Origin of the sequence: Streptomyces sp. NPDC032472, from assembly GCF_040636955.1 — a bacterium.
Classification (GTDB): domain Bacteria; phylum Actinomycetota; class Actinomycetes; order Streptomycetales; family Streptomycetaceae; genus Streptomyces.
Genome location: NZ_JBEZVK010000052.1, coordinates 1 through 45,683, shown reverse-complemented (window position 1 = coordinate 45,683; position 45,683 = coordinate 1). Strand labels below are relative to the sequence as shown.

Below are 45,683 nucleotides of genomic sequence, written 5' to 3'. Positions count from 1 at the left end.
TAGGGAGCGCCCTTGAGGGCCCGCCCCGTCCCGTGCTGACACTGGACTGGCGGACCGCCCCCGGCCACCTCCCTGATCCTGGTGCAGGAGATCCCTGCCCTTCCTGTCACGGCCGCCGGTCCTCCGACCCCGCCCGAGCCCAAGCCCCCGCCCTACTCCCCCTCCCCAACTCCTTGACACCCCCCAGATACTGACCCTCATGGGAAAGCTTCACGACCGGATAGACACCCGCCTCCGTGCGTTCATCGAAGAGCAGCCGATCTTCTTCACCGCGACCGCCCCCCTCGCGGCGGACGGTCACATCAACCTGTCCCCCAAGGGCCGCAAGGGGACCCTCGTCGTCATCGACGAGGAGACCCTCGCCTACCTCGACTTCGGCGGGAGCGGCGCGGAAACGATCGCGCACGTCCGTGAGAACGGCCGGATCACCCTCATGTGGTGCGCGTTCACCGGTCCGCCCAACATCGTCCGCATCCACGGCGAGGCCGAGGCCGTCTTCCGCGACGACCCGCGCTGGGCCGAGCTCATCGGACTGTTCACCGAGGCGGACGGGCCCGGGGCGCGGGCCGTCATCGTCGTGCACGCGAAGCGGATCGCCGACGTGTGCGGGTACGCCGTCCCCTTCATGGAGTACCAGGGCGAACGCACCCTCCACGCGGAGTTCCTCGGCCGCAAGACGGACGAGGAGTTCGCCGAGTACTGCGAGAAGAAGGACTTCATCGGGGTGAGTGTCGACGGCCTGCCTGCGCTGCCTCTGCCCCTCCCTCCGCGTACCGTCTGACATGTGCTGCTGCGTACCGCTCTCGTCACCGGCTCACTGATCGTCACCAGCCTGCTCCCGCACTGGTCTGCGCCGCCGTCCCCGTCCTCGTCCTCGTCCTTGCCCCTGCCCCCGTCCCTTCCGGCGCTTCTCGCCGACACGGGCGGCGGGAGCCAGCTGATCACCGCCGTCGCGCCCGCGCCCGGCTCCACCACGGGGCGGGTGACCTGGTGGGAGAACTGGGCGGGCCAGTGGTACGAGAAGGGCAGCGCCGAAGCCCGCTTCGGCGCGAAGGGCCTGACGGAGGGGTCGACCCGCGTCCAGGGCACGAACACCACGCCGGCCGGCCTCTTCGAGCTCCCGTACGCCTTCGGGATCCGCCGCGCCCCCGTCGGTACGCACTACGACTACCGCCGGGTGACGAAGGAGTCCTGGTGGTGCCAGGACAACGCGTCGGCGAGCTACAACCGCTGGGTGGAGCCCCTGCCCGCGGACTGCGCGCCGGGCGAGTCCGAGCACCTGGTGACGTACGGGACGCAGTACGCGCACGCCCTGGTCATCGCCTTCAACTACGACCAGCCGGTACGCGGCCGTGGCGCGGGCATCTTCCTGCACGTCAACGGCAAGGGGGCGACGGCCGGGTGCGTCTCGGTCCCGCAGGACGCGATGCGCGAGATCCTCCGCTGGGCCGACCCCCGCCTCCACCCCCACATCGCCATCGGCACGACCGAGGGCGACCTGGCCATCACCCGCTACTGACCTTCGCAGACCCGCCTTCCCCGCCCCTCCCCGGGTGCGATCATCCCTGAGGGAGCACCGGGGAGGTACGGGAGATGGACCACACGCGCAAGGCCCTGCTGATCGGGGTCGGTACGACTCCCGAGGCCGGCGGCCACTTCGCCTCGCTGGAGAAGCCGGTCGCCGCCGACCTGCGGGCGCTGGCCTCCTCGCTGCGCGCGTCCGAGTACGAGGTGGAGGTGCTGCAGGAGGCGACCCGCAGGGACATCACCTCCCGGATATCCGCGGCCGCGCAGGAGGTCCCCGAGGGCGGCACGCTGCTGGTGCACTTCACCGGGCACGGCGTCCGCATCGCGGACGTGGACTACCTCGTCCCGCACGACGCCGCCGCCCCGGTGGGCTCGGGTGGCCGCGCAGACGAGGACAGTGGCGGCGACGGCTGGAGCCGACCGCACGTCGTCGAGAGCCTCGTGCCCGCCGACATCAGCCGCTACCTCGACGGCTGCCGCGCGGCCACCGTCCTGTGGACCGTCGACGCCTGCCGCTCCCCGATGTCCGGCGACGCGGCGGCCTGGCTGGGGAGCCGGATCGTCGCCGGTCCCCCGGCGGGGCGGTTCGCCCTGATGACGGGCTGCGCGGCCGGCCAGGTCAGCGGCCACACCGAGGAGGGCAGCTTCTTCAGCCTCGGCCTCGCCGAGGCGTTACGGCCCTTGACCTCGGCGCGGACGGTGGCGGAGGTGTTCGCCGCCGCGGCCGCCTGGACCGCCAAGGCGGCCCGTTCCCACGGCCTGGTCCAGCAGCCCACGGTGCGCTACGGGAACGACCTGGCCCCGGAGACCGCTGCGACCGTCATCTGCTCGGGCCGGCACCTGCTCGAGTCCTGGCGGGCGGCGGCCCGCGACTGCCCGCTGTGGGACCTGGTTCCGGCGGCGCAGAGCACCGACCGCGACCGGTTCCGGGCCGTGGTGGAGCAGCTGCTCGACGACAGTGCCCGTACGGTCGACCAGGCGCAGCGGCGGCTGCCGGACCCCTGGGCGGACGACGATTTCCCGGTGCGGCTGCTGGGCCGCGTACTCCCGCTGCTGCTGCCCGAAGGGGCGGCCCTGTCGGCGGTCGAGGCGGCGGTGCTGGTGGCGGCGCCGTTCCTGCACGAGGCGGCCTGGGCGAACCGGCTGAGCGCGGCCCGGGAGAGCCGCCCGCTGCGGGTGTCCGTGCAGGAGGAGGGCGACGCGCGGCGGCGGCACTACGAGCAGGTGGCGGAGAGCCACCGGCACATCGCGCGGAAGGTCACCGACAGCCTGGTCCGCGGCTCCGACGCCGATGCGCGCAACGTCTCGCTGTGGCTGGTGCACCGGTGGATCACCGAGCAGTTCGAGACGGACGAGCACGCCATCGCGCCCGGGTTCGTGGAGCCGTTCGCCGCGGCCCTGCTGGGCGATCCGCAGACGGGTGGCGCCCGGGTCGGCGAGCTCGCCGACGCCGTGCAGGAGATCGCCTCGGCCGTGTTGCTGGGCCCGCCCCTGGAGGAGACCGGTCGGCGGGAGGTACGCGTGCGGCTCGGGCCGGGGCCGGGTTCGCAGTCGGTCCGGGTGCGCCCGCTGGCCGTACTGCTCCACCTCGCGGCGGTCCTCTCGCTCGACGTCCGCGCCCTGCCGGACGTGGTCGCCGAGCACCTGGCGGTGCCGGACGGGGTGCTGCCGCAGGATGTCGTGGCCGCCCTGCACGATGCCGGCTGGTACCGGGAGGACGAGGCGCTGCACCTGGACGCCGTCTGCCCGCATCCGGCGATCCATGCCGCCCTCGCGGGGGCCGTGGAGCGCGCCGACGAGCTGGCCTGCGCGGTCGCGGAGGCCGCGCAGCGGCTGCCGGCGGCGGACGCGGAGCTGCTGGCGGGGGTGCCGGCGCGCGTCACCGACCGCCGGCTGCGGCCGCTGGAGTCGCGGCTCGGCCGGCGCGCGTACGACGTGCCGCTGCTGCGGTTCCAGCTGGCGCAGACGGAGGTGCGGGAGCTGCTGATGGGCGAGCGGCTGTACGACGGCAGGCCGGAGCTGGCGCTGCGCGAGCTGTACCAGAACGCGATGGACGCCTGCCGGTACCGGGCCATGCGGTGGCGGTACCTGCGGGGACGGGGGCAGGAGCCGCGCGCGTGGGAGGGCCGGATCTCGTTCGTGCAGGGCGAGGACGAACGGGGGCGCTACGTCGAGTGCCGGGACACCGGAGTCGGCATGGGCGTGGAGCAGCTGAAGAGCACGTTCACGAAGGCGGGCCGCCGCTTCGAGCAGTCCCGGGCCTTCCGGCGGGAGCAGGAGGCGTGGCTGCGGCACGACCGCTCGCTGCGGCTGTACCCGAACAGCCGGTTCGGGATCGGGGTGTTCAGCTACTTCATGCTGGCCGACGAGATGACGATCGTCACCCGGCCGGTGGGCCCGGACGGCACAGTGGCGCCCAAGGCCCTGCTGGTGCACATCTCCAGCAGCGGCAGCCTGTTCCGCATCCAGGAGTACGACGAGCCGGGCGAGGACGCGCTGCCGGACGGGGGGACACGGGTCCGGCTGCATCTGCGGGACTCTGTGGCGGGTCTGTCGTGCGTGAGCGTGTTGAAGTCGTGGGTGCTGATCAGCGAGTTCGCGTTGACCGCCGAGGACATCCCGGGACTTTCGCACACGTGGAAGCCCGGCAAGCTGACCGGTGTGGCGGGTGGAAAGTCGGCTGTGGAGGCCGTGACGGGCACCCTGTGGTGGGTGGAGGGCAAGGGCGCCGTGGTCTGCGACGGGGTGCGCACCGGCACTGAGCCCTTCGGATACGTGCTCAACCTGACGGGGGCTCATGCCGGGAAGCTGAGCGTGAGCCGTACCAAGCTCCAGAGCTACGACCACGGCTGGGAAGCGCAAACGTGGCAGCAGGGAGCCCCGGCCCTGGAGTCCTGGCAGGGACTGGCCATGGACTGGCTGTGGAGGATCGAGAAGGAGAGTCTGGAGTGCGCCGAGCTTCTGTGGCGGTTCCTGAGGGGCAGGAAGCTCCAACTACCGGTCCGGCCCGACTCGGAACGGAGTGAACTGGTCTCCTTGGACCAGGTCGGCTACTTCACGCTCGATTCCTCGGTGGGCGAACGGCCGGTGAGCCACGACAGGGGTGGACTGGTCGGCCCGTGGCGCGCGGCCGCCCTGGGACATCGGGGACGTGGGATGTGGGCGCGGAAGGCCCCGCCGGCTTCGATCGCCGGACACCCGGTTCCCGCTCCGGGGTGGAGCGTCCTGCCTTCGGCCGAAGTCGGAGACTGGCGGGTCCTGCTCAATACGGCGTTCGAACAGGGCAAACCCGTCTCCGAGATCATCCGCGTCGTGCGTGCACTGCGCATCACCAGCCCGGCCTTCGCCGCTCCGCCGGACAGCGCGCTCACGGATCCCGACTGGGTTCCCGACCTACGTGACCGCAGCATCACACAAGGCCTGGCCGGTATGGGCGCCAGGTCCCACGGCAGCAGCCACGATGTGCAGTGGTACCCGCATGCGCCCGATGACTTGCGCGGCCTGGCGCGCGTCTCCGCCAACACACGGGTAGCCCTGGGCGAGCTGGTGGAGCGGTGCCGGCGCTACGCCGGCATCCTGCCCGTGCCTCTGCCGGCCGTGCCGGCGCACCATGGCGAGCACACCTGTACGGCCATGGAGCTCGTCACGTTGTACACCCCGGACTTCCAAGGCTCCTGGAGGCCGCTCACCTGGCCGTGGGAAGTGGCGCGCGTCGCCGAAAGGATGAAGGTCGACCTCCACGAAGTAGCGGACACCCTCACGCGTTTCGCCTGGCTCGGCTGGCCGGCCTACAGCGCCGACACCGTCAGCCGGTGGCTCGGGCTGCCGCACGAACTGCGCTCTTTCCTCATCCGCTTCACGCACCACGACGCAGAAGGTCGGCTGGCCCTGGCCTGGGCGGCGACCCTGTGCTTCGCCCAGGAGCACGGGGTTCCGCTCGGCGAGGCCGAGGACTACCTCGCCGCCGCGACCGAGCTGGTCGGGCTGACCTTCGAACGGCGCCATGCCTTGGACTCCGGAGCCGACGGGCTGGTCCCGGATCAGGTGACCGGCTCGTTCGCCGCGATCGCACACGCCGAGGGCCTCAGGTTGGAGGACGGCATCAGCCTCCGCGATCTCGCCTCTGCCCGTCCCGACGAGACCTCCGGGATCGAGTTGGCGCAGGTCATGGACGAGCTGCGCACTGCCGGAGTGAAGGTCAGCGAAGGCGACGAGCTCGTCGGGGCCTGGGACACGATGCGCCGGGGTGATAAGCAGGTGTTCACCGGCCGGGACCTGTCCTGGCCGGGAGCCGACTATCCGGTGCTGCCGACGGCGGACGTGCTCTTCGCGGCGGCGGTGGAAATGGAGGAGTCGCTCGGCACCACCTGGAAGACCGCCCGGCGTCTGGCCGCCTCCCTGGGCCTGCGGGTTCCGCCGCTGCCCAAGCCCCTGGCCGAGGCCGCTCCGGGGCCCGACGAGCGCCGGGCGCTCATCGACCCCGGCTTCGCCGACGACTCGGACGGCGAGTGGCAGGAGCCTCCCTGCTGGATGCCGCTCACTGCCGTGGGCCTGATCGAGTACGCCCGGGAGCGCTACCTGCCTCCGGCAGAGGCCTATCTGCGGCTCAGTCCCTTCCGCGCCCTGGGAGCCCTCGTCCCGGTCCTCGACGCAGCTGCGCTCGATGCCCTCCCCGACTCCGTGCCATACGTACAGGACGCGGTCGCCCTGGGCGAGGACCACCGGGTCTCGGACCCCAGCGGTCCCCGCGTCCCCCTCGACGTCGTCAGTGCCGCCGGGCGGCTCGGGGAGCCGGTCAGTACCACCTGGCGGCGCATCGCCCCGTACGTGCCGCTCGACCCCGGCCCCGCGGCCGTGATCGACTCCGTGCCGGACGTGCTGCCGCTGTGGCAGGACCTGATCGTGCTGTCCGTGCACTGCGACGGGCTGCTGCCCGCCCTGCACGGCACGGTGGGCGCCGAGCAGCTCGCGGTCGCCGCCCGGGCGGTGGGCGAGGACGCGGCCTGGGTCCGGGAGCGGCTGGCCCTCTACGCGGAGATGTTCGGGCTGAAACTTCCCGACCCGACGCAGGAAGCAGCGAGCGATGACTGACCCCGCCCCGCACGACGTGTCCCTCGCCTACGCCGAGACCTCTCTCGGTGACGTGGCTGCCGGCGGGTTCACCACCACCCCCGACCCGGGCGGCAACTCCACCACCCTGAGCGGTACGTGCCCCCGCTGCGCCGGTGCGACCGTCACGGTGTACCGCTACGGCATGCCCGGGCTCGGGACCAAGGGGCTCCGCAGCTGGCTCGGCGGGGCCAGGAGCCGGTCTGCCGAGTCCGAGGGGCCCCTGCGCTCCGAGGTGCACTTCTGTGAGTGCGGGCATGCCCATCCCGGGCTGCCCGCCGAGGCCGTGTTCATCGGCTGCGGGGCGAGTTGGCGGATCGGGGCCGCCCCGTGAGCGGCAGCGGCCGTTCCGATCGCCGTTGGGCCGAGCTGGCGCGGGAGTTGGAGTTCCAGCAGATCGGGCCGCTGCGTCGGCAGGCCGAGGGGTGGCGTACCGGGCTCACGGGCCTGACCGGGCTGTTGGCCGTGTTGACCGTGGTCAAGGGGCCGGACTCCCTGGCGGGTGCCGGGCCGGCCGTGCGGGTGGGCGCGACGGTGATGGTGGTGGCGGCGTACGTGCTGTTGCTGGCGGGGCTGCTGCTCGCGGCGCGCGCGGCGCACGGGCGGCCCGGCGAGGACATCCTGCTGGCGGGGCAGGCGCTGCGCCGCTGGACCGAGCGGGAGGTCGTACGGGTCACCCGGTCGCTGCGCTGGGCGGCGGTGTGCTGTGTGGCCGGGGTGGCGCTGGCGGCCGGGGCCCTGGTGGTGCTGTGGACCCTGTCGGAGCCGCCGGCCCGGAATCTGGTGCGGGTGACCACCGATACGGCGGAGGTCTGCGGGGAGCTGGTACGGGTCGGGCCGCAGGAGGTGGTGGTCACGGCCGGCAAGGGGGCGGTGAAGACCCGCCATGCGCTGCCGGTGGGACGGCTGGTGAGTGCCGTGCCCGTACAGGCCTGCGAGTGACCGGCTACGGGTAGCCGGTCCGGGCAGCGCGATCCGTGATCCGTTGATCCGTGATCCGTGGATCCCGCTGCCCGGCCTGCCGTCGCCCGGATCCGTCAGGTTTCCTTCTGGGCCAGCCGCAGGAGGTGGTCGGCCAGGGCCTGGCCGCCCTTGGGGTCGCGGCTGATCAGCATCAGGGTGTCGTCGCCGGCGATGGTGCCGAGGACCGCGTGCAGTTCGGCCTGGTCGATGGCGGAGGCGAGGAACTGGGCCGCGCCCGGCGGGGTGCGCAGGACGACGAGGTTCGCGGAGGCCTCCGCCGAGATCAGCAGTTCGCCGGAGAGGCGCCGCATGCGCTCCTCCTTGGCGGACTCGCCCAGCGGGGCCTGCGGGGTGCGGAAGCCGCCCTCGCTGGGCACCGCGTAGATGAGTTCGCCGCCGGTGTTGCGGATCTTCACCGCGCCGAGCTCGTCGAGGTCGCGGGAGAGCGTCGCCTGGGTGACGCTCAGCCCGTCGTCGGCGAGCAGCTTGGCCAGCTGGCTCTGGGAGCGGACCGGCTGCCGGTTGAGGATGTCCACGATCCGGCGGTGGCGGGCGGTGCGGGTCTGGGGAACGGCGGGTCCGCCCCCGGGTTCCGCCGCCTGGGGGGACCCCCAGCGCTCGTTGTCCTGCGCCTGGCTCATCGTCTTCTCATTCCCCGGTTCGTCCGTCCCCGTTGGCTGCGTCGAGGATGCCTGGCAGCGCCTGGACGAACGCGTCCGCCTCGGCCTCGGTGAGCACGTACGGGGGCATCAGCCGTACGACGTCGGGGGCGGGCGCGTTGACCAGGAAGCCGGCGTCCTGGGCCGCCTGCTGCACCTGCGGTGCGTGCGGCCCGGTCAGCACGATACCCAGGAGAAGGCCCTCCCCACGGACATGGGAGACCAGAGGGTGCCCGGTGGCCTCGATTCCGGAGCGCAGCCGCTCGCCGCGCGCCTTGACGCGGTCGAGCAGGCCGTCGGCGGCGATGGTGTCGATGACGGCGAGTCCGGCGGCGCAGGCGACGGGGTTGCCGCCGAAGGTGGTGCCGTGCTGGCCGGGCCGGAGGAGGTCGGCGGCGGGGCCGAAGGCGGCCACGGCGCCGATCGGCAGGCCACCGCCGAGGCCCTTCGCGAGCGTGACGAGGTCGGGGTCGACGCCCTCGTGGGCCTGGTGCTCGAACCAGTGGCCGCACCGCCCGATGCCGGTCTGGACCTCGTCCAGGACCAGGAGGGTGCCGGTGGCCCGAGTGATCTCGCGGGCGGCCTTGAGGTAACCGGCGGGCGGGACGACGACGCCGTTCTCGCCCTGGATCGGCTCGATGACGACGAGGGCGGTCTCCTCGGTGACGGCGGCGCGCAGGGCGTCGGCGTCGCCGTACGGGACGTGCGTGACGTCGCCGGGCAGCGGGAGGAAGGGGGCCTGCTTCTTGGGCTGGCCGGTGAGGGCGAGGGCGCCCATGGTGCGGCCGTGGAAGCCGCCGTCGGTGGCGACCATGTGGGTCCGCCCGGTCAGCCGGCCGATCTTGAAGGCGGCCTCGACGGCCTCGGCTCCGGAGTTGCAGAAGAAAATCCGGCCGGGGCGGCCGAAGAGCTGCAGCAGCCGCTCGCCGAGGGCGAGGACGGGCTCGGAGGCGTAGAGGTTGGAGACGTGGCCGAGGGTGGAGATCTGGCCGGTCACGGCGGCGACGATCGCGGGGTGGGCGTGGCCGAGGGCGTTGACGGCGATGCCGCCGACGAAGTCGGTGTACTGCTTGCCGTCGGCGTCCCAGACCTGGGCGCCTTCGCCGCGTACGAGGGCCACCGCGGGCGTGCCGTAGTTGTCGGTCAGTGCGCCCTGCCAGCGGGCCGCGTACGTCTCGTTTCCGGTGGTGCCGTACGTACCGGTGTCGGTGTCGGTCACTGCTGTTCCCCTCCCTGTGCGTCGGGCACGACCATCGTGCCGATGCCCTCGTCCGTGAAGATCTCCAGCAGGATCGAGTGCGGGACGCGCCCGTCGATCACGCGGGCGGTGCTGACGCCGCCGCGGACGGCGTGCAGGCAGCCCTGCATCTTGGGCACCATGCCGCTGGACAGCTCGGGCAGCAGCTTCTCCAGCTCGCTGACCGTGAGGCGGCTGATGACCTCGTCGCTGTTCGGCCAGTCCGCGTACAGGCCCTCGACGTCGGTGAGGACCATCAGCGTCTCGGCGCCGAGGGCTGCGGCCAGCGCCGCTGCGGCGGTGTCGGCGTTGACGTTGTAGACGTGTCCGTCGTCGGCGCTGCGGGCGATGGAGGAGATGACGGGGATCCGGCCGTCCGCCATCAGGGCCTCGATGGCTCCGGTGTCGATGGCGGTGATCTCGCCCACCCGGCCGATGTCGACGAGCTCGCCGTCGATCTGCGGGGTGTGCTTGGTGGCGGTGATGGTGTGGGCGTCCTCGCCGGTCAGGCCGACGGCGAGCGGCCCGTGCTGGTTGAGCAGACCGACCAGCTCGCGCTGGACCTGGCCCGCCAGGACCATGCGTACGACGTCCATGGCTTCCGGGGTGGTGACCCGCAGGCCGGCCTTGAACTCGCTGACCAGGCCCTGCTTGTCGAGCTGGGCGTTGATCTGGGGGCCGCCGCCGTGGACCACGACCGGCTTGAGGCCGGCCTGGCGCAGGAAGACGACGTCCTGGGCGAAGGCGGCCTTGAGGGCGTCGTCGACCATGGCGTTGCCGCCGAACTTGATGACGACGGTCTTGCCGTTGTGCCGTGTGAGCCAGGGCAGGGCCTCGATGAGGATCTGCGCCTTGGGCAGGGCGGTGTGCTTGCGGGCGGGGGTGTGGTCGCTCATGACGCGTACGCGCTGTTCTCGTGGACGTATTCGGCGGTCAGGTCGTTGGCCCAGATCACGGCGGACTCGGTGCCGCTGGCCAGGTCTGCGGTGATGCGGACCTCGCGGTCCTTCATGGAGACCAGGTCGCGGTCCTCGCCGACGGCGCCGTTCTTGCAGACCCAGACGCCGTTGATGGCGACGTTGAGCCGGTCCGGGTCGAAGGCGGCCCGGGTGGTGCCGATGGCGGAGAGGACCCGGCCCCAGTTGGGGTCCTCGCCGTGGATCGCGCACTTGAGGAGGTTGTTGCGGGCGATGGACCGGCCGACCTCGACCGCGTCCTGCTCGGTGGCTGCGCCGATGACCTCGATGCGGATGTCCTTGGTGGAGCCCTCGGCGTCGCCGATCAGCTGCCGGGCGAGGTCCTCGCAGACGGTGCGGACGGCCTCGGCGAAGGCCTCGTACGACGGGACCAGTCCGGAGGCGCCGGAGGCGAGCAGCAGCACGGTGTCGTTGGTGGACATGCAGCCGTCGGAGTCGACGCGGTCGAAGGTGGTGCGGGTGGCGGAGCGCAGCGCCTTGTCGAGGGTGGCGCTGTCGAGGTCGGCGTCGGTGGTGAGGACGACGAGCATGGTGGCGAGGCCGGGGGCGAGCATGCCGGCGCCCTTGGCCATGCCGCCGACGGTCCAGCCGTCCTGGCTGGCCGTGGCGGTCTTGTGGACGGTGTCGGTGGTCTTGATGGCGATGGCGGCGGCCTCGCCGCCGTCCTCGCTGAGCGCGGCGACGGCGGTGTCGACGCCGGGCAGCAGCTTGTCCATGGGGAGCAGGACGCCGATCAGGCCGGTGGAGGCGACGGCGACCTCGCCGGCGTTGTGCTCGCCGCCGAGGGCCTCGGCGACCTTCTCGGCGGTGGCGTGGGTGTCCTGGAAGCCGCGGGGGCCGGTGCAGGCGTTGGCGCCGCCGGAGTTGAGGACGACCGCGCTCACGGCGCCGCCGCGCAGGACCTGCTCGGACCACAGGACGGGTGCGGCCTTGACGCGGTTGGAGGTGAAGACGCCCGCTGCGGCCAGGCGGGGCCCGTTGTTGACCACGAGGGCCAGGTCCGGGTTGCCGTTGTCCTTGATTCCCGCGGCGATGCCCGCCGCGGTGAATCCCTGTGCTGCCGTGACACTCACGGTGCGACTCCGATCGAGGAAAGACCCAGGCTCTCCGGGAGACCCAGGGCGATGTTCATGCTCTGCACCGCGCCGCCGGCGGTGCCCTTGGTGAGGTTGTCGATGGCGCTGATCGCGATGATCCGCTGCGCCGCCTCGTCGTGGGCGACCTGGATCTGAACGGCGTTGGAACCGTGGACGGATGCGGTCGCGGGCCACTGGCCCTCGGGCAGGACGTGGACGAACGGCTCGTCCGCGTACGCCTTTTCGTACGCGGCGCGCACCGCCTCCGCGGTGGTGCCGGGCAGGGCCTTGGCCGAGCAGGTGGCGAGGATGCCGCGCGGCATGGGGACCAGGGTCGGGGTGAAGGAGACGCAGACGCGCTGCCCGGCGATCGGCGAGAGGTTCTGGACCATCTCGGGGGTGTGCCGGTGCACGCCGCCCACCCCGTACGGGCTGACGTTCCCCATGACCTCGGAGCCGAGCAGGTGGGGCTTGAGGGCCTTGCCTGCGCCGGAGGTGCCGGTGGCGGCGACGATGACGGCCTCGGGCTCGGCGAGCCGGGCCGCGTACGCCGGGTAGAGCGCGAGCGAGACCGCGGTGGGGAAGCACCCGGGGACCGCGATGCGCTTGGACCCCTCCAGCGCGGCGCGGCCTCCGGGCAGCTCGGGCAGCCCGTAGGGCCAGGTGCCGGCGTGGGGGGCGCCGTAGAACGCGTCCCAGTCGGCGGAGTCCTTCAGCCGGTGGTCGGCGCCCATGTCGACGACGAGGACCTCGTCGCCGAGTTCGGCGGCGACGGCCGCGGACTGCCCGTGGGGCAGGGCGAGGAAGACGACGTCGTGGCCGGCGAGGGCCTCGGGCGTCGTCGCCTCCAGGGTCCGGCCGGCGAGCGGCAGGAGGTGCGGCTGGAGGGAGCCGAGGAGCTGTCCGGCGTTGGAGTGCCCGGTCAGCGCGCCGATCTCCACTTCGGGGTGGGCCAGGAGCAGGCGCAGGAGTTCTCCGCCTGCGTATCCGCTCGCTCCGGCCACCGCTACACGTACCACCATCGGACCCTCCTCTTCGATGGCATGACTATACGTACCGCTGCAGTTTTATGCAATCGACTGGGTGATGGGGTGCCGTACCCATACGTTCGGCTCGACGTACGCCGCATAGCCCTGCTCGGGGTCGCAGTGGACCGGGGTCAGCGCGCCGGGGACGTGCACCGGCCCGGCGGTGTCGAAGGGCAGGCCCGTCCAGGTGCGCCAGTCGGCGAGGGAGCCGGTGATCGTCATCGACAGCGGAGCCACCGAGTCGATCACCCCGCCCGCGCGGACGTGGACCCGCAGCCAGGAGTCGTGCGGCAGGCCGTCCTCGCGGGTGCGGTACGCGTACTCCCGTATCGGGGTGTCCGGCTCGGCCGGCTTGCCGCTGGGGCGGACCGGGGCGACGACCTCGGCGAAGCCGCGCTCCCGGGCGTTGTCCCGCATCGCGGCCAGCATCAGCCCGGACAGGCCCTCGCCCTGGCGGGCGGTGTCGACGCTGATCTCGATCGCGCTGACCGTGTCGGGCGCGACGCCGCGCCGCAGGTCGGAGAAGGCCCACATCAGGACCTGGTCCCAGCCGCGGGCGGGCAGCACCCCGTCGCGGCCGGGAGCGTGCTGGGCGAAGGGGACGCTGAAGCCGCGGGCCACGACGGTGTCGCCCTCGGTGGCGATCAGGACGTACTCCGGCAGCTCGGCAACCATCCGCGGGTAGAGCAGCCAGGCCAGCGAGTCGTGCTGAGAGAAGGCGGGCCAGGAGTCGGCCATGTCCCACAGGCGGTCGGCGAGTTCGGGGCGCTGCGCGATGGTGGTGATCTTCAGTGCGGTCATGACCGCAGGTTAGGGCGGGTGGAGGAGGACACTCCAGCGGTTTAGACCGGGGCATCTCCAGCGGTTTAGGCCGGGGCACCCCAGCCGTTTAGGCCGGGGCCTGGAGCGAGAGGTGCCAGCGGCCCGACCAGCCGGTCAGGGTGACCGTGGACAGCGGGCGGACGTCGAGGTTCCAGTACGTCTGCGGGGCAGCCTGCAGCGCGTACACCAGGGCCGCCCGGATGACCGAGGGCTCGGCGACGGCGACGATGGCGCCGCCGTCGTCCGCGGGCCGGGTGTCGAGCCAGCCGCCGATGCGGGCGATGAAGGCGAGGAGGGATTCACCGCCGTGCGGGGTGGCGAGCGGGTCGGCGAGCCAGAGCTCGACCGCCCGCGGTTCGCGGGCCGCCACCTCGGCCAGGGTCAGGCCCCGCCAGCGGCCCATGTCGCACTCGCGCAGCGCGGGCTGGGCGAGCGGGGCGTAGCCGAGGGCACGGCCGGTGGCCCGGCTGCGCGGGCCGGGCGAGCAGTAGCGCAGTGCGGCGGCGCCCAGGGGCACGAGGCCGTGCGCGGCGGACTCCAGGGCGCGCCAGCCCGCCGGGTCCGGCGGGCGGTCGTCGTCGAAGCGCTCGGCGAGCAGGGAGCATCCACGGGCTGCGGCGACGAGCGAAACCCGAACGTTCATGCGGCGATGGTGAGCCGCGTGCCGCATGGGGTCAAGCGTCCGGACCGAGTCCGCTGCGCAGCCGCTGCACGGCCTCGCCGAGCTCGACCGCGCCGGAGACCCCGGCGAAGCCGATGCGCACGTACGCGGCCGGCGGCTCGGCGCAGAAGTACGGGCGGCCCGGGGTGACCGCGACGCCGGCTCGCAGGGCGGCCGCGGTGAAGTCGGTGTCGTCGGCCCCCTCGGCCAGTTGCACCCACAGCTGGTAGCCGCCGCTGGGCAGATGGGGCAGCCGCAGGGCCGGCAGTCCGCGGCGCAGGGCGCCGGCGAGCACGTCGCGGCGGTGGCGCAGTTCGGCGGCGACGGTGCGCAGGTGGCGCGGCCAGGCCGGGGCGCCGACCAGTTCGAGGGCGGCCTCCTGCAGCGGGCGGGGCACGAAGAAGCTGTCGACGACCTGGATGGCGCGCAGCCGGTCGAGGACCGGGCCGCGGGCGGCGAGCGCGCCCACGCGCAGGCTGGGCGAGGTGGCCTTGGTCAGGGAGCGGACGTGGACGACGACCCCGTCGTGGTCCTCGGCGGCCAGGGTCGCGGGCAGTGGCCCGGCGTCCTCGTGGGCGAGGGCGCGGGCGTAGTCGTCCTCGATGACGAAGGCCCCGGCGGCTCGGGCGATCCGCAGCACCTCGGTCCGCCGGGCGGGGGCGAGGACGGCGCCGGTCGGGTTCTGGAACAGCGGCTGGCATACGAACACCCGCGCGCCGGTGGCGTCGAAGGCGGCGGCCAGGAGCTCCGGCCGGACCCCCTCGGCGTCCACCGGGACCGGCACGGGCCGGCAGCCGGAGGCGCGGGCGATGGCCAGCAGCCCGGGGTAGGTCGGGGACTCCACCAGGACCGGCGCCCCGGGCGGGGCCAATGCGCGCAGGGCGGTGGTCAGGGCGCTCTGCCCGCCCGCGGCGACCAGCACGTCGGCGGCGGTGACGGAGCCGCCGATCTCGCGGGCGAACCAGTCGCGCAGCTCGGTCAGGCCCTCCATGGGCGGCCGGCCCCAGGCCCCGGGGCGCCGTCCGGCCCGGGCCAGGGCGGCGGCCATGGCCCGCTCGGGCTGGAGCGAGGGGTGCAGGTAGCCGCCGTTGAGCTCGATGACGCCGGGCGGCGGCGCGGCGAGGGACTTCAGCACCCCGGAGGCGTCGACGGAGCGGGGCACCACCTCGCCGGCGCCCTCCGCGCTGAGGGCGACCTCCTGCCAGGAGGTGTCGCCGGGCGCGGGCTCCGCGGTGCGCGGCCGGGCCCGGTACGCGCCGGCGCCGGGCCGGGTGACGACGAGCCCCTCGGCGGCGAGCTGGGCGAGGGCGCGGGAGACCGTGACGGGGCTGACCCGGTAGCGCTCGACGAGGGCCCGACTCGACGGCAGCTTTCCACCAATGGAGTAGCGGTTCAGTTCGGACCTCAGGGAAGCCGCCAACTCCGCCACACTGCTACGCTCTTGCATGACAGCACAGAATAGCGCTACCGGCTCCACCACGATAGCGGTCACCCCTCGCGGGGGCGCCCGGACCGCCCTGCCGGCCGACACCGGGACCGCCCTGCCGGCCGACGCCGGAGCCGCGCGCTCCGCCGGCCGCGGCCGCATCGGCAGCGCCCTCGGCGGCGGCACCGCGCTCGCCTTCGCCGGCGTCGTCGCGTTCTCGCTGACCTTCCCCTCCACCGCCTGGGGCCTGCACAGCTTCGGCCCCTGGTCGTTCGTCGCCGTGCGCAGCGTGCTCGCCGCCCTGATCGCGGGCGCCTTCCTGCTCGCCGGTCGGGTCGCGCTGCCCGCCCGCGAGCACTGGGCGGGCCTGGCGGTGGTGGCCCTCGGCGTGGTCGTCGGCTTCCCGCTGCTCACCACGCTGGCGCTGACCACCTCCACCACCTCGCACGCCGCCGTCGTGGTCGGGCTGCTGCCGCTCACCACCGCCGCCGTCTCCGCGCTGCGCACCGGGGCCCGGCCCTCGCGCCGGTTCTGGTGCGCGGCCGTGGCCGGCGCGGCCGTCGTCCTCGGCTTCACGCTGGCGCAGAGCGGCGGCGCCCTGTCGCTGGGCGACCTCTACCTCTTCGGGGCGCTGCTGGTCTGCGCGGCCGGGTACACCGAGGGCGGGCGGCTCGCCCGTACGCTGCCCGGTTGGCAGGTCATCGGCTGGGCGCTGGTGCTGTGCCTGCCGCTCAGCCTGGCCGGTTCGGCGGTGGGGCTGGCGTACGAGCCGGTGCACCTGACGGGGCAGGGCGTCGCGGGCCTGGTGTGGGCGGCGGCCGGCTCCTCGTTCCTCGGCCTGTACGTCTGGTACCGGGGCATGGCGGAGATCGGCGCCCCGCGGGCCAGCCAGCTCCAGCTCGCGCAGCCGCTGCTGACGCTGGTGTGGTCGGTCGGGCTGCTGGGCGAGCACCTGACGCCGGCCGCCCCGCTGGCCGCCTGCGGCGTGCTGATCTGCATCGCCGTGACACAGCGGGCTTAATCCGGGCGAATCGCCGTAAACTGCTGTCACCGGATCCAGACCGCCTCCGAGGAGGTCAACACATGCACGCAACCGAGGGCGACCAGCTGGTGCAGCACGGCAGAGTCGTGGGGCAGCACGACAAGGTCGGCGAGATCACTCAGGTACTGGGCGAGAACGGCACCCCTCCCTACCGGGTCCGTTTCCCGGACGGCCACGAGGCAGTCATGTCTCCGGGCCCCGACTGCGTGGTGAGGCACCCGGCGGAGCCCGGCCACTGACTCATCGCTTCATCCATCGCTTCATCGCGCCACCATCGCGTCACCGCGGCGGCACCGCCGTCGGGTAGTGGTCGGCAACGACCCGGGCCATGGCTCCGTTGGGGTCCGCGGCCACCTGCTTCGCCGAGAAGTAGACGTGGCCGCGGACCTCGGCGTATCCGCGGGCGAAGGCCAGGTGCCGGGACAGCTCGGCCGGGTCGCGCCAGGCGGGCTCGGGGCTGTTGCGGTCGCAGCGGTACAGCGCCTCCCCCACGTACAGGTCCACGCCGGTGCCGGCCACCGTCTGCGCCCACCAGGGGACGATCTTCGCGTAGTCGGCGGCCGGGTGGCCGATGTGCCAGTACGCCTGCGGCGCGACGTAGTCGATCCAGCGCTCCTTCACCCACGTGCGGGTATCGGCGTACAGGTCGTCGTACGTGCCCACGCCGGCCCGGGTGTCCGAGCCGAGCGGATCGCGGTCCTTGTTGCGCCAGACCGCGAAGGGGCTGATGCCGAACCGGGCCGCCGGCCGGATCTGCCGCACGCGGGCGGACATCTCGCGGACCAGGGTGTCGGTGTTGTTGCGGCGCCAGTCGGCTCGCGAGGCGAAACCGGCGCCGTGGCGCTCGAAGGCCTCGTCGTCGTCGAACTCCTCGCCCTCGACGGGGTACGGGTAGAAGTAGTCGTCCCAGTGGACCCCGTCCACCGCATGGCGGGAGACCGCGTCGAGCATGGCCTCCTGCACGAACGCCCGCACCTCCGGCAGCCCCGGGTTGTAGTACAGCTTGCCGCCGTACGCGACCGTCCAGTCGGGGTTGCGCCGGGCCGGGTGCGAGGGTGCGAGCGCCATGGGATCGGTGTGGTCGTTGGCGATGCGGTACGGGTTGAACCAGGCGTGCAGTTCCAGCCCCCGGGCATGGGCTTCGGCGACCGCGGTGCCGAGCGGGTCCCAGCCGGGGTCCCGGCCCTGCTCCCCCGTCAGCCACTGCGACCAGGGCTCGCGGGCGCCGGGCCACATCGCGTCGGCGGTCGGCCGGACCTGGAGGACCACAGCGTTGAGCCGGCGCTGCACGGCGGCGTCGAGGAGGGCGAGCAGCTGGGCGCGCTGCTCCCCGGCGTCCAGGCCGGTCTCGGAGGGCCAGTCGGTGTTCCCCACCGAGGCGATCCACATGCCGCGGAACTCGGCGGCGACGGCACCGCGCCCGTGGCCCGGCCGCCGCCCCTCCGCCCCGGCCGGCCCTTCCTCCGTCGCCCCCGCGCCCCCCGTCCCGCGCGCCGCCCCCGCGGTCCCCGTCGCGCCCGCCGGGGCCGCCGGCGTGGCGGCCAGCGCCGCTGCGGCTCCAGCCAGCAGACCCCGTCGTCCGATGTGCGCCATGTGACGACTCCGTTCCGTAGCGTGACATTGCGGTGCGTGGGGTCAGCATGCCCGCCCCGGCCCCGCATCAACGGCAGGGTCGGGGGTAACGTCGGGGGGCGTGGCGGGCGCCGGAACGCAGTTACCACTGCTCCAAACGGGGGACCCGCCAACGGATGAGCAGCGAAAGGCACGAAGTGACTGACCTCCCTTCCGACATCACCCGAGTCGGCGTAGTGGGCTGTGGCCAGATGGGTGCGGGCATCGCCGAGGTGTGCGCCCGCAGCGGTCTTGAGGTGAAGGTCGCCGAGACCACCGGCGAGGCTCTGGAGATCGGGCGGACGCGGCTGCACAACTCCCTGACGAAGGCCGCCGAGCGCGGCAAGATCAGCGAGGAGGAGCGGGACGCCACCCTGGCCCGGCTCACCTTCACCACCGACCTCGGCGAGTTCGCCGACCGCGACCTCGTCATCGAGGCCGTCGTCGAGAACGAGCAGGTCAAGACGGAGATCTTCCAGGTCCTCGACCAGGTGATCACCCGCCCTGACGCGATCCTCGCCTCCAACACCTCCTCGATCCCGCTGGTCAAGCTGGCCGTCGCGACCTCGCGGCCCGACCAGGTCATCGGCATCCACTTCTTCAACCCGGCCCCGGTGCAGAAGCTCGTCGAGCTGATCCCGGCGCTGACCACGGGCGAGGAGACCATCAAGCGCTCCGAGGCCCTGGTGCAGAACGTGCTCGGCAAGCACGCGATCCGCGCCCAGGACCGGTCCGGCTTCGTGGTCAACGCCCTGCTCGTCCCCTACCTGCTCTCCGCGATCCGGATGTTCGAGTCCGGCATCGCGAGCCGCGAGGACATCGACAACGGCATGGAGTTCGGCTGCGCCCACCCCATGGGCCCGCTGAAGCTCTCCGACCTCATCGGCCTCGACACGATCGCCTCGATCGCCGACTCGATGTACTCGGAGTTCAAGGAGCCGCTGTACGCCGCTCCCCCGCTGCTCCAGCGGATGGTCGACGCGGGCCGCCTGGGCCGCAAGACCGGCTCGGGCTTCTACCCGTACGGCTGAGCGGCCGGGCTCGACCGGGCCGGGGGGACGCGTACCGGCGCGAGCTGTGGTGTGAGAAGGACCTCGGTCGCCCTGGAACGCTCAGGAGGCGGCCGGGGTGCGGCTAGGGTCCCTCCGTGAAGAACCGCATCCCCCCACCCGCTCGGCCGTCGTCCACCGGGGCTCCGGCTGCCTCTCCGTCCCCGGCCGCCTCTCCGTCCCCGGCCGTCCCGCCGGCCCCGGCCGCCGCCCGGGGCTCCCGGCTCGGCTGGCTCGACGCACTGCGCGGCCTCGCCGCCCTGGTCGTGGTGATGCAGCACTTCGGCCTGCTGGAGATGCTGCCGCACGGGGAGTTCGTACGGCGGAACTTCGACATGGGCCTCTTCGGGGTCATGCTGTTCTTCATCGTCAGCGGCTACATCATCCCGGCCTCGCTCGAGCGCCGCGGCGACGTCCGGGGGTTCTGGATCGGGCGGATCTTCCGGATCCACCCGGCCCTGATCGTCACCCTGGCCTTCGCGAGCTTCATGCTGCCGGGCAGTGACGGCTCGATCCGGATCCTGCGCACCAGCGACGACCCGGCCTCGGTGACGGCGAACGGACTGCTGCTCCAGGACTTCCTCGGCGTCGTCAACGGCATGAGCGTCAGCTGGACGCTCTGCTACGAGATGGTCTTCTACTTCTTCGTCACCGCCCTGTTCACCCGCGGCCTGCACCGGCACAGCGCACCCATCGCGGCCGGCTGCGCCGCCCTCGCCCTGGCGGTCGGCACGGCCGTCGGGGAGCACCTCCTGACACCGGGCCCCGGCTCGGTACGGCCGCTGCTGCTGATCGTCACTCCCGTCGTGCTCGCGGGCTTCGCCGGAGTGCTCAGCGGCCGCCCGGGGCCCACCAGGGCGGGCGCCGTCCTGCTCGGCGGGCTCGGCCTGGTGCTGGTCACGCTGAACAGCCGGGCGCCCTGGTACGAAACCTGGACTATCTTCGCGACGATGTTCGCCGGGACGGCCGTGTACCGGGCGCAGCACGCCACGCGCAGGCGCACCCCGTCCCTCGTCGCCATCGGGTTCGTGGTCGTCGCGGGCACGCTGGTCGGATGGCTGTACAACCGGGGCGGCTTCGAGAACCACACGTGGACGACGGGCTGGATGTCCTGGTCCTCCGCCTACCTGGCCGCCTGGATCGTGTTCGGGCTCGGCTTCCTGCTCCGGGAGCGCCGCTTCCCCCGGGTGCTGACCTGGCTCGGCGCGATCAGCTTCTCCCTGTACCTGCTGCACTACCCGCTGATGCGCATGCTCGGCCCGCTGGTGGGAGTGCCACCGCTGCCGTCTTCGACGCTCGGCAAGTTCGTCTGGACCGGGCTGTTCCTCGCCGTCGTGCTGGCTGCGAGCCACCTGATGTACCGCCTGGTCGAGCTGCCGATGCAGAACCTCGGCCGCCGGGTCCAGCGGGCGGCGGCCCGCCGTTGGCCGGCCGCCGCACCGGCTGCCCCTGCCGTGCCGGTTCCCGCCCCGCGAGCCGGCGAGGACGGGCCGGCCCGGGTCGGCGCCACTGCGCGGGACGGCGGCTAGCCCAGGCGCAGGTGGTGCAGGAGCAGGAGGCCGGCCGCCATGTTGGCGGCCGGGACCTCGCCGCGGGCGATCATGTCCGGTACGAGTTTCAGCGGCACCCACTCGCGGCGTGAGGACTCGAAGCCGTCCTCCGGGTCGCCGACGTACGTGGCCCCCTCCGCCCAGTACAGGTGGTGGCGGGCATCGGTGAGGCCGTTCGACGGCTCCACCGTCATCAGGTGGTGGAGGGGCCCGGGCCGCCAGCCGGACTCCTCCTCCATCTCCCGGGCCGCGGCGGCAGCGGTCTCCTCGCCGTCCTCCACCACCCCGGCGGGCAGCTCCCACCCCCAGCTGTCGGTGATGAACCGGTGCCGCCACAGCAGCAGCACCTCGTTCGCCTCGTTGACGGCCGTGGCGGCCGCGACCGGGCGCAGCCGGATCACGAAGTGGTCCAGGTGTCGGCCGTCGGGGAGTTCCACATCGGCGAGGTTCACGTCGAACCAGCGGTTCTTGTACACGGTCTGCTCACTCAGGTTCGTCCACTGCACGGTATTGCCGCCTTCCGGATCGTCGGTGGCAACATGGCAGCAGGCGGAGGTGTCACAGCGGAACGCGCAGCGCCCCGTCGATGAGCCGGGCGGTCTCCTGCGCGCCGGAGCACCCGCTGTGCAGCAGCTGCTCGCGCACCGCCCGCAGCCGGTCCCGCAGCCGCAGCGACTCCATCCCCTTGGCCCGCTCGGCCATTTCGGCCGCGGCCGCCACGGCGCCGTCCGCCTCGCCCTGGCGCAGCTGGATCTCGCACAGCATGGCCAGCCGGTGGACCCGGCCGCGGTCGTGCGCGGGCGTGCCGACGGCGGCGGTCGCCTGCTCGTGCGCGGCGTCCAGGTCCCCGAGGCTCAGGAGGGCCTCCGCCACCTGTACGTTGACCAGCCCGGGCTGGACGTACCCGGTCTCGTCGGGCTCCGAGCCGGGCGAGATCCGCTCGGCGGCCGCCTCGGCGTGCCGGATGCAGGTCAAGGCGGCGGCGGGGTCGCCTAGTTGGGCGTACGCCTTGGCCTGCATCGCGTACAGGTCGGCCGCCAGGGCCGGGGTGGTGTGCCGGCCCGCGGCGCGCAGGGCCGCCTCGGCGAAGGCCACGGCCTGGCGGTGCTCGCGCAGGTGCAGGGACTGGTTGACGAGCAGGGCGATGACGTACGCGCCGAGCCCGCGGTCGCCGCTGGCCTTCGCGAGCCGCAGCGCCTGGTGGAAGTAGCGCTGGGCCAGGCCGTGGGCGTCGGAGTCGTACGCGCAGATCCCCGCCACCGCCACCAGGGAGCCGGCGGCCCGGTGCAGCCGGCGGCCCAGGTCGTCGGGGTAGCTCCCGCGCAGCATCGGCGCGGTCTCACTGCCGAGGAAGCGGACGATCCGGGCGCGGGTGGCGACTCCGCCGGCCCGGCGGTACATCAGTTCGTAGTGCGCGCGGGCCGCCCGCAGGATCTCGATGTGCTCGGGGCCGATCCGGCGGGGCCCGTCCCGGGAGACGTCGGCGTCCTCGGGCGGGTTCTCCCACTCCCAGACCGGGATCACCGCCGGGGTGCCGGTGAGGGCCTCCGCGGTGAGCAGCGGGAAGCGGCCCTGCTCGTCGCTGCGCCACAGGGCGGCGGCCCGGTCGACGAAACCGCTGAGCGGGGAGGCGTGCGGGGCGGCGGCCTGGCCGGGCAGGCCGAGCCCGACGTCGTCCAGGGAGACCGGGCGGCGCAGCCGGCTGCCGAGCACCTCGCAGATCAGGTCCGGGACCTGGCCGCGGGGGCGCTGCCCCTTCAACCACCGGGTCACGGCGGTGTGTTCGTACCGCAGTGCGAGTCCTCGGGACCTGCCCGCCTGGTTCACGTGCGCGGCGAGTCCGGCGCGGGACATGCCCGCCTCGGCGAGGAGGGCGTCGAGCAGGGCATTGGGCTGCATGGACCCCTCCAAGGGCTCTTCGGTCCGGCCCGCTCCCAGGCTAGTGGCTGGGCGGTGCGCGGGGGTGAACTCCGTTGGATTCACACGGGGTGTGAAGTGAGTACGCGCATAAATGCGATACGCACCCTGCCGGGGAGGGGGGTGGGGGCGGTTCACTGAAGAGCCTCGCCAGAGAGGCAGCCCGGGTCGTCGGCTCCCCCTCGTACAGTGCGACGACCCGTCACCGCGTCGCCCGTTCCGCTGTCTGCCCGACACTCCACGGCGGGCGGGCGACGCGCCTCGGCTCCGCCGGGGCCCGGTTGGTCGCCGGGTTCCGGCCGGGAGCCGGGCGGACCGCGCGCCGGGCCCTCCCACCGGGGCCCGGCGCGCGCTCCCACGCTCCCGCTGCGCGGAGCCGTTCCCCACCCCGCCCCTTCCCGAAACCGGGCTGCGCCCGGACCATCAGCCCCGCCGACGTTTGAGGCACGGGGTCTGGGGCGGAGCCCCAGTTTCGGGAAGGGGCGGGGAGGGGACTGGCCCCCCGCAGGGGCGGGCCCGGTGGGCACATGAGTGAGGGGCGCAGCCCCGGGTGGGGTGCGCCCCTCGAAGGGGGTACGGCTACGCGCCGCGGAGGACCGCGCCGGTGCGGTCGCCGGCCAGCGCCACCGCCGCGTCACGGGCGGCCGTGGACTCCTCGACCTTCAACGTCCGGTCGGCCGCGCGGAAGCGCAGGGCGTAGGCGAGGGACTTCTTGCCCTCGCCCACCTGGTCGCCGGTGAAGACGTCGAACAGGCGCAGGGATTCGAGGAGTTCGCCCGCGCCTTCGCGCAGGGCGGCCTCGACGTCCGCCGCCGGAACCGACGCGTCGACGATCAGCGCGACGTCCTGGGTCGCCACCGGGAAGGTGGAGATCCGGGGCGCCTGCACGGCCTCGCCGCCGGCCGCCTGCAGGCGGTCCAGGTCGAGCTCCATGGCGCTGGTGCGGGCCGGCAGACCCAGGGCCTTGACGACGCGCGGGTGCAGCTCACCGGCGTGGCCGATGACCTGCTCGACGCCGTCGAGGGTGACGACCAGCTCGGCGCACCGGCCCGGGTGCCACGGCCCGTACTGCCCCTGCCGGACGACCAGCTCGGCACCGGCCTCGGCCGCCAGGGCGCGGGCGGCCTGGACCGCGTCCGCCCAGTCGGCGGGACGGCCCTTGCCCCACCAGCCGGCCTGCTCGCGCGCCCCGGCCAGCACGACGGCGGCGTACCGCGGCTGCGCGGGCAGCGCGGCGTCGAGCGTGGCGACCTCCTCGTCGGTGGGACGGCGGTCGACGGGCAGCCGCACCGCGACGCCCGGCTCCTCGCCGGCCCGGAAGACCAGGCCGGTCTCGAAGAGGGCGAGGTCGTGGCTGCCGCGGCTGTCGTTGCGGCGCAGGGCGCCCAGCAGCCCCGGCAGCAGCGTGGTGCGCAGCGCCGGCTCCTCGTCGGAGAGCGGGTTGACGAGCTTGACCACTCGGCGGGCGGCGTCGTCGCCGGCCAGCTGGAGCTGGTCGAAGACGCCCTCGCCGATGAACGGGTAGTTCAGCGCCTCGACGTAGCCGGCGCCGGCCAGGGCCCGCCCGGCCCGGCGGTGCAGCTGCTGACGGGCGGTGAGGCCGCGGCCGGAGGGCACCTGGGGCAGGGTGGAGGGCAGGTTGGCGTACCCCTCGAGCCGGATGACCTCTTCGGCGAGGTCGTTCGGCTCGGCGAGGTCGGGCCGCCACGACGGGACGGTGACGACGAGCTCGTCCTGGCCGTAGACGTCGCAGCCGACCTCCTGCAGGCGGCGCACGACGGTCTCGCGGCCGTAGGCGACGCCGGCGACCTTGTCGGGGTGGTCCGCGCGCATGGCGATGGTGCGCGGGGCGCCCGGGGCGGTGAGCTCGGTGACGCCGGCCTCGGCGGTGCCGCCGGCGAGCAGCACGAGCAGGTCGACGGTCCGCTGGGCGGCCGCGGAGGCGGCCTGCGGGTCGACGCCGCGCTCGAAGCGCTTGGAGGACTCCGAGGACAGCTTGTGGCGGCGGGCGGTTCGGGAGATCGTGATCGGGTCGAAGTGCGCGGCCTCGATCACGACGTCCGTGGTGCCCGTGACCTGGCCGGTCTCGGGGTCGGTGACGGAGTCGGCGATCTCGGTGTTGGCGCCGCCCATGACACCGGCGAGGCCGATCGGCCCGCTGCTGTCGGTGATCACCAGGTCCTCGGCGTCGAGGGTGCGCTTGACGCCGTCGAGGGTGGTGAACTTCTCGCCCTGCTCGGCCCGGCGGACGCCGATGGCGCCGTCGAGGCGGGAGCGGTCGTACGCGTGCAGGGGCTGGCCGAGCTCCAGCATCACGTAGTTGGTGACGTCCACGGCGAGGGAGATCGGGCGCATGCCGGCCTTCTGGAGGCGGCGCTTGAGCCAGATCGGGGACTTCGCCTCGGGGTCCAGGCCCGTGACGGTGCGCGCGGTGAAGCGGTCGCAGCCGACCGGGTCGGAGATCTTGACGAGGTAGCCGTAGGAGTTGGGGGCGGGCACGTCGAGCAGCGCCGGGTCGCGCAGCGGCAGGCCGTACGCGGTGGCGGTCTCGCGGGCCACGCCGCGCAGGGACAGGCAGTAGCCGCGGTCGGGCGTGACGGCGATGTCGAGGACCTCGTCGCGCAGCTCGAGCAGCTCGATGGCGTCGGTGCCGACCTCGTGCTCGGGCGGCAGCACGATGATGCCGTGCGTGCCGTCGTCGCCCATGCCGAGCTCGTCGCCGGAGCAGATCATGCCGTGCGAGTTCTTGCCGTACGTCTTGCGGGCGGCGATCGCGAAGTCGCCGGGCAGGACGGCGCCGGGCAGCGCCACGACGACCTTGTCGCCGACGGCGAAGTTGCGGGCACCGCAGACGATCTCCTGCGGCTCGCCGGTGCCGTTGGCGGAGCCGACGTCGACGGTGCAGAAGCGGATCGGCTTCTTGAACTCGGTCAGCTCCTCGATGGTCAGCACCTGGCCGACGACGAAGGGGCCGGTGAGGTCGGCGCCGAGCTGCTCGACGGTCTCGACCTCCAGACCGGCGTCGATGAGCTTGGCCTGGACGTCACGACCGGTCTCGCCCGCAGGCAGGTCGACGTACTCCCGCAGCCAGGAAAGCGGGACGCGCATCAGATCTCCATCCCGAAGGGCCGGGTGAACCGGACGTCGCCTTCGACCATGTCTCGCATGTCTTCCACGTTGTGCCGGAACATCAGCATCCGCTCGATGCCGAAGCCGAAGGCGAACCCGCTGTACTTCTCGGGGTCCACGCCGCACGCGGTGAGCACCTTGGGGTTGACCATGCCGCAGCCGCCCAGCTCGATCCAGCCCTCGCTGGAGCAGGTGCGGCAGGGGCGCTCGGGGTTGCCCACCGACTCGCCGCGGCACACGTAGCACTGCATGTCCATCTCGGCGGACGGCTCGGTGAACGGGAAGAAGTTCGGGCGCAGGCGGGTGGTGACGTCGTCGCCGAAGAGCGCCTTGACCATGTGGTCGATGGTGCCCTTGAGGTCGGCCATGGTCAGGCCCTCGTCGACGGCGAGGAGCTCGACCTGGTGGAAGACCGGGGTGTGCGTGGCGTCGAGCTCGTCGGTGCGGTAGACGCGGCCCGGGCAGACGACGTACACGGGCGGCTCGCGGCGCTCCAGCAGCGAGCGGGCCTGCACCGGCGAGGTGTGGGTGCGCAGCACGACGCCGGACTCGTCGCCCTCGACGCCCTTGGGGCCCTGGACGAAGAAGGTGTCCTGCATCTGCCGGGCCGGGTGGTCGGGCGTGAAGTTGAGGGCGTCGAAGTTGAACCACTCCGCCTCGACCTCGGGGCCCTCGGCGACCTCGTACCCCATGGCCGTGAAGACGTCCGCGATGCGGTCCATCAGCGTGGTCAGGGGGTGGCGGGCGCCGGCCGGGACGCGGTCGTACGGCAGGGTGACGTCCACCGCCTCCTCGACGAGCACGCGCTCGTCGCGCTCGGCCTCGAGCTGGGCGAGGCGCTCCGCGAACGCCTTGTTCACCGCGCCGCGGGCCTGGCCCACGCGCTTGCCCGCCTCGGCCTTGGCCTGCGGGGGCAGCGCGCCGATCTCGCGGTTGGCGAGGGCCAGCGGCGAGGTGCCGCCGGTGTGGGCGGTCTTCGCGTGCGCCAGTGCGTCGAGGTCGCCGGCGGCCGCGAAGGCGGCGAGCGCCTCGTCCCGCATGCGCTCGATCTCTTCCGGTTTCAGTGCCTCGACCTCAACAGGGTCGTACGACTTGTTCGGTGCCGACATCTCTTCCCGTGCTTCCGATGGGCTGGCTGGAGGTCCCCGCGACTCATGGAGCTCGATACAAGGACACAAAGGTGCCAAAGGACGAGTCTACGGGCCGCGGGGGGGCGGAGGAGCCCGTGGGCCGCCTGGCGAGACGCTCCGCAGTGCTACTGCGTGAGGTACGCGGGCGCGCCGACGGGCAGGATAAATCGGAATTCCGCGCCGCCGCCGGGGCCGCGGCCGACGGTGATGGTGCCGCCGTGGGCTTCGACGATGCCCTTGACGATGTACAGGCCCAGGCCGGTGCCGCCGCGTTTGCTGCCGCGCCAGAAGCGGGTGAAGACGCGGCCCATCGACTCCTCGGGGATACCGGGGCCCTCATCGGTCACGGTGACGGCGGTTCCCTTCTCGGTCTTGCCCGCTGCGTTCGTCAGGCTGGTCGGCGCTACGTCGATGGTGACGGTTCCCTCGCCGTGGCGCACCGCATTTTCGAGCAGGTTGCCGAGGATCTGGTCGATCTTGTCGGGGTCGGCCCACAGGTCGGGCAGGGCGCGGCTCACCCGCACGAGGAACCGGTCGGGGGCCTGGCCGTTCGCGGTGAGGGCCTGGACGTGGCGGCCGACGGCCGTGGCGATGTCGACGGGCTGGCGGCGGACCTCCAGGCGGCCGGAGTCGATGCGGGAGATGTCGAGGAGTTCGGCGATCAGGCGGGTGACGCGGTTGGCGTCGGCGTCGACGGTCTCCAGCATCAGGCGCTTCTGGTCGTCGGTGAAGCGCTCCCATTTGGCGAGGAGGGTCGCGGTGAAGCCCTTGACGGAAGTCAGCGGGGAGCGCAGCTCGTGGGCGACGGTCGCGATCAGCTCGGCGTGGCTGCGCTCGGTACGGCGGCGGGCCTCGGTGCCGCGCAGGGTGACGACGAGCCGGTGCAGCGGGCCGGTGGGGTGGGCGCGGATGTACCGGGCGGAGACGAGGACCTCGCGGCCGCCGGGCAGCAGCAGGTTGCGCTCGGGCTGGCCGCGGCGGGTGGTGAGGCCCCCGTACGGGTCGGTCAGCGCCCACCAGCGGCGGCCGTCGAGGTCCTCCAGCGGCAGGGCGCGCTCGATGCGGGCGCCGAGGGCCTCGGCGGGGGCGAGGGCGGTGAGGCGGGCGGCGGCGGAGTTGAAGCAGATCACGCGGCCGCTCTGGTCGGCGACGACGAGCCCGTCGGGCAGGTCGTCGGGGTCGATCCCGAGGTCCGTCGACTCGGCGGCGGGCCCGGGGGCGGACTCGGCGGCGGGCCCGGGGGCGGCCGCCGCCGGGGACGGCGTCCCGGCCGCCCCCACGGCCCCTGGCGAGCTGTTCGTACCGACGGTCATGTCCCCGTACCCCACATCTCCGAGGAGCGCAGTGGGCTCCCCGGGCCGCCACATTACTAGCTGGGGGTCACGGAGCGGCACCCTCCGGGCGCCCGCTGTGCACGGGCGGAGGCGTACAGGCACACGGCGGCGGCCGTGGCGAGGTTCAGGCTCTCGGCCTTGCCGTGGATCGGGACGCGTACGACGGCGTCGGCGAGGGCCCGGGTCTCCTCGGGCAGGCCCCAGGCCTCGTTGCCGAAGACCCAGGCGGAGGGGCCGCCCATGGTGCCGGCGTCCAGTTCGGCGTCGAGGTCGTCCTCGCCGGCCCCGTCGGCGGCCAGGATCCGTACGCCCGCGGCCCGCAGCCCCTCGACGGCCTGCTCGACGGGCACGCCGACGGCGACGGGCAGGTGGAAGAGGGAGCCGACGGAGGCGCGGACGGACTTGGGGTTGTACAGGTCCACGGAGGCGTCGGTCAGGACGACCGCGTCGGCCCCGGCGGCGTCCGCGCAGCGCAGCACGGTGCCGGCGTTGCCGGGATCGCGGACGTGCGCGAGGACGGCGACGAGCTTGGGCCGGGCAGCGAGGATGTCCTCGAAGGGCGAGTCGAGGAAGTGGCAGACGCCGACGAGCCCCTGGGGGGTGACGGTCTGCGAGACCTCGGCGAGGACCTCGTCGGAGGCGTAGTGGACGCGGGCGCCGGCCTCGCGGGCGGCCGTGACGATCTCGGCGTAGCGCTCGGCGGCCTCGACGGTGGCGAACAGCTCGATCAGGGTCGCGCCCGTGGCTCCGCGGTGCGCGACGGCCTCGCGCACGGCCTGGGGGCCCTCGGCGAGGAAGCGGCGCTCCTTGGTGCGGAAGTTGCGCCGCGCCAGGCGCCTGGCGGCGGCCACCCGCGGGGATCGGGGGGAGATCGGCTCGGCGGGGGCGGGGGTACCCATGGGCGGTCGGCTCGCTTCCGTACGTACTGCGGTGTGGCGTGGGGCTGGTCGGCTACAACGCACCGGACCCGCAGGCACGGGGCCTGCGGGTCCGGGCTGAAGCCAGTGAAGGGCTTGTCGCGCGCGTGGTGCTTAGGCGGCGGCGGGGGCCTTCGGGGCGTTCACGTCGGCCGGGAGCGCCTTCTGGGCGACCTCGACCAGCGCGGCGAACGCGTTGGCGTCGTTGACGGCCAGCTCCGCCAGGATCTTGCGGTCCACCTCGACGTTGGCGGCCTTCAGACCCTGGATGAGGCGGTTGTACGTCATGCCGTTCTGGCGGGCAGCGGCGTTGATGCGCTGGATCCACAGCTGACGGAAGTCGCCCTTGCGCTTCTTGCGGTCGTTGAAGTTGTAGACCAGCGAGTGGGTGACCTGCTCCTTGGCCTTGCGGTACAGGCGCGAACGCTGACCGCGGTAGCCGGAGGCCGCCTCGAGGATCGCCCGGCGCTTCTTGTGGGCGTTTACTGCCCGCTTGACGCGTGCCACTTTTTAACTCCTTGTAGCGGGGCCGCGGGTGTCTTCACACGGCCCGAAAGTTCGATGGGGTACCGGTCTCGGCGTCCCTGGCCCCGGCGGTCGCCGGAGCGGGGGGACGTCAGATGCCGAGAAGCTTCTTGATCTTCGCGGCGTCGCCCGGGGCCATCTCGGCGTTGCCGGTGAGGCGACGCGTCAGCTTGGACGACTTGTGCTCGAGCAGGTGGCGCTTGCCGGCGCGCTCGCGGAGCACCTTGCCGGAGCCGGTGACCTTGAAGCGCTTCTTGGTACCGCTGTGCGTCTTGTTCTTCGGCATGGCGCCGTTATCTCCTCGTCGGTGGCGTCCCCACCGGTCCGGTACCGGACCGGCTTGCGGGAACGTCATGTTGTGTCGGGTGATCCGGGACAGGCTGCCCCGGAATCAGGCCTCGGCCGGAGCCTCGGGGGAGGCGTCCTCGGTGGCCTCGGCGGAGGCGACCCCGGTGTCCTCCGCGGCGGCGGCTCCCTTGGCGGAGTCGTCGGCGGCGGCACCCTGGCGCTCGGCCTTGCGGGCGGCCTGCGCCTCGCGGGCTTCGGCCATCGCCTCGGTCTTCTTCTTGTGCGGACCGAGGACCATGATCATGTTGCGGCCGTCCTGCTTCGGGTTCGACTCGACGAAACCGAGCTCCTGGACGTCCTCCGCCAGGCGCTGCAGCAGTCGGTAGCCGAGCTCCGGCCGGGACTGCTCGCGACCACGGAACATGATCGTGATCTTGACCTTGTCGCCCTGCTTGAGGAACCGAACGACGTGACCCTTCTTGGTGTCGTAGTCGTGCGGGTCGATCTTCGGCCGGAGCTTCATCTCCTTGATGACCGTGTGCGCCTGGTTCTTGCGCGCCTCACGGGCCTTCATGGCCGACTCGTACTTGAACTTGCCGTAGTCCATGAGCTTGCAGACCGGCGGGCGTGCAGACGCTGCGACCTCAACCAGGTCCAGGTCGTACTCCTGCGCGAGTTCAAGCGCCTTCGCAAGCGGGACGATGCCCACCTGTTCGCCGCTGGGACCGACGAGTCGCACCTCAGGGACACGAATCCGATCGTTGATGCGGGGCTCGGTGCTGATGGATCCTCCTCGGTAGCACCACACGACTGTCCGGGAGACAGCCGCTGACGTCTTGTGTCGTCTACGACCAACCGCGGCGGAACACGAAAAATGCCCCGACGGGCACAGGCAGGGGCTCCAATACAACCGGAGCACCGCCGCGTGCGAACCGCGGGGCGCAGACTCGGGCAGCTTTCCATCGTCCGTACGGAACGATGGATGCCACCTGACCGGTGACCCGCCGCCCCGGAGGGCGGTCAGGTGGGAGAACGGAGCCTCCACTTGTGGGCCGGGGACATGCGTCTCCGGCCGGTCGTTAGCCCAATATAGCATTCCGCGCCAGGTCCGCTCACCCGGCGGCCTGCGGAGCGGGGAGCTCCGCGGCCCGGCTTATCGTGTGAGGCATGACTGACGCGACCCCCACCCCCGACGCCGCGGCCGAGCAGGCCGGCCACGCCCACCAGGCCGACCAGGCTCCCGACTACGACGCCATGACCCGTGACATCGCGGACGTGCCCGCCGTCGAGGTGATCACCACGGTGGCCGTGCACCTGCTGAGCGCCGCGGCGGTCAACCTGGGTCTGGACAAGCCGGACTCCGAGCACAAGGACCTCGACGAGGCCCGCAAGCTGATCACGGCCCTGGCCGGCCTGGTCACCGCCAGCGCCACCGAGATCAGCTCCTTCCACGCGGCCCCGCTGCGCGACGGCCTGAAGTCGCTGCAGCTGGCCTTCCGCGAGGCCTCGATCGTGCCGGACGAGCCGGGCCAGGGGCCGGGCGAGAAGTTCACGGGGCCGGTCTTCGCGTAGGCCGTACCAGGCCGGGCCGGGACGGTACGGGGCCGGTATCGGCCGGCCGCGGGACATGCGCAAGGGCCGGGGCGGCGTTCGCCCCGGCCCTTCCGCATGTCCCGGTCAGCGGGAGCGGGAGTACAGCGGCTCGCCGGGCGGAGCCGGGGCCGTCTCCGGGAGCAGCGCCAGGTCCAGGCCGCGCACCAGCCGGGCCCGCAGCGTCTCGTCGGCCGCCAGCGCCTCGGCGACGCGGCGGGCCGCGGCGGGGGCCTCGGGGCCGGCGGCGAGCACGATGGCCAGGGTCCCGTCGGAGTCCGCCCCGCCCGGGCCGAGGTGGGCCCCGAGCACGGCCGGCTCCGCGGCCACCGCGGCCCGTACGGCCTCCCGTACGGCGGGATCGGCCAGCGCGTCGGTGTCGGTGCGGCCCTCGGCCAGCGCGAGCAGCGCGGGGCCGGTCAGCTGGTAGGCGACGGGGCCGGCCAGGTCCAGGACCACGGTGTCGGCCTTCTCGTGCGCGGCGGCGGCCAGCGCCTGGTGCAGCGGGACGGCGACCGGGCGGGCGGCCGGGTCCCACAGGGCGAGCGAGGCGGTCGAGGTGAAGGCGGGCAGGGCCCGGCGGTCCCCCGCGCGCAGGGTCGGCACGGCCATGTCGCTGGTCTTCTCGCGCTTCAGGCCGGTCTCCGGGTCGGTCTCGACCTCGCCGAGGACGGCGACGACCGGGACGAGCAGGCGGGCTCCCTTGAGCGCGGCCAGCACCTCCGGCTCCTTCGCCCGGTCCTCGGACCAGGCGGCCAGGGCCGCGCTCAGCCGGGGGTCGGCGGATCCGTCGTCGTCGGAGAAGCCGGGGTCGGGAATGTTTTTGTTCGCCACAGTTACCCGACCCTATCCCGCCGTGTCCGCCGGGCCGCGGGCGGTGCGGGTGCGCGCGGGGCGGGTACGACGTGCGGTGCGGGTACGTGCGGTGCGCGGGCGGCGGGCCAGTACGGCGGCCACCGCGAGCAGCGCCAGCCCGGCTCCCGCGGCCACCGGGACGCGAAGCCCCTCGCCGGGCGCGGCGGCGCGCGCCGGGTCGGGGCCGGGGCCGGGGCCGAAGTACCGCTGCGTGGCCGCGACGGGCACGGGGACCGGCGGCTCGGGGTGCAGCGCCCCGGCGGCCTGGAGGGCGGCGACCGGGTCGACCAGGCCGTGGCCGCGGGAGTCGTCGCGGCCGCCGGCCGGGGTGTCGGAGGCGGTGTCCTCCAGCAGCTTCTTGATCTGGGCCGGGGACAGGTCCGGGTGCGCGGACCTGATCAGGGCCACGGCGCCCGAGACGAACGCGGCGGCCGCGCTGGTGCCCCAGCCCTCGTAGTAGGCGCGGTCGGGGTCGGCGATGACGACGTCGACGCCGGGGGCACTGACGGTGGCGTACCAGTTCCGGGTGGAGAACGGGGCCTTGCGGCCGCTGCGGTCGACGGCGGTGACCGCGATGACGCCGGGGTAGGCGGCCGGGTAGGAGACGCGGTCGCCGTCCCGGCCGCCGTTGCCGGCGGAGGCGACCACGACGACGCCCTTGGCGAGGGCGTACTGGACGGCCTCGTCCTCGGCGGGCTCGTGGTGCGCGGAAGCGCTGTCGTCGCCGAGCGAGAGGTTGATCACGTCGGCGCCGTGGTCGGCGGCCCAGCGGATGCCCTCGGCGAGGGCGGCGCCCTTGCTCTCGCGGGCCTGGGCGCGGCCCGCGTCGCCCTCTTCGAGGATCACGCGGACCGGGAGGATGCGGGCCTGCGGGGCGAGGCCGAGGATGCCCTGGCGGCGGTTCCGGCCGTGGCCGTGCCCGGCGATGATCCCGGCCATCGCCGTGCCGTGGCGGGCCCAGGCGCGGTCGCCGGGGCCGGCGCCGAGGCCGACCAGGTCGGCACCGTCGAGGACCTGCCCGGCCAGGTCGGGGTGGGCGGGGTCGACGCCGGTGTCGAGGACGGCGACGGTGACGCCGCCGCCCTGGGTGGTGCCCCAGGCCTCCTCGGCGCGCAGGGCCGTCAGGGCCCACTGGCGGTCGCGGACGGAGTCGGCGTCGGCGGCGGCCGGGGGTGCGGTGGTGGCCGCCGTGGCGGCGAGGGCGAGTCCGAGGGCGACTGCGGAGCCGAGTACGCGGGAACGCCTCACCGGCCACCGCCGCCCGGCTCGGCGGACGGGGCGGCGGCCAGCTCCCGTACGGTGCGCTCCAGGCGTTCGCCGACCGCCTTGGCGCCGTGCCCCAGGCCCGCCTGGGCGACCGCGCCGGTGGCGTCCTTGCGGAGGGCGTCCGCGGCGGGGACGGGCGCGGGGACGGTGCGGCCGTCGGCGAAGGCGGAGACGGTGTAGACGACCACCGGGGCGTCGGGGAGCACGGCCGCGGTCCAGGCGGCGCGTCGGCCGTCGCCGAAGCCGTAGGCCGGCGGCGCGGTGAGGCGGCCGTCCAGCGCGGCCATCGCGGGGGCGTCGGCGGGGGTGAAGACGAGGCCGACGGCGACGAGGGAGCTGCGGGTGGCGTCGCTGTAGGTGGCGCGGAGCACGCGGGTGCAGCCGGTGGGGGCGAGGGCCGCCTGCCAGTCGGGGGTGAGCGCGGGCCCGCACTCGGAGTCGGGGGCCAGCGCGACCCGCGTCCAGGTGCGGTCGGCTCCGCCGGGGCCGGTGTCGGGCGCCGCCAGGACGGGCGGGAAGAGGGTGTCCACAGGGGCCGTGTGCCACAGCGAGCCGGCCCGGCGGTAGGCGGCCTCGGCGGACGGGGGCCGGTGCGCGGCGTGTTGCTCGGCCCAGGCGCCGAGGGCTGCGCCGCCGAGGCAGCCGATCCCGAGGACCGCGCAGAGCACCGCGCCCAGGGCCCGCCCGGGCGCCGCACCACGGCCCGCCTCGGAGCCGGGTTCGGCGGGCGCCGCGGGCTCCGCTGTCGACGTGCTCATCCGGCGGCTCCGCCCCCCGTTTCCATCCGGCTGCCTCCGCCGTACTCTACGCGTCCCACCCGCCGCACCGCGCCCGCCTCAACCCCGGCGAGCCTCCCCCCGCCCGGGGCCGCATCCTGCCGGGCAGGACCCGCACGCCTCAACCGCCGCCGAGGCTGGGAAATGATCCCCGCCCCCGGGCCACGTCCTGCCCGACAGGCCCCCGCGCCTCAAACGCCGGCGAGGCTGGCATTGCCCAACCCCCGACCGCCCCGGCGACCGTGACTCCGCATCGCCTCAAACGCCGGCGGGGCTGAAATGGCCCCAAAGTGCGCCCCGCCCGGCAGGGGCGGGCGCGCCTCAAACGCCGGCGGGGCTGGGTTCGCCCCGTGCCCCAGCCGACCCGCCGGCCGGAGCTCCGCGTCGCCTCAAACGCCAGCGGGGCTGGAATCAGCCCGGATCAGGCTGCGTTGTGCGGCGCCAACAGCCGTCACGGGCAGCCGAAAACCGTCGCAGCCCACCCAGCCCGCCGGCGATTGGGGCAGCAGCCGGGAGTCGGCTGCCAAGCCCACCCCCCGGGCCCAGGGAACCAACCCAGCCCCGCCAGCTCAACCCAGCCCCGCCGGCGATTGAGGCGCCCGACGCCACGGCCATCAGGCCCACCCCCAGCCCAAGGGGCCAAACCAGCCCCGCCGACCCAACCCAGCCCCGCCGGCGATTGAGGCGACCCGACGCCACAGCCGCCAGGCCCACCCCAGCCCAAGGGGCCAAACCCAGCCCCACCGGCCCAACCCAGCCCCGCCGGCGATTGAGGCGACCCGACGCCACGGCCGCCAGGCCCACTCCCGGCCCGGGTGGCCATACCCAGCCCCGCCGGCGATTGAGGCGACGCGGAGCCGGGGTCGCCCGGCCCACCCCTGGCTCAGGGGCAACACCCAGCCCCGCCGGCGGTTGAGGCGACGCGGAGCCGCGGGCCGCGCGGAGCGAGGGGTACCCAGCGGTAACGCGGCGTGGCAAGCTGCCCCGCATGGACTTCGCCGCCGCCCGCGACCGGGCCCGGTACGACCGGGCCACCGCGCATCTCGACGCGCCCCTCGCCCTCGTGGACCTCGACGCGTTCGACGCCAACGCCGACGATCTGGTGCGCCGCGCCGCCGGCAAGCCCATCCGGGTCGCGAGCAAGTCGGTCCGCTGCCGGGCCCTGCTCGAACGGGTCCTGGCCCGCCCCGGGTTCGCCGGGATCATGTCGTACACCCTCGCGGAGTCGATCTGGCTGGCCCGCTCCGGCTTCGGGGACGTCCTGCTCGCCTACCCCTCCGCCGACCGCGCCGGCTTCGCCGAGCTGGCCGGCGACCCGAAGCTGGCCGCGGCGGTGACCGTCATGGTCGACGATCCGGCGCAGCTGCAGCTGATCGACCGCTCCCGGGCCGGCGGCGCCGAGGAGATCCGTGTCTGCCTCGAACTGGACACCGCGCTGCACCTGTTGGGCGGCCGGGTCCGCGTCGGCGCCCGGCGTTCACCGCTGCGGCAGCCGGCCCAGCTCGCCGCGCTCGCCCGCGCGGTCGCCGCCCGGCCGGGATTCCGCGTCGTCGGGCTCATGGGGTACGAGGGCCATGTGGCCGGGGTCGGCGACGCGTTGGCGGGGCGGCCGCTGCGCTCCCGGGCCATCCGGCTCATGCAGGCGGCGGCCCGCCGCGAGCTGGCGGCGCGCCGCGCCGAGGCGGTGCGGGCGGTGCGCGCGGTGGTCCCGGACCTGGAGTTCGTCAACGGCGGCGGTACGGGCAGCGTGCAGCAGACCGCCGCCGAGGAGGCGGTCACGGAGATCGCGGCCGGTTCGGGCCTGTACGTGCCGCGGCTGTTCGACAACTACACCTCGTTCCGCGGCCGCCCGGCCGCCCTGTTCGCCCAGCCGGTGGTCCGCCGCCCGGGGGTGGGCGTGGTGACGGTGCTGGGCGGCGGCTACCCGGCCTCCGGTGCGGCGGGCGCGGACCGGCTGCCGGAGCCGTACCTGCCGCAGGGGCTGCGCTACGACCCGCAGGAGGGCGCCGGCGAGGTGCAGACCCCGCTGCTGGGCGGCCCGGCCGACGATCTGCTGATCGGCGACCGGGTCTGGTTCCGGCACGCGAAGGCGGGCGAGCTGTGCGAGCGCTTCGACGCCCTGCACCTGGTGGAGGGCGACCGGGTCACGGCCACCGTTCCGACGTACCGGGGCGAGGGCCGCACCTTCCTTTAGGCCACGTCAGTACACGCTGTCCCGCTGGTCCGGGATGACGCTCGTGTCGCCCCGCCGGACCGGGCCCGCGGTGCCGTCGCGGTCGGTGTAGCCGGTGGTCGAGCACGGGTACGGCGTGGTCTTCTGCTTCTTCGGCTCGATGAACATCGGGTTCACGATCCACTTGCCGTCGCTGTTGTCGTACGCGCGGCACATCAGCTCGTTCTTGTTGCGGTTGACCACGAGCCGCAGGGCGGTGGCGTCCCGCAGGAACGAGACGTCGGTGTCGGAGTCGCCGGCGGCGAAGACCTGGCGGCGGGCGGCCGGCTGGACCTTCTCGGCGGCAGGGCCGCGGACGCCGAAGACCTCCTGGTTGATCCAGCACCGCTTGCCGTCGATGTACGTGATCATCGTGTCGGCACCGTCCCGCACCGACCCGCAGCCCTGGAGGTGGGAGGTGAGGGTGCCGCTGCGCGTGGTGGTGTTGCGGATGCCGATGACGTGGTCCGCGCCGATGCCGACGCCCGCGGCCCAGACCTCGACGACGGGCTGCGGGGAGGCCGAGCTGATCCAGACGTCGAAGCCGGCCTTCTGCAGGGCGGTGATGAGGTCCTTCTGCTGGTCGTAGTAGCGGACCCAGCCGGTGGCGGTGCCGCTGCCGACCTGCTGCTTGGCCCCGGTGGGCGCCGCGAGGTTCTCGGTGCGGGCGGCGGCCGCGAAGCCGCGGATCTCGGCGGCGGTCCAGCCCTGCATCAGCTGGGGCAGCCAGGCGTACGCGGGCTCGGTGGTGCGGTGGTCCCAGCCGGCGAAGGCGGCGGCGCCGGCCCGGGTGGCCGCGGTGCCGTAGACGGCGGCGATCTCGTCGGCGCAGCCGGTGCCCTCGGGGGTGCCGGTGGGCAGCGGGGTGCCGGGCGCGGCGAGGGGGCCGCACGCGGCGGCGAGGGCGGTGGCGGCCGCGGGGGTGAGGTGGCGGCTGCTGGTGGTCCAGTCGCCGGCGGCGGGCTGACGGATCCTGCTGTTGCGCAGGAGCCAGTACATCGTGGCGTCGCCGACGTCGTTCTTGACGACGGTGTTGTCCCAGTCGAAGACGGCGACGGGTTTGGCGCGGCTCGGGCGGTACGGGTTGCACGCGCCGTGGGTGTCGATGAGCTGCTGGAGCCGGGCCTGGTTGTCCCCGTACCAGCCGGCGGCTATCCGCGGGGCGGTGCAGGGGGCGCCGGGGCGGCCGGACGCGGTGGACGCCTGGGCTGCGGGCGCGGCGGCGAGGGTCCCGGCCGCCAGCGCGGCGGCGGCAGCGGCAGCGGCGGCGGCGCGGAGCCGGCGTACGGGCACGGCCACGTGCGCGGTGACGGGGACGGGGGTGGTCGGGTCACGGGGCGGGGCTCTCCTGGTTCGGACGAAGATCGTCGCGGACGGTATGGCACGACAGCCGGGCGTCGTGCGACGCCCGGCTGTCGGGTGGGTGGAGTACGGGTGAACGGTCGGTGCGCGTCCGCCCGCCCGCGGGTGGCGGCTACAGGGGGGTGACGTACGCGCCGGAGATACCGCCGTCGACCAGGAAGTCGGTGGCGTTGATGAAGGAGGAGTCGTCGCTGGCGAGGAAGGCGACGGCGGCCGCGATCTCCTCGGCCTCGGCGAAGCGGCCGAGGGGGATGTGGACGAGGCGGCGGGCGGCCCGCTCGGGGTCCTTGGCGAACAGCTCCTGCAGCAGCGGGGTGTTGACGGGCCCCGGGCACAGGGCGTTGACGCGGATGCCCTCGCGGGCGAACTGCACGCCGAGCTCGCGGGACATCGCGAGCACGCCGCCCTTGGAGGCGGTGTAGGAGATCTGGGAGGTGGCGGCGCCCATGATGGCCACGAAGGAGGCGGTGTTGATGATGGAGCCGCGGCCCTGGCGCTGCATGTAGGGCAGGGCGGCCTTGCAGCACAGGTAGACGGAGGTGAGGTTGACGTCCTGGACGCGCTTCCAGGCCTCCAGGCCGGTGGTGAGGATGGAGTCGTCGTCCGGGGGCGAGATGCCCGCGTTGTTGAAGGCGATGTCGACGGAGCCGTAGGTGTCGAAGGCGGTCTTGAACAGGGCCTCGACCTCCTCGGGGTCGGTGACGTCGACGCGGACGAAGGTGCCCCCGACCTCCTCGGCGGCGGCCTTGCCGGCCCTCTCGTCGATGTCGCCGCAGACGACGTTGGCGCCCTCGGAGGCCAGGCGGCGGGCGGTGGCGAGGCCGATGCCGCTGCCGGCTCCGGTGATGACGGCGGTGCGGCCGACGAGGCGGCGGCAGACGATCTCTTCCGTGGCTGCGGTCGCTTCAGTGCTCATGCTGTTCAGGCCTCCGTGCTGATGAAGACGTTCTTGGTCTCGGTGAAAGCGGTGAGGGCGTCGGGTCCGAGCTCGCGGCCGAGTCCGGACTGCTTGTAGCCCCCGAAGGGGGTCCAGTAGCGGACGCTGCTGTGGGAGTTGACGGACAGGTTGCCGGCGGCGACGGCGCGCGAGACGCGCAGGGCGCGGCCGACGTCGCGGGTCCACAGGGAGCCGGACAGGCCGTACTCGGTGGCGTTGGCCAGGCGTACGGCGTCCTCCTCGTCCTCGAAGGGCAGGACGACGGCAACGGGCCCGAAGACCTCCTCGGCGGCCACGGGCGCGGTGGGGTCGACGTCCGTGACGAGGGTCGGCGGGTACCAGAAGCCCGGGCCTTCGGGGGCGGTGCCGCGGACGGTGGTGAGGTCGTCGGTGACGTAGGAGCGGACCCGGTCCAGCTGGGCGCGGGAGATCAGCGGGCCCATCTGGGTCTTCTCGTCCCCGGGGTCGCCGACGCGCACGGCTTCGATGCCGGGGACGAGCAGCTCCAGGAAGCGGTCGTAGGCGGAGCGCTGGACCAGGATCCGGGTGCGGGCGCAGCAGTCCTGTCCGGTGTTGTCGAGGAAGGCCATCGGCGCCGCGGCGGCCGCGGCGTCCAGGTCCGCGTCGGCGAAGACGATGTTGGGGCTCTTGCCGCCGAGTTCGAGGGTGACCCGCTTCACCCGGTCCGCGCACTTGGCCATGATCTGTTTGCCGACGCGGGTGGAGCCGGTGAAGACGATCTTGGCGACTCCGGGGTGTTCGACGAGCGCGTCGCCCGCGACCGCCCCGTGGCCGGGCAGCACCTGGAAGAGGTGCTCGGGGATCCCGGCTTCGAGGGCGAGTTCGGCGAGGCGCAGGGCGGTGAGGGGGGTGGTCTCGGCGGGCTTGAGGAGGACGGCGTTGCCCGCGGCGAGCGCCGGGGCCAGGCCCCAGGCGGCGATCGGCATGGGGAAGTTCCACGGGGCGATGACGCCGATGACGCCGAGGGGTTCGAGGAAGGTGACGTCGATGCCGCCGGGGACCGGGATCTGGCGGCCGGAGAGCCGCTCCACTCCGCCGGCCGCGAAGTCGAGCAGGTCGCGGACGTTGCCGGCCTCCCAGCGGGCGTTGCCGATGGTGTGGCCGGCCTCGGCCACCTCCAGCTGCGCCAGTTCCTCGATGTGCCCGTCGACGACCGCGGCGAAGCGGCGCAACAGTCGGGCCCGGTCGGCGGGGGCCGCGGCCGCCCAGGCGCGCTGCGCGGCGGCGGCCCGGGCGACTGCGGTGTCGACGTCGTCCCGTGTGGCGGCCGGGACGATGGCGACGGTTTCCTCGGTGGCCGGATTGAGAACCCTCAGGTGGTCGGGGGCCAGCGCGTCGGACACGGGGTGCCTCTCAGACGGTCGGTGCGATCGGTTCATGGGGTGGGCTCGTACGGGGTGCACGGCGCGGGCCGTACGGGGTGCACGGCGCGGGCGCGTACGGGGTGCACGGCGCGGGCGCGGCCCAAGCGCGGCGCGTAGGGGCGCAGGGCCAGGGCGCGGCCGCCCGCCGCTACAGGCGTTCGAAGGAGCGGCGGCGCTCCCAGTCGGTGACCGCGGAGTCGTAGGCGTCCAGTTCGACGCGGGCCATGTTGAGGTAGTGGGCGACGACCTCGGGCCCGAAGGCGGCCTTGGCGATCTCGCTGTTCTCCCACAGCTCCGCGGCCTCGCGCAGGGTGGCGGGTACGTGTTCGAAGTCGCCGGTGTAGGCGTTGCCGGCGCAGGCCTCGGGCAGTTCGAGGCGGTTCTCGATGCCGTAGAGGCCGGCCGCGACCAGGCCGGCGACGGCGAGGTAGGGGTTGACGTCGCCGCCGGGGAGGCGGTTCTCGAAGCGCGTGGAGCGGCCGTGGCCGACGACGCGCAGGGCGCAGGTGCGGTTGTCCATGCCCCAGGCGACGGCGGTCGGGGCGAAGGATCCCGGCCGGAAACGCTTGTACGAGTTGATGTTCGGGGCGTAGAGAAGGGAGAAGTCGCGCAGCGCGGCGAGCTGGCCGGCCAGGAAGTGCCGCATGACGGGGGACATGCCGCCCGGGCCGTCGCCGGCCATCGCGTTGCGTCCGTCGGCGTCGGTGAGCGAGAGGTGGATATGACAGGAGTTGCCCTCGCGCTCGTCGAACTTGGCCATGAAGGTGAGCGAGACGCCCTCCTGGGCGGCGATCTCCTTGGCCCCGGTCTTGTAGACGGCGTGCTGGTCGCAGGTGGTCAGGGCCTCGTCGTAGCGGAAGGCGATCTCGTGCTGGCCGAGGTTGCACTCGCCCTTGGCGGACTCCACGGTCAGGCCGGCGCCCTGCATCTCGTTGCGGATCCGGCGCAGCAGGGGCTCGATGCGGCCGGTCCCGAGGACCGAATAGTCGATGTTGTACTGGTTGGCGGGGGTCAGGCGGCGGTAGTCGGCGTTCCAGGCCTGCTCGTAGGTGTCCTGGAAGACCATGAACTCCAGCTCGGTGCCGACCATGGCGGTGTAGCCCTGTTCGGCGAGGCGGTCCAGCTGGCGGCGCAGGATCTGCCGGGGCGCGGCGACGACGGGCGCGCCGTCGTTCCAGGCGAGGTCGGCGAGGAGGAAGGCACTGCCGGGGTGCCAGGGGATGCGGCGCAGGGTGGCGAGGTCGGGGTGCATGGCGAAGTCGCCGTAGCCCCGCTCCCAGGAGGACATCTCGTAGCCGTCGACGGTGTTCATGTCGGTGTCGACGGCGAGGAGGTAGTTGCAGCCCTCGGTGCCGTGCTCGAGGACCTCGTCGAGGAAGAACTGTGCGGCGAACCGCTTGCCCTGGAGCCGGCCCTGCATGTCGGGGAAGGCCAGGACGACAGTGTCGATCTCACCGCTGGCGACGAGGGAGCGGAGCTCCTCGGGCGCGAGCGGCGGCGTGCGGTCTACCACGGGGATCTCTCCTTCGGTGAGCCGAGGGGGCCTAAGGTATTGAACAGAACCATTGCTTGGGAAGGGGAGGAGCCGAGATGACCGGCACGGCGAGCGAAGACGATGCGATCGCACGGCTGAATCCCGTGCTGCGGCAGGTGCGGGCGGGCAACGGTTTCGAGGAGGCGCTCGAACAGATCCTCCAGGTGGTCCGGCTGGGCCTGGTGCCCGGCGGGGAACGGCTCCCGCCGGAGCGCGAGTTGGCGGAGCGGATGGGGATCAGCCGGGTCACCCTGCGCGAGGTGCTGAAGGTGCTCCAGGAGCAGGGCCTGGTGGAGGCGCGCCGCGGCCGGTACGGCGGGACGTTCGTGCTGCCCCGCCCCGACACCCCGGCGGGCGGCACCGAGGACGAGCTGCGCCGGCGCGTGGCGGGCGTGGACCTGGAGGACGTCCTGCGCTTCCGCGAGGTGCTGGAGGTGGGCGCGGCCGGGCTGTGCGCCGCGCAGGGGCTGACCGAGGAGGGCACCGAGCGGCTGCTCGGCGCGCTCGCCGCCACCCACGACGCCCCGCTCGCCGACTACCGCCGCCGGGACACCCTCTTCCACCTCACCCTGTGCGAGCTGGCCGGATCCGCCACCCTCACCGCCCAGTACGCGGCCGTCCGGGCGGCGGTGAACGATCTGCTGGACTGCATTCCGCTGCTGGTGCGCAACCTGGAGCACTCCCAGCAGCAGCACACCGCCCTCGTGGACGCGGTGCTGGAGCGCAACGCGGACGCCGCCCGCGAGGTGATGCGCGAGCACTGCTGCGGCACGGCGGCGCTGCTGCGGGGCTTCCTGGCCTGAGCGGGCCGAGAGGTTTTCGTAACCCCCGTTTAACGCAGGGGTCTTGCGCCGGCCGCTCCATTCCGGCAAAGGTACGCGGCAAAACCATTGTCCGGGCAGAGCGGGAGCGCACATGGCCGACGACACCGGGGCACGGCTGACGGCCGTGCCCGTACCCACCAGATCCTCCGAGGGCGGCGAGGACGGCTACCTGGAGCGCCGCACCCTGCGCCGCGGCAGCGCCGGCTGGCTGCTGCTGACCGGCCTCGGCGTCGCGTACGTCGTCTCCGGCGACTTCTCCGGCTGGAACGTCGGCCTCGCGCAAGGGGGCTTCGGCGGTCTCGCCGTCGCCACCGCGCTGATGGGCGCGATGTACGCCTGCCTGGTCTTCTCCCTCGCCGAGCTCTCCGCGATCCTGCCGACGGCGGGCGGCGGCTACGGCTTCGCCCGCCGGGCCCTCGGCCCCTGGGGCGGCTTCCTCACGGGCACCGCCATCCTCATCGAGTACATCCTCGCCCCGGCCGCGATCGTCATCTTCATCGGCGACTACGTCGAATCGCTGCACCTGTTCGGCCTGACCTCCGGCTGGCCCGTCTACCTCGCCTGCTTCGCCGTCTTCATCGGCATCCACCTGTGGGGCGTCGGCGAGGCCCTGCGCTTCTCCCTCGTCGTCACCGCCGTCGCCGTCGTCGCGCTGATCGTCTTCGCCGCGGGCGCCTTCACCGGTTTCGACGCCTCGGGCCTGGACGACATCGCCGTCGACACCACCGCCTTCGGCGCGAGCTCCTGGCTGCCGCTCGGCGTCCTCGGCATCTGGGCCGCGTTCCCCTTCGGCATGTGGTTCTTCCTCGGCGTCGAGGGCGTGCCGCTGGCCGCCGAGGAGGCCAAGGACCCGGTGCGCTCCATGCCGAAGGCCCTGTCGATCTCCATGGGCATCCTGGTGCTGCTCGCCCTGCTCACCTTCCTCGCCTCCACCGGGGCGCGCGGCGCCGACGCCATCAAGGACGCCGGCAACCCGCTGGTCGTCGCGCTGGAGGGCGAGGCAGGGCTGGCCTGGCTGAAGACCTTCGTCAACTACGCGGGTCTGGCGGGGCTCGTGGCCTCGTTCTTCTCGCTGATCTTCGCCGGCTCGCGGCAGCTGTTCGCCCTCTCCCGCGCCGGCTACCTGCCCCGCTTCCTGTCCCTCACCTCGCGGCGCAAGGCCCCGTACCTGGGCCTGGTCATCCCCGGCGCGATCGGTTTCGCGCTGGCCGCGGCCACCGGCAACGGCCCGCGCATGCTGAACATCGCGGTGTTCGGCGCGACCATCTCCTACGCCCTGATGGCGCTGTCGCACATCGTGCTGCGGCGGCGCGAACCCGGCCTGGAGCGCCCGTACCGCACGCCCGGCGGCATCGCCACCTCCTCGGTGGCCTTCGTCCTCGCGCTGTCTGCCCTGGTCGCCACCTTCCTGGTGGACAAGGACGCCGCGTTCATCGCCCTGGGTGTGTACGCGGTCGCCCTGGGCTACTTCGCGTTCTACAGTCGGCACCACCTGGTGGCGTCGGCGCCGGAGGAGGAGTTCGCGGCGCTGGCGCAGGCCGAGGCGGAACTGACCCGCGACTGACCCGCAACCGACCCGCGACGGCCCGCGACCGGCGCGACCGGTCCGCCGCCGAACCCACCGACCGTCCGACTCCCTCCCCCCGAACCGCCCTTGGAGGTAGCAACCGTGCCCAGGCCGCTCATCGGCATCACCACCTACGTGGAGGAATCCACCCGCTTCAGGGTCTGGGACGTCGCGACGTCCCTGGTGCCCACCGGGTACCACGAACTCGTCCAGGCGGCGGGCGGCGCGGCCGTGCTGCTCCCGCCGGACGAACCGGGGACGGCGGCCGAGGTGCTGAGCCGGCTGGACGGCCTGGTCGTCGCGGGCGGCCCGGACGTGGACCCCGTCCGCTACGGCGCCCCCCGCGACCCACGCACGGGCCCGCCCGCGACGCAGCGCGACGAGTGGGAGCTCGAGCTGATCGCGGCCGCCCTGGCCGCCGACCTGCCGGTGCTCGGCATCTGCCGGGGCATGCAGGCGCTGAACGTGGCCCTCGGCGGCACCCTGGTCCAGCACATCGACGGCCATGTGGAGGCACCGGGGGTGATGTCCTGGCACCCGGTGCGCCCGGTCGCGGGCACCCGGTACGCGGCGCTGGTCCCGGAGGAGGCGGAGGTGCCGACGTACCACCACCAGGCCGTGGAGGAGCTCGGCCGGGGGCTGGTGGTCTCGGCGCACGCGGTCGACGGCACCGTGGAGGCGATCGAGCTGCCCGACCCCGACCGCTGGGTGGTGGGCGTCCAGTGGCATCCGGAGCGCGACAAGGACACCCGGGTGATGGCGGGCCTGGTCGCCGCGGCGGCCGACCGCGCGGCCACCCCGGTCCGCTAGTGCTGTGACCGGAAAGGTTCACCGGGTCGCGACGCCCGGCACGGCACCTCGCCGCGTTGTCGGCCCTCGCAAGTACGTCCAGTACGAGCCGAGGCCCTCCGCCTTGCGATGCACCGCACCGGACGCCGCGACCCGGCAAAACTTTCCGGCCACAGCACTAGTAGGGCTTGGTCAGATCGGCTGTGGTTGAGCGTGTCCTTCTGGTTCGGTGTTGCGTTGAGAGAGCGTGACTCCGGATGAGATTGCTGCTGTGCGTGGCGAGTTGGAGGACTTCGCGGCGGAGGTTTTCGAGCCGTTCGCGAGGAACGACCAGCGTCGGTGGGGGCAGGTCTACCTGCGAGGCCTGCTCACTGACGGGCAGCGCAAGTCGGTCGAACCGATGGCCGCCCGGCTCGGGGAGGACGGAAACCGGCAGGCCCTGGCCCACTTCATCACCACCAGCCCGTGGGATCCGTCCCACATCCGGGCCCGGCTGGCCTGGAGGATGGAAGGAGCGGTCCGGCCCACCGTGCTGGTCTTCGATGACACCGGGTTCCTCAAGGACGGCAATGCCTCGGCGTGTGTGTCGCGGCAGTACACCGGCACCGC

At 73.5% G+C, this 45,683-nt stretch carries 40 protein-coding genes; 15 read left to right on the top strand and 25 right to left on the bottom strand.

Features of this window, described 5'->3' with window-relative positions; genetic code table 11:
* Positions 1 to 199: 199 nt before the first annotated feature.
* The 5 genes from AB0F11_RS28175 to AB0F11_RS28155 all read left to right on the top strand — a co-directional run bounded on the left by AB0F11_RS28175 (position 200) and on the right by AB0F11_RS28155 (position 7,578).
* Entirely contained in the window at positions 200 to 781 is a 582-nt protein-coding gene (locus AB0F11_RS28175) for a pyridoxamine 5'-phosphate oxidase family protein (protein ID WP_362179350.1), read from the top strand.
* A 51-nt stretch (positions 782 to 832) separates the two neighbouring features.
* Positions 833 to 1,519 carry a L,D-transpeptidase family protein gene (locus tag AB0F11_RS28170; RefSeq protein ID WP_362179353.1) on the top strand — a complete coding sequence of 229 codons (687 nt, stop codon included), beginning with the start codon at positions 833 to 835 and terminating at the stop codon, positions 1,517 to 1,519.
* A gap of 74 nt (positions 1,520 to 1,593) precedes the next feature.
* The gene (locus tag AB0F11_RS28165) at positions 1,594 to 6,618 is read left to right on the top strand and encodes a caspase family protein (RefSeq protein WP_362179348.1); all 5,025 of its coding nucleotides are present in this window, start codon (positions 1,594 to 1,596) and stop codon (positions 6,616 to 6,618) included.
* Positions 6,611 to 6,970, top strand: a complete 360-nt coding sequence (locus AB0F11_RS28160; protein WP_362179346.1) for a hypothetical protein — start codon at positions 6,611 to 6,613, stop codon at positions 6,968 to 6,970. Before AB0F11_RS28165 ends, AB0F11_RS28160 begins: the two co-directional genes overlap by 8 nt.
* Positions 6,967 to 7,578: a hypothetical protein gene (locus AB0F11_RS28155; RefSeq protein WP_362179343.1), complete on the top strand. Its 612-nt coding sequence runs from the start codon at positions 6,967 to 6,969 to the stop codon at positions 7,576 to 7,578. The genes AB0F11_RS28160 and AB0F11_RS28155 overlap by 4 nt, the downstream gene beginning before the upstream one ends.
* Before the next feature lie 95 nt (positions 7,579 to 7,673).
* Here the strand turns inward: AB0F11_RS28155 and AB0F11_RS28150 are convergent, their stop codons facing one another.
* The 8 genes from AB0F11_RS28150 to AB0F11_RS28115 form a co-directional block, all read right to left on the bottom strand.
* Entirely contained in the window at positions 7,674 to 8,240 is a 567-nt protein-coding gene (locus AB0F11_RS28150; RefSeq protein WP_362179340.1) for an arginine repressor, read from the bottom strand.
* Between the two features lie 7 nt (positions 8,241 to 8,247).
* Positions 8,248 to 9,477: an acetylornithine transaminase gene (locus tag AB0F11_RS28145; protein ID WP_362179338.1), complete on the bottom strand. Its 1,230-nt coding sequence runs from the start codon at positions 9,475 to 9,477 to the stop codon at positions 8,248 to 8,250.
* The gene (gene argB / locus AB0F11_RS28140) at positions 9,474 to 10,391 is read right to left on the bottom strand and encodes an acetylglutamate kinase (protein ID WP_362179336.1); all 918 of its coding nucleotides are present in this window, start codon (positions 10,389 to 10,391) and stop codon (positions 9,474 to 9,476) included. Before argB ends, AB0F11_RS28145 begins: the two co-directional genes overlap by 4 nt.
* Positions 10,388 to 11,545 carry a bifunctional glutamate N-acetyltransferase/amino-acid acetyltransferase ArgJ gene (gene argJ, locus AB0F11_RS28135; RefSeq protein ID WP_362179334.1) on the bottom strand — a complete coding sequence of 386 codons (1,158 nt, stop codon included), beginning with the start codon at positions 11,543 to 11,545 and terminating at the stop codon, positions 10,388 to 10,390. The genes argB and argJ overlap by 4 nt, the downstream gene beginning before the upstream one ends.
* Positions 11,542 to 12,570, bottom strand: a complete 1,029-nt coding sequence (gene argC / locus AB0F11_RS28130) for an N-acetyl-gamma-glutamyl-phosphate reductase (protein WP_362179331.1) — start codon at positions 12,568 to 12,570, stop codon at positions 11,542 to 11,544. The genes argJ and argC overlap by 4 nt, the downstream gene beginning before the upstream one ends.
* Positions 12,571 to 12,615: 45 nt before the next feature.
* Positions 12,616 to 13,377: an N-acetyltransferase gene (locus AB0F11_RS28125; protein ID WP_362179328.1), complete on the bottom strand. Its 762-nt coding sequence runs from the start codon at positions 13,375 to 13,377 to the stop codon at positions 12,616 to 12,618.
* An 88-nt stretch (positions 13,378 to 13,465) separates the two neighbouring features.
* Positions 13,466 to 14,041: a histidine phosphatase family protein gene (locus AB0F11_RS28120; RefSeq protein WP_362179325.1), complete on the bottom strand. Its 576-nt coding sequence runs from the start codon at positions 14,039 to 14,041 to the stop codon at positions 13,466 to 13,468.
* Between the two features lie 31 nt (positions 14,042 to 14,072).
* Positions 14,073 to 15,506 carry a PLP-dependent aminotransferase family protein gene (locus tag AB0F11_RS28115; RefSeq protein WP_362179323.1) on the bottom strand — a complete coding sequence of 478 codons (1,434 nt, stop codon included), beginning with the start codon at positions 15,504 to 15,506 and terminating at the stop codon, positions 14,073 to 14,075.
* Here AB0F11_RS28115 and AB0F11_RS28110 point away from each other — a divergent pair.
* On the top strand, positions 15,505 to 16,506 hold the full coding sequence (locus AB0F11_RS28110) for a DMT family transporter (protein ID WP_362179320.1): 1,002 nt from the start codon (positions 15,505 to 15,507) through the stop codon (positions 16,504 to 16,506). The two genes, AB0F11_RS28115 and AB0F11_RS28110, sit on opposite strands and share 2 nt — an antisense overlap.
* Positions 16,507 to 16,568: 62 nt before the next feature.
* A complete protein-coding gene (locus AB0F11_RS28105) occupies positions 16,569 to 16,766 on the top strand; it encodes a DUF1918 domain-containing protein (protein WP_362179317.1) in 198 nt (65 codons plus the stop codon).
* Positions 16,767 to 16,806: 40 nt separating this feature from the next.
* Here AB0F11_RS28105 and AB0F11_RS28100 read toward each other — a convergent pair whose 3' ends face one another.
* A complete protein-coding gene (locus tag AB0F11_RS28100) occupies positions 16,807 to 18,120 on the bottom strand; it encodes a family 10 glycosylhydrolase (RefSeq protein WP_362179314.1) in 1,314 nt (437 codons plus the stop codon).
* Between the two features lie 155 nt (positions 18,121 to 18,275).
* Between AB0F11_RS28100 and AB0F11_RS28095 the strand changes: the two genes are divergently transcribed.
* Positions 18,276 to 19,169 (top strand): 3-hydroxybutyryl-CoA dehydrogenase, encoded by an 894-nt coding sequence (locus AB0F11_RS28095; protein WP_362179312.1) that lies wholly within the window; start codon positions 18,276 to 18,278, stop codon positions 19,167 to 19,169.
* A gap of 116 nt (positions 19,170 to 19,285) precedes the next feature.
* Positions 19,286 to 20,716: an acyltransferase gene (locus AB0F11_RS28090; RefSeq protein ID WP_362179309.1), complete on the top strand. Its 1,431-nt coding sequence runs from the start codon at positions 19,286 to 19,288 to the stop codon at positions 20,714 to 20,716.
* Here the strand turns inward: AB0F11_RS28090 and AB0F11_RS28085 are convergent.
* From AB0F11_RS28085 to infC, 9 genes are all read right to left on the bottom strand, one after another.
* Entirely contained in the window at positions 20,713 to 21,243 is a 531-nt protein-coding gene (locus AB0F11_RS28085; RefSeq protein WP_362179306.1) for an NUDIX domain-containing protein, read from the bottom strand. The genes AB0F11_RS28090 and AB0F11_RS28085 overlap by 4 nt on opposite strands.
* Positions 21,244 to 21,295: 52 nt before the next feature.
* Positions 21,296 to 22,636, bottom strand: a complete 1,341-nt coding sequence (locus AB0F11_RS28080) for a transcriptional regulator (RefSeq protein WP_362179303.1) — start codon at positions 22,634 to 22,636, stop codon at positions 21,296 to 21,298.
* A gap of 597 nt (positions 22,637 to 23,233) precedes the next feature.
* Positions 23,234 to 25,762, bottom strand: a complete 2,529-nt coding sequence (gene pheT / locus AB0F11_RS28075; protein WP_362179300.1) for a phenylalanine--tRNA ligase subunit beta — start codon at positions 25,760 to 25,762, stop codon at positions 23,234 to 23,236.
* Positions 25,762 to 26,892 (bottom strand): phenylalanine--tRNA ligase subunit alpha, encoded by a 1,131-nt coding sequence (gene pheS / locus AB0F11_RS28070; protein WP_362179297.1) that lies wholly within the window; start codon positions 26,890 to 26,892, stop codon positions 25,762 to 25,764. The genes pheT and pheS overlap by 1 nt, the downstream gene beginning before the upstream one ends.
* A 146-nt stretch (positions 26,893 to 27,038) precedes the next feature.
* Positions 27,039 to 28,226 (bottom strand): ATP-binding protein, encoded by a 1,188-nt coding sequence (locus AB0F11_RS28065; RefSeq protein WP_362179294.1) that lies wholly within the window; start codon positions 28,224 to 28,226, stop codon positions 27,039 to 27,041.
* A 56-nt stretch (positions 28,227 to 28,282) separates the two neighbouring features.
* On the bottom strand, positions 28,283 to 29,146 hold the full coding sequence (locus AB0F11_RS28060; RefSeq protein WP_362179292.1) for an RNA methyltransferase: 864 nt from the start codon (positions 29,144 to 29,146) through the stop codon (positions 28,283 to 28,285).
* A gap of 132 nt (positions 29,147 to 29,278) precedes the next feature.
* Complete coding sequence (rplT, locus tag AB0F11_RS28055; RefSeq protein WP_352214554.1) at positions 29,279 to 29,671, bottom strand: 50S ribosomal protein L20; 393 nt, start codon at positions 29,669 to 29,671, stop codon at positions 29,279 to 29,281.
* Between the two features lie 109 nt (positions 29,672 to 29,780).
* Positions 29,781 to 29,975 carry a 50S ribosomal protein L35 gene (gene rpmI, locus AB0F11_RS28050; RefSeq protein ID WP_114056849.1) on the bottom strand — a complete coding sequence of 65 codons (195 nt, stop codon included), beginning with the start codon at positions 29,973 to 29,975 and terminating at the stop codon, positions 29,781 to 29,783.
* Positions 29,976 to 30,080: 105 nt separating this feature from the next.
* Entirely contained in the window at positions 30,081 to 30,785 is a 705-nt protein-coding gene (infC, locus tag AB0F11_RS28045) for a translation initiation factor IF-3 (RefSeq protein WP_362179287.1), read from the bottom strand.
* Positions 30,786 to 31,144: 359 nt separating this feature from the next.
* Between infC and AB0F11_RS28040 the strand changes: the two genes are divergently transcribed.
* Positions 31,145 to 31,549, top strand: a complete 405-nt coding sequence (locus tag AB0F11_RS28040; RefSeq protein WP_362179285.1) for a DUF1844 domain-containing protein — start codon at positions 31,145 to 31,147, stop codon at positions 31,547 to 31,549.
* A gap of 105 nt (positions 31,550 to 31,654) precedes the next feature.
* Here the strand turns inward: AB0F11_RS28040 and AB0F11_RS28035 are convergent, their stop codons facing one another.
* The 3 genes from AB0F11_RS28035 to AB0F11_RS28025 are packed head-to-tail and all read right to left on the bottom strand — an operon-like array spanning position 31,655 to position 34,446.
* Entirely contained in the window at positions 31,655 to 32,401 is a 747-nt protein-coding gene (locus tag AB0F11_RS28035; RefSeq protein ID WP_362179282.1) for an SseB family protein, read from the bottom strand.
* A gap of 12 nt (positions 32,402 to 32,413) precedes the next feature.
* Positions 32,414 to 33,670, bottom strand: a complete 1,257-nt coding sequence (gene mycP / locus AB0F11_RS28030; protein ID WP_362179279.1) for a type VII secretion-associated serine protease mycosin — start codon at positions 33,668 to 33,670, stop codon at positions 32,414 to 32,416.
* On the bottom strand, positions 33,667 to 34,446 hold the full coding sequence (locus AB0F11_RS28025) for a hypothetical protein (RefSeq protein WP_362179277.1): 780 nt from the start codon (positions 34,444 to 34,446) through the stop codon (positions 33,667 to 33,669). Before AB0F11_RS28025 ends, mycP begins: the two co-directional genes overlap by 4 nt.
* Positions 34,447 to 35,452: 1,006 nt before the next feature.
* Here AB0F11_RS28025 and AB0F11_RS28020 point away from each other — a divergent pair.
* Entirely contained in the window at positions 35,453 to 36,658 is a 1,206-nt protein-coding gene (locus AB0F11_RS28020; protein ID WP_362179274.1) for an alanine racemase, read from the top strand.
* Between the two features lie 6 nt (positions 36,659 to 36,664).
* Here the strand turns inward: AB0F11_RS28020 and AB0F11_RS28015 are convergent, their stop codons facing one another.
* From AB0F11_RS28015 to AB0F11_RS28000, 4 genes are all read right to left on the bottom strand, one after another.
* Positions 36,665 to 37,975, bottom strand: coding sequence for a haloacid dehalogenase-like hydrolase (locus AB0F11_RS28015; protein WP_362179271.1), 1,311 nt, complete (start codon positions 37,973 to 37,975; stop codon positions 36,665 to 36,667).
* Between the two features lie 175 nt (positions 37,976 to 38,150).
* The gene (locus tag AB0F11_RS28010) at positions 38,151 to 38,954 is read right to left on the bottom strand and encodes a 3-oxoacyl-ACP reductase (RefSeq protein WP_362179268.1); all 804 of its coding nucleotides are present in this window, start codon (positions 38,952 to 38,954) and stop codon (positions 38,151 to 38,153) included.
* Positions 38,955 to 38,959: 5 nt separating this feature from the next.
* Entirely contained in the window at positions 38,960 to 40,375 is a 1,416-nt protein-coding gene (locus AB0F11_RS28005; protein WP_362179265.1) for an aldehyde dehydrogenase family protein, read from the bottom strand.
* A 133-nt stretch (positions 40,376 to 40,508) separates the two neighbouring features.
* Positions 40,509 to 41,873 (bottom strand): glutamine synthetase family protein, encoded by a 1,365-nt coding sequence (locus AB0F11_RS28000; protein ID WP_362179262.1) that lies wholly within the window; start codon positions 41,871 to 41,873, stop codon positions 40,509 to 40,511.
* Positions 41,874 to 41,950: 77 nt separating this feature from the next.
* On the opposite strand from AB0F11_RS28000, the gene AB0F11_RS27995 reads away from it, so the two are divergent.
* The 4 genes from AB0F11_RS27995 to AB0F11_RS27980 all read left to right on the top strand — a co-directional run.
* Positions 41,951 to 42,697 (top strand): FCD domain-containing protein, encoded by a 747-nt coding sequence (locus AB0F11_RS27995; protein WP_362179259.1) that lies wholly within the window; start codon positions 41,951 to 41,953, stop codon positions 42,695 to 42,697.
* Positions 42,698 to 42,809: 112 nt separating this feature from the next.
* Complete coding sequence (gene eat, locus AB0F11_RS27990) at positions 42,810 to 44,282, top strand: ethanolamine permease (protein ID WP_362179257.1); 1,473 nt, start codon at positions 42,810 to 42,812, stop codon at positions 44,280 to 44,282.
* Between the two features lie 105 nt (positions 44,283 to 44,387).
* On the top strand, positions 44,388 to 45,095 hold the full coding sequence (locus tag AB0F11_RS27985) for a gamma-glutamyl-gamma-aminobutyrate hydrolase family protein (protein WP_362179254.1): 708 nt from the start codon (positions 44,388 to 44,390) through the stop codon (positions 45,093 to 45,095).
* Positions 45,096 to 45,321: 226 nt separating this feature from the next.
* A partial coding sequence (locus AB0F11_RS27980) for a transposase (RefSeq protein WP_362179252.1) occupies positions 45,322 to 45,683 on the top strand: 362 nt, incomplete at its 3' end.

Excerpts from the sequence above, each read along its gene's own strand:
- AB0F11_RS28175 (WP_362179350.1), top strand. The coding sequence starts at position 200 with ATGGGAAAGCTTCACGACCGGATAGACACCCGCCTCCGTGCGTTCATC.
- AB0F11_RS28165 (WP_362179348.1), top strand. The coding sequence starts at position 1,594 with ATGGACCACACGCGCAAGGCCCTGCTGATCGGGGTCGGTACGACTCCC.
- AB0F11_RS28160 (WP_362179346.1), top strand. The coding sequence starts at position 6,611 with ATGACTGACCCCGCCCCGCACGACGTGTCCCTCGCCTACGCCGAGACC.
- AB0F11_RS28150 (WP_362179340.1), bottom strand. The coding sequence starts at position 8,240 with ATGAGCCAGGCGCAGGACAACGAGCGCTGGGGGTCCCCCCAGGCGGCG.
- argB (WP_362179336.1), bottom strand. The coding sequence starts at position 10,391 with ATGAGCGACCACACCCCCGCCCGCAAGCACACCGCCCTGCCCAAGGCG.
- argC (WP_362179331.1), bottom strand. The coding sequence starts at position 12,570 with ATGGTGGTACGTGTAGCGGTGGCCGGAGCGAGCGGATACGCAGGCGGA.
- AB0F11_RS28125 (WP_362179328.1), bottom strand. The coding sequence starts at position 13,377 with ATGACCGCACTGAAGATCACCACCATCGCGCAGCGCCCCGAACTCGCC.
- AB0F11_RS28120 (WP_362179325.1), bottom strand. The coding sequence starts at position 14,041 with ATGAACGTTCGGGTTTCGCTCGTCGCCGCAGCCCGTGGATGCTCCCTG.
- AB0F11_RS28110 (WP_362179320.1), top strand. The coding sequence starts at position 15,505 with ATGACAGCACAGAATAGCGCTACCGGCTCCACCACGATAGCGGTCACC.
- AB0F11_RS28115 (WP_362179323.1), bottom strand. The coding sequence starts at position 15,506 with ATGCAAGAGCGTAGCAGTGTGGCGGAGTTGGCGGCTTCCCTGAGGTCC.
- AB0F11_RS28105 (WP_362179317.1), top strand. The coding sequence starts at position 16,569 with ATGCACGCAACCGAGGGCGACCAGCTGGTGCAGCACGGCAGAGTCGTG.
- AB0F11_RS28100 (WP_362179314.1), bottom strand. The coding sequence starts at position 18,120 with ATGGCGCACATCGGACGACGGGGTCTGCTGGCTGGAGCCGCAGCGGCG.
- AB0F11_RS28095 (WP_362179312.1), top strand. The coding sequence starts at position 18,276 with ATGAGCAGCGAAAGGCACGAAGTGACTGACCTCCCTTCCGACATCACC.
- AB0F11_RS28080 (WP_362179303.1), bottom strand. The coding sequence starts at position 22,636 with ATGCAGCCCAATGCCCTGCTCGACGCCCTCCTCGCCGAGGCGGGCATG.
- pheT (WP_362179300.1), bottom strand. The coding sequence starts at position 25,762 with ATGCGCGTCCCGCTTTCCTGGCTGCGGGAGTACGTCGACCTGCCTGCG.
- pheS (WP_362179297.1), bottom strand. The coding sequence starts at position 26,892 with ATGTCGGCACCGAACAAGTCGTACGACCCTGTTGAGGTCGAGGCACTG.
- AB0F11_RS28065 (WP_362179294.1), bottom strand. The coding sequence starts at position 28,226 with ATGACCGTCGGTACGAACAGCTCGCCAGGGGCCGTGGGGGCGGCCGGG.
- AB0F11_RS28060 (WP_362179292.1), bottom strand. The coding sequence starts at position 29,146 with ATGGGTACCCCCGCCCCCGCCGAGCCGATCTCCCCCCGATCCCCGCGG.
- rpmI (WP_114056849.1), bottom strand. The coding sequence starts at position 29,975 with ATGCCGAAGAACAAGACGCACAGCGGTACCAAGAAGCGCTTCAAGGTC.
- AB0F11_RS28040 (WP_362179285.1), top strand. The coding sequence starts at position 31,145 with ATGACTGACGCGACCCCCACCCCCGACGCCGCGGCCGAGCAGGCCGGC.
- AB0F11_RS28025 (WP_362179277.1), bottom strand. The coding sequence starts at position 34,446 with ATGAGCACGTCGACAGCGGAGCCCGCGGCGCCCGCCGAACCCGGCTCC.
- AB0F11_RS28020 (WP_362179274.1), top strand. The coding sequence starts at position 35,453 with ATGGACTTCGCCGCCGCCCGCGACCGGGCCCGGTACGACCGGGCCACC.
- AB0F11_RS28010 (WP_362179268.1), bottom strand. The coding sequence starts at position 38,954 with ATGAGCACTGAAGCGACCGCAGCCACGGAAGAGATCGTCTGCCGCCGC.
- AB0F11_RS28005 (WP_362179265.1), bottom strand. The coding sequence starts at position 40,375 with ATGAACCGATCGCACCGACCGTCTGAGAGGCACCCCGTGTCCGACGCG.
- AB0F11_RS27995 (WP_362179259.1), top strand. The coding sequence starts at position 41,951 with ATGACCGGCACGGCGAGCGAAGACGATGCGATCGCACGGCTGAATCCC.
- eat (WP_362179257.1), top strand. The coding sequence starts at position 42,810 with ATGGCCGACGACACCGGGGCACGGCTGACGGCCGTGCCCGTACCCACC.